We start from the raw sequence: 56,784 nt of genomic DNA, 5'->3' as shown, positions 1-56,784 counted from the left end.
TCCTTGGAAAGCAGCAAGCTGGGGCCCGCACCACGTGGTGCGGGCCCCAGCTGCCTCATACGCTTTCGCGTCAGGCAGGCGTGATGTTCTCCGCCTGCGGGCCCTTCTGGCCCTGCGTGACGTCGAAGTTCACCTTCTGGCCTTCCTGAAGCTCACGGAAGCCCTGGGTGGCGATGTTCGAGTAGTGAGCGAAAACGTCGGGGCCGCCGCCGTCCTGCTCGATGAAACCGAATCCCTTTTCCGAGTTGAACCACTTGACGGTGCCAGTAGCCATGTCACATCTCCTTCGGGGCAGTGCCCAGAGGTCCACACCGTGTGGACCCATGCGTTGCCACAATGAACCCCGTCCGGATAAGCACCGGATATACAAAAATGCCCGGCGACAGACAGCCGCCGAGGCACTTGAAGTTTCGGGAACCACAACTGCAACTAGCTTGAAGCCTAGCACGGTACATACAACCGCACTACCTTTCGCCCACGCGACACCGGATCGGGCGCGCAAGCCTGTACGAAGTCAAATACACGCGAAAGGTTAATTTTCAGATTACACAAGGTGCGCTCCAGGAGAACGCGACCATGGCCCGAGCGGGCCCCCGCGATCGGGTCTGCCGGTGAGCACGGCCGTGACCACCTCGGTGCGGGACCGCAGTCCGGTGCGTGCGAACAGCCGGGACAGCCGGTTGGCCACCGCGTCCTCACTGACCCGCAGCACCGTGGCGATCTGACGGTTGGTGAGCCCTTCGGCGATCAGGGTCGCGAGCAACTGCTCGTTCTCGGCGGTGGCTTGCCTGCGCCCCGGGACGGTGACCCCGGCCTCCCGCATGGCGGCCCTGGTCCGGAACCGCGACAGTGCGGAGCCGGTCCTCCCGAACAGTTCGTACGCCTCGTGCAGCAGCGTGGGCGGCCCCGCGCCCGCCTCGGCCGCGGTGACGAGAGTCACAGCCGTCTCGAACGGCTGACTGCGCGAGCGCGCCAGGTCCACCGCTTCCCGCAGGTCGTCCCGGGAGGCGCCGGGAGAGTCGTGCCGCAGCACGCGGGCCCTGGCGAGCAGATACCTCAGCCTCGTCCTTCCGCCGCCCGTCCGGTCGGCGATCCGTTCGAGGCGTTCCAGGCAGGTCATGGCCTCGCCGGTGTGTCCCGTCTCCGCGTGCACCTCGGCGAGGGCGGCCCACAGTTCGTCGACGCCGGCGACGTGTCCGTGGGCGTCCGCCGCGTCCAGCCCGACCCGCAGTGTCTTCTCCGCCCCGTTCAGATCGCCGAGGGTCCGCAGCACCTCGGCCTCCACGGCGTCCAGCGAGTACTCCGAACGGCCCTCACCCCGGTCGCGCACGCTGTCGACGAGGCGGCGGGCGCTGGTGGTGCGGCCCCGGGCGAGGAGGATGGCCGCGGTGCGGGCGGGAATCAGACAGCTGTCCGCCGCGGGCGTGTGGATCCGGTCGTTCGCCAGCATCCACCGGGCAGGCTCCAGTGCCTCGTCCCAGCGGCCCTGGAGGTGGCGCCAGAGGAACACGCTGTGGGGCTGCAGCATGTCGGGGTTCAGGCCCTGGGCTGTGAGCAGCTCCTCCGCCGCGTGCAGGTCCCGGCCGCTGAGCAGCTCGTCGAACATGGTGGTGGCCAGGGCGTACACGTGCTCGGCGCCCAGGTACGGGGCCGCGGAGAGGGTCAGTGCGCGTCTGAACCGCTCCGGCCGGCCCAGCACCAGTTCCGCCACGGCCCGGAAGTAGTCGGGCTTCACCCGGCCGCGGACATCGGCGGTCCACACCTGTTCCGTCCGGGCCAGCAGGTCCAGTGCCTCCTGCCACCTCGCCAGCCCGCACAGGGCCAGCACCCGGCCGGTCACCGGGACCAGGGCGGGCAGCCGCAGTTCGTCCCACCACTCCGCCGTGGCCAGCCGGGACAGCGTCCGCCAGTCCGAGTCGTTGGCGGTCGCCGCGGTGAAGAGGTTCGCGGTGTCCTGCAACTCCAGGGGGCCGAGGACGTCCGCGAGGTTGCGCAGGATCGACTCGGCGATGGTCCGGGCGGTCGTGTAGTCACCCGCCTGGTAGGCGGCCTTGGCGTACCGCTGAAGGGCCGGGACGCGGTCGCCGGGCCGCTCGACGAGATGGCCGGCGGCCCGGCACCACCGGAGCACCCCCCTGCCCTCGGAGTCGGGACGGAGCCTTTGCGCGGCGGCCGTCAGCTCCGCGACCGCACGATCGCGGTCGACCAGGTGTCCGGCCTCCGCGACCCGGTCCGCCAGGTAGGCCACCGCGTCCGCCTCGTCGGGCAGCGCCGCCACCGGGGGTGCCGCCGCGCACCCGATGCCCGCGGCGTCCCGGTCCGCCCACAGTGCCTCCACCGCCGTGGCGGACAGCCGACTGCGTTCCAGCGGCCCCAGTCGCTCGCGGACGGCGTGTGCCGTCAGCGCGACGGCGAACGTCCATCCGCCCGCCGCAGCGCCGTCGGGCCCGGGCAGGGGCAGGGGTGTAGACATGGGCGTGGGCGTGGGCCGATCGACGATGATCTCCGCGTCGATCAGTTCGCGGATCCCGGCGCGGACCGCTTCGGCGGACAGTCCGGTCGACGTCGCGATCAGCTCCGAGGCCCGCCCGCCGAGCGGCCACAGGATGCTCAGCGCCCCGGCGACCACCCGGCACGGGGCACTCAGCGCGTCGAGCGCCGCGATGAACCGGTCGCCGTCCGGCAGCACCGGCGTAGGCGTCCGCACCCCTACGAAGGCGTGACCGTCGGCCACCCTGATGGCGTCCTCCCGCGTCCACCCGGTGAGCAGGGCGTCGATCGCGCCCGGGAGCCCGTGCGTCAGCTCCCGCGCCCGCCGGGACAGACTGCTGTCGGGTGTCGCCCGTAACCGTCGCGCCACCGCCGCGGTCGTCTCGTCCGGGCCGAGACGGGACAGCGTGATCGTGTGCGCCCACGGCGCGTCTCCCCACCGCCCCAGGGCTCCGGCAACGCCGTGGCGCGGTGGAGTCCGGTCCTCGTCGTCCGCGGCGCGCCGGGCACGGAGGGCCGCCTCGTGCCTGTTCCCGGCGCGGGCGCTCCGTTCACCGCGTCCCACCGCGGAGGCCAGCAGCCGGACTCCGGTCGGCAGCCGCGCGAAGTCGGTCCCGTGGAGCACGGCCAGCGAATCGGCGTCGGCGAGGTGGAGGTCGTCGAGCGCCACGACCACGGGCGTGGACCTCGCCAGAGCGGCGCCCAGCAGTGCGGTCATCGCCCTCCCGTCGTGTCGCTCGGCCGCGTGCAGCGCCTCGGTGGCCGGCTTCGCCGCGCGCTCGGGTGCCGCGCCGGAGAGGTGCTCCTCCAGCGCCATGAACAGCCGCAGTGCGAGCAGCAGCGGCCGTGCGTCGTCGCCCGGCGCGCAGCCCATCGCGAGCACGGGCGTCCCTTCGGCGCGCAGCCGTTCGCCGAGTGCGTGCAGGAAGGCGCTGCGCCCGGCTCCTCGTTCGCCCCGGACGAGCACCAGGCGCGGCCCGGCCGGATCCCTGAGGCGGCCCTGAACCTCGTCCAGCTCCCGCTCGCGGCCGACCGGGCAGCCGGTCGCGCGGTCGAGGCTCGCGACCGTGCCCCCGTGGACCAACCAGGGGCTTTCGGACGGAGCAGCCATGGTCCACCGCGTTCTCTTCGACGACATGTGCGAGGCGTGCGGCACCGAGCCCGACCGCATCGAGCGTCTCCGGCGGCCTCGCGGCCCGGCCGTCAACACTGCGAGTCATTATGGCCATTTCCGTATAATCGTGTTCCGTCGGGCGGTGGGCTCCGAAAGCACCGCGCCGCGAACGTTCCCGCTCCGGTCGGCCGTTCACCCGCGCAGTACCGGACCAGGAGGAGTGGGCGTGCTGAAGTGCGGGCCTGTCGGCAGGGACGGCGAGATCCGGGACGTGGCCGGGACACTGCTGTCCACCGGCGCCTCGGCGCGCACCCTGCTGCTCGTCGGCGGAGCCGGGACGGGCAAGACCGCTGTGGTGGAGGAAGCCCGGCGAGCGGTGGTCGAGCAAGGCGCCACGGTGTTACGGCTGCGCTGTCACGACGGTGGGAACCCGCCCGGCGCGGCCGCGCTGGCCGATGGCGTCCACCAGGTGCTCACCAAGGTTCATGACCGCCGGAGCCCGGCCCGTACCAGTGCGGTCCGCCGGATCCGGCTGCGGAACACCGGCCGGGACGGTGAGTTGACCCTGCTGTCCACCCTCAGCGAGGTGGTCGCGGACGCGGCCCGTCACCTTCCCTTCGCGTTGGTGATCGACGACGTCGAGCGGATGCCGTCGGCGACGGCGTCCGCCCTCGGCCTGCTGTTACGCGTCTTCCGCCCCGCCGGCGTCCCGATGGTGATGGCCGGCCGCCCCGCACGGCCCGGGCACCCCGGAGACGATGGCGTCCGGCAGCTCACGGCGGCGGCCGACCGGCTGCTCGAACTGCCTGCGCTGCGGCCCGCCGACGTGGAGACCCTCGTGGTGCGGCGGCTCGGCCGCCCGGTCGAACCGGCACTGGTGACGGCGGTGCTGCGGTCGCTGGGCCCGATGGCCGGCACCCCCGAGGCCGTGCTGTCGGTGCTCGACTCGATGGCGGAGCGCGGCGACTTCCTGGAACTCGACGGCCATGTGTGCCTGGCCGAGCCGGAACAGGCGCTGCGGCTCACCACGGACGTGGCACGGCTGAGCCGGCTCTGCTGGCCGGCCGGGCCACCGGACGCCGCCGCTCTGGACGCGGCGGCCGCCGTGGCCCGCAACCTCGAGCACGCCGAGATACGGCTCGACGATCTGCACCGGCTGAAGCCGGGCGGCCCACGCCGGGCCGGCCTCGTCGACCGAACGCTGACCCCGCTGGTCGGGGACGGGATCCTGACCGTGGACGAGGACCGCCGGATCGCGTTCGCCGTTCCGGCCCTCGCGGCGGCGCTGCGGGCGCTGCCCACCCGGCACGCCGTGTCGTCGCTGCACGCGCTGATCACCAGATCGCTGACCGATCGGCTGGGCGCGGAGACGGCCGGGGGTGGATATCCCCGGCTGGCCGATCACGTGGCCGCCGCCGGGGCCGAGTTGGACGACGCCCTCGCGGTGGATGTGCTGCTGGCGGCGGCCCGCACGGACGCCAGGTCCGACTGGTCCCGATCGGTGCGCGCCTACTCCTGGGCACTGCGGCGCCTGCCGCCGCACGACCGCCGGACGCCCGGCGTGCTGTACGAGTCCGCCGAGCTGAGTCTGCGCCACGCCGACCACCCCGGTGCGCTGGCGCTGGGCGAACCGCTGTCCGCCTGCCTGGACGCGTCGTCCACCGAGCGGAACCGGGAAGGTCTGGATCACGTCGCCGGGGTGTGGGCCCTGGCGGCACTGCACGAGCACCGGTTGCCGCACGCCCTCGACGCCGGGCCCCGGGGCCGTGCCGTGGTGGAACACGCGCCCGCCGTGGCCGGTTTCGCGGCGCTCGTCGGTCCGTACGGACTGGGCCCGGTGACGCGCGGTCCGGGTAAGGAGGCCCACCTCGCAGCTGCCGCCGCGGACCCGCGGCCCCGGTCCGGGCCGCTGCCCTCGGCCGCGGAACTCCGGCTGCTGGCCGGGGCCGCGGGGAGCCGCGCCGCGCTGTCGGACGCCCTGCCGCCGGACGCGCACGGCGCACGGAACCTGGACGGCCTCCGGAACGCGGCCGCACACGCGGACCTGGCCGGCGCCCTGGCCGCCGTGCTCGGGGACCGCTACACGGGGGCGGGGGACAGCACGGCCGCGCGGTACCAGGTCATGGTGCGTGAGTACCTGCAAGGGGATTGGGGCCGGGCCCTGGCGTCCGCCCGCCGGATCGAGGCGCGCAGCCGGACCCGCGGCAGCACGGCCGGCCCCGCGCAGCCCGCCCGCGCGCTCGCGGCCGAGATCCACTGCGCGCGCGGGGAGTTGGGGTACGCCCGGACCTGGCTGGAGCTGGTTCCCGACACCGTGGCCCATCCGCTCGTCGCCTGGGCGAGGCTGGGGCTGCGGTACTGGTCGGGGCAGGTGGAGGAGGCACTGGAAGGGGCGCTCGACGAGGTGCGGCGGGCTCGCCGGGAGGGTCTGCTCTCGGGCGTCGAGAAGGTGCTGCTGCGGTATCTGTCGTTCGCGCTGCTGGAGGCCATGCCGTCGGCCATGGAGAAGGCGCTGGACGAACTGGAGGCGCTGGACGAGGAGGTGGGCTCCCCCATGACCCGTGAGGCGGTGCTCGTCGGCCGGGGTCTGGTGCGACGCGACGCGGACAGCGCGCTGGCCGCTCTCCGGTCGGTGCGCCGACGGGGCGACGCGTACCTGGAACTGCTCTGCTGCCTGGGCCTGGTGGAGATCGGCGACGACTGCGAACGATGGCTGGCCGAGGCCACGCGCGGCGCGCAGGAGCTGGGCATCGGACGCGCCACCCGTACGTCGCTCGGCCATATGACGCGCCGCCGGAACCTCGTCCTGCCGAGGGTGCGTCCGGCCAAGGACGAGTTGAGCGAGGAGGACGTCGAACTGACGGCCTTGGTCAGCCGTGGGGCGACCAATCGGCAGATCGCGGCGCGGCTCATGTGGAGCGAGAAGACCGTGGAGCGGCGGCTGACGCGGCTGTTCCAGCGCACCGGTTGCCGCTCCCGGGTGGAGCTGGCCGCCGCCTGGCTGGACGGCAGCCTCGCCCACCGCGACCTGGTGCCGGACGGCGGGCGCGGCACGGCCGGAGGCTCGTTCCCCGTCCCCGGCCCCGCCTCCGTCCCCGTCCCCGGGTCGCCGTCGAGCCGGCGCTGACACGTGCCGCGTCCCGGCTCGGTCCCGGCCGTATCCCGGCTGTGGCGCGCCGGCAGGTGCTTCGGCCGGCGCCTCACGCTGTGGGGAGCACGGCGCGCGCGGGGCACGGCCCCTTCCCGTCAGCGGGTCAGGAGAGGCGGGCCGCGTGGGTGTCGACGGGCAGGCCGAGTCGGCCGGTGTCGAGCGAGCCGTCGCCGTTCACCTGGAAGTTCCAGTCCGCGCCCACGATGTAGCCGAGCACCAGGAGCGCGTCGGTGTCGCGCAGCGCGGCGTCCCGCCATTGGTCGTCGCGGAACTGCGCGGCGGTCACCACGAAGAGGCGGCGGGCGTGCGCCTTGGCTGTCACCAGGGCGATGCTGTCCTGCCGCACGGTCTGCGGGGCCGACGATCTCCGGTCGGATTCCCACGCCATGCTGTCCTGGCAGGCCAGAGCCTCGTCACGGGTCGCCGCGGTGCGCAGCCGCGCCGAGCGCGCGCCCAGTCCGTCGGTGATCGACGCAGTGGCCGCCGAGCCCACCAGGACGACTGTGGCGAGCAGCCCGACCGGACCCGAGATCAGTTCGGTGATGAGGGCCTGTGCCAGGCACCGGACATCGTTGTCCTCACCCGTCAGGGCGATCGCCCCCGGCAGCCGCGAGAGGTCGACGAGCACCCTGTCACCTTGATGGCGCCCGAGGGTGACGGCCAGGGAGTAGGGGTGCGCGACCTCGGCGACCCCGTTTCCCGGACCCGTCAGTTCCTTCGGTTCCACCCACCACTCCTTGCCCGACAGGTCCGCGGTCCACGGCGCGGGCGCGGGAGCGTCGGCACCGGCGAGCAGCAGCGTCAGCCGCTGTCCCGAGTGGATGACCGCGTGCACCTCGGGCAGCGCGCGACCACTGTGCGCGCGCCCTTCGGCCACGGCGCGCAGGCCGAGGGCGACCGCCTCGAGTTCCTTGCGACGGGCGCTCGCTCTCGCACCACGGACCTGCCCCGGCCAGGCGTCACGTCTGCGCAGGAGCCATGCGGCGGCGGCCCCGAGCAACACCGGGACGAGCACCACGGACAGGACAATGGACGCGATCATGCGGCCACCTTTGTTACTAGAAGTTGCCAGAACTGGTCACCGGCTCTGCGGCGACGCCGCCCGCGGCGCTCCGCGGGCGCATCGCCAGGGGCCCGGTGGCACCCGGGGAAACACACCGCCGCCGACCGGCGGACAGCCGAGCGAAATCGTCGAAACGCGTTCCCACACCATCGTGGTGCTCTCCCCGCTTCCGGTGGAAGGCGCGACAGCGAACCTTGCCGGTCTGTACAGGCCCGTCTGGACAGGGCGGTCTGGACAGGCCCGGTCGGGACTGGCCCGTCTGGACAGGAAGGACGGACCGGCCGCTCGCGCCAGGTTTCCCTCGGTCGACGGGCGTCGGGCCGGTGGCACGGTTGTCCGGCCCTCACCGGTGACAGCATCGCCTTCCTGAACCTCGTGGAAGACCTGTGTGAATTGGGGGGCGCGTGCCTCATCAAGTACTCGGCGACACCGTGCGCGTGGCGATTCACGCGCCCGCCCCCCTGGTCCGCGCCGGACTGGCCGGCTTCGTCGCACTGGACCCGCGTCTGCGCGAACTGCCGCAGGACAGGATCCGGGAGGCCGACGCCATCGTGGTCGCCGTGGACGTGGCGGACGCCTCCGCCCTGGACCTGCTGCACCGCCTGTGCGACAAGCCCGGCGCACGCTTCCTGGTGGTGGTGGGCAAGAAGTGGCGGGCCGACCTGACGGCGGCGCGGAAGCGGGGCGTCCGTGCCGTCGTGTGGTGGGACTTCTGCAGCCCGGACGTCTTCGCCCGATCGGTGCGCGCGGTGGCCGGCAGCGAGGAGAGCTCGCTCTCACCCCGACTCGCTCCCGGGGGTCAGCCGCGGAACGCCGAGCGGACGGACCATCACACCGCCGCCTCCCGGGGACGGGCCGTCCCCGGACTGGACTCTCGCGAGGTGGACGTGCTGCGCCTCATCGCCGAGGGAAAGCAGTGCGACGAGATCGCGATCGAACTCTCCTACTCCGAACGCACGGTGCGATACATCCTGTACGGCGCGATGAAGCGGCTACGAACGCGCAACCGTGCCCACGCCGTCTCCTACGCCATCCGGGCCGGGCTGATCTGAGCCGCCGGCGGTGGGAAATCTCGTCGACAGCGCGCCACCGCGCCAGGCAGAGTGGCCGCTCGTGACGAGCAGCGAACTGTGGACCCGCGCGACCGCCGACCGCTACGACGCCGAGGAGGACGAGATGTCCTCGGCCGCCGTCCTCGGACCGACCCTCGACTTCCTCGCCGAACTCGCCGGCGACGGCCGGGCACTGGAATTCGCCATCGGCACCGGCCGCGTGGGCGTTCCGCTACGGGAGCACGGCGTGCCCGTGGTGGGCGTCGAACTGTCCGAGCACATGGCGGCGGTCCTACGCCGCAAGATCGACGAGGAGACGCTCCCGGTCGTCCTCGGGGACATGGCCACGACCGTCGTCCCGGGCGAGTTCACCCTGGTGTATCTCGTCTACAACACCATCACCAACCTGCTCACGCAGGACGAGCAGGTCGAGTGCTTCCGCAACGCCGCACGGCACCTGGCGCCCGGCGGCCGCTTCGTCATCGAGCTGGGGGTGCCGCCGCTGCGGTTCCTGCCGCCCGGGCAGGTCGCGGTGCCGTTCGACGTCTCCGAACGGCATCTCGGGTTCGACACCTTCGACCTGGTCGAGCAGATCCTCGTCTCGCACCACTTCACCCAGGACGCCGACGACGGCGGCTACCGCCGCGGAAACTCCCGCCACCGGTACGCGTGGCCGGCGGAACTCGACCTGATGGCACGGATCGCGGGACTCGAACCGGAACGGCGTGTCGCGGACTGGGGCGGCGCACCGTTCACCCAGGATTCCACGAAGCACATCTCCGTATGGCGCAAGCCGACCTGACCCGCCTTCCTCTCCGCCGAAACCGCCCCCGTCGACCCTGCCCCGTCGAACCCGCCCCCGCCGAACCAGCCCCGGTCGACCCGCCCCCGCCGTGCGCGGTGACGCCGACCGGTGATTGGCTGTCCCCGATTTCGGCAGCGAGTCCATCCACAGGAGGCCCTTTCATGAGCAGTCCCCACGCACTCGAGTACAAGGTCGTCACCTTCCGCGAGTCACTGATCGGCGACGCGCTGGACAGCGACAAGCTGGAGAAGGTGCTCAACAAGCACGCCGAGGACGGCTGGGCCCTCAAGGCGATCACGTCCGCCGACGTCAAGGGCCGTATCGGGCCCGGTGCGGTCGAGGGCCTGCTCCTCACGCTGGAGCGTCCGCGCCGCTGACACCCGCGGTCCCGCCCGTAGGGGCCGCCCACGGGTGCCGCTCCGCGGAAGGTCGTGGAGCGGCACCGGCCCCGGCACCGCCCCGAGGCCGGACGCCTCCCGTGATCCCTCGATGACACCCATGGCCAGTAAGCCCTCAATGGCATGGAAAGTCGCAAAGCTCCCTGTTGTATGGCTTCACGTACAACCGGAGCGAGGGAACATGGCCAACGACACCACCGGCGACCGTCCACCCGACGAGTTGAAGGCCAATGCGATCGGGTTCGTCGACGCACTCGTCATCGGGCTCAACGCCACCTCACCGGCGTACTCCCTGGCGGCGGTCATCGGTCCGATCGTGGCGCTCGTGGGGATCTACGCCCCTGGCGTGCTGGTCGCTTCGTTCGTGCCGATGCTCCTGATCGCGTCGGCGTTCTACTACCTCAACAAGGTCGACCAGGACTGCGGCACCACCTTCTCGTGGGTCACCCGGGCCATGGGTCCCTGGGCCGGCTGGCTGGGCGGCTGGGCCATCACCATGACCGGAGTGCTGGTCGTGGGGTCACTGGCGGACGTCGCCGTGTGCTTCGCGCTGCTCGCCTTCGGCCTCGACAGCTGGGTCGACAACGACTTCGTGCGCCAACTGCTCGCGGTGCTGCTCATCCTCGTGATGACCGCCGTGTGCGTCGTCGGCACCGAGGTCTCCGCCAAGGTGCAGAACGTCCTCATCCTCGCCCAGGTCGTCTGTCTGCTCGCCTTCGTCGTCGTGGCGCTCTACCGCGTCTACGCGGGCACCAGCACCTTCGATTCCGTCGAACCGTCGATCGGGTGGCTCAACCCCTTCGGCGCCGGCGGATCGACGCTGACCGGCGCCCTGCTGCTGGGCGTGTTCATCTACTGGGGCTGGGAATCCGCGGTCAATCTCACCGAGGAGGTGGAGGACTCCGCCACCGCCCCCGGCAAGGCGGGCGTCTGGTCGACGGTCATCCTGCTGGTGACCTACGTCTCGGTCGGCTTCGCCGTCGTGGCCTACGCCGGAACGGCCTTCCTGGCCGAGAACGCCGACGAGGAGGAGTTCATCTTCGCCCTGCTCGCCGGCCAGGTGATGGGCGGCTGGGACTGGGTCGTGCTGCTGGCGGTCTCCACCTCGGCGCTGGCGTCGACACAGACGACGATCATCCCAGCGTCCCGTACGGCGCTGTCCATGGCACGCCGTCACGCGCTGCCCGCGCACTTCGCCCACATCCATCCGCGGTTCCGCACGCCCGACGTGAGCACCTGGTGGGTCGCCGGCATCGCCATCGCCTGGTACCTCGTCGTCAACCAGATCAGCGCCAACGCCCTCTTCGACTCGCTCACCGCGCTGTCGTTGCTGATCGCGTTCTACTACGCCCTCACCGGTGTGGCCTGCGCCGTCTACTACCGCCGCCATCTGACGGAGAACTTCCGCCACTTCGTCCTCATCGGCCTCGGCCCGCTCGTCGGCGCCGGGCTGCTGGCCTGGCTCCTCGTGGAGTCGGTCTCCGACATGGCCGACCCCGCGAACTCCTACACCGGCACCTCGTGGCTCGGCGTGGGCCCCCCGCTGGTCATCGGCGTCGGCATCGCCGCCGCGGGAGTGGTGCTCATGGTGCTGTGGCGGCTGAAGTCACCCGTCTTCTGGTCGGAGCGCGCAGGCGTGGCGGACCCCGATCTTGTCCACGGCGTCCCCGGCAAGGAGTCCTGAGATGGCGGTCGTCCTCGGATACGACGAGTCTCCCGGCGCGGTACGCGCCTTGCGCATCGCGATCCAGACGGCGGCCGCGTTCCGTGAGCCGCTCGTGCTGGTCTACGGCGCCGCGGCCCCGGGGCCGGGCGGCGAGGAGTACCGGGCGCACCACGAAGCCGTCCGCGAGGCCGGACGCGTCGCCCTCGATCACGCCGTCACGGCGGCCGAGGCGGCGGGCGTGCCCACGACCGTCGAAATCATCGACCAGAAACCGGCGCAGGCGCTGGTCGACGCCGCGACACGCCATGAGGCGAGGTTCATCGTGGTGGGCAGCTGGGGCGAGAGCCCGATGCGCGGGGCACTGCTGGGCTCGACCCCCCACAAACTCCTGCACCTGTCGAGCGTCCCGGTGCTCTGCGTCCCGACCGAGCAATGAGCCGCAGCACAACACATCACCCTCGCCGTCACCGTCACCGTCACTCCAGGACACTCAACCGCACCTGGCAGCTGACCGAGACCGCGCCGGGACTGTTCAGACTGCCGTTCGCACGAACCTGAGGGCAGCGGTGACCGTGGCATGGCCGCGGATCATGCCCAGCAGGTTCCAGTCCATGCCGAACTGCGCGCGGTCCACGGAGAATTCGGCGTCCAGGGTGAGCGCGTCGGCGCGACGGCCGCGTCCTCCTTGGCAGGGTCGCCGCCGGAGTCGACGGTGAGCACGAGGTGTTCGCTGTCCCAGGCGGTCTCCATGGCGCCGCGCAGCAGCCGACCGGCGAACGGCGAGGACGCGATCTCGTCGGTGACCAGCCCGATCACGGCCGTACGGCGACGGCGCAGGCCGCGGGCGACGGGGTCGGGGCGGTAGCCCAGCTGGACGGCGGCCTGCCGGATACGTTCCTGTGTCACGGACGAGAGGTTGCCCTCGGCGCGGCCGTTGAACACGAAGGACACCGCGGTGTGCGACACACCGGCGAGCCTGGCGACGTCCCGCGACGTCGGGCGCCCGGTGCCCGTGCTCCTGCTCTCCTCGGCGCCACCCACGCAGTCCGCCGCCCTCGCCCAGCCCGTCCCCACCGATCACCGGCCACCCTATCCGCTGTGAGCGCCATGCACGCGGGAGATCCCCAGGGCCCCGAGGGGGGTCTTGGTCGTCCGCTTCGATCTCGGGATTCCATGGCGGGCGAGGACGCTTTCGGGTGGGGTGGGAGCACGTCGGCCGCCGGCGATGTCGGCCCGGCCGGCCCGGTGGAGGGGGGCGCGGGCCAGGTCGCGCCGGGCGCTCATGACGACCGGGGTGTGGTGGCGGCGGACCCGGCCGTCGGACCTGTCGGCTGCCAGGGGCGACCGCCTGCCGGCTCGCCGTACATGACGGCCAAGGGGTGCGCCGGTGAGGTCTCTCCGGCCCGGCTCAGGCGGGCCGCCTCTCTGCCGGGTGTGACGTTCTCGGGATCAGCCAGGATGCGATGAGCGACCGTACGGATGGCAGTCACGTTGCGGCCGAGCCGGTCCACAGCGGCGACCGCCGACCTGTCGTACGCCCCTCTCATCGCGAAGGTACGGAGATTCGGCGGCCGCGCCCAGGACGATCTCGCTCAGCCCAGGAAGCTGAGTCGAACCTGACGGTTGGCATTGTCCTTGTTCGTGTCCACCAGGCACACCGACTGCCACGTGCCCAGCTCCAGTCGTCCGTCCACGACCGGCAGGGTCGCGTGCGGCGGGACGAGGGCCGGGAGGACGTGGTCGCGGCCGTGCCCGGGGCTCCCGTGCCGGTGCTGCCAGCGGTCGTCGGCGGGGAGGATGGTGTGCAGGGCGGCGAGGAGGTCGTCGTCGCTTCCGGCGCCCGTCTCGATGATCGCGATCCCGGCCGTGGCGTGCGGGACGAAGACGTTCAGAAGGCCGCCGCGGCCGGCGGCCACTTCGCGCAGGAACGCCTCGCAGTCGCCGGTGAGGTCGACGACCCTCTCCCGGGAGCCGGAGGCGATGTGCAGAACTCGGGTGGTGAACGCATCTGACATGCCCCCATCCTCACCCATACGCCGGGTTCCGTACCCGATCTCACAGCCGGACCGGGAAGATCCACGCCGGCCCTTCAGTTGGTAGAGGCGTGAACAACTTGCGTGAGGTCGAGGTCGTCGTCATAGGCGCCGGCCAGGCGGGCCTGGCCGCCGCCCATCACCTGCGGCGCACCGGTTTCGAGCCGGAGCGCCACTTCGTGGTGCTCGACCACGCCCCCGCCGCCGGGGGTGCCTGGCAGTTCCGGTGGCCCTCGCTGACGTACGGCAAGGTGCACGGGATGCACGCGCTGCCCGGCATGGAACTGACGGGCGCGGATCCCGCCCGGCCGTCGTCCGAGGTCGTCGCCGAGTACTTCGACGCCTACGAGCGCGCCTTCGACCTGCGCGTACGGCGGCCTGTCGATGTGCGGGCCGTGCGTGAGGGCGCCGACGGGAGACTGCTCGTCGAGACCTCCGACGGTACGTGGTCCCCGCGGGCCCTGATCAACGCCACCGGCACCTGGGACCGGCCGTTCTGGCCGCGCTACCCCGGCCAGGAGACCTTCCGCGGCCGGCAGCTGCACACCGCGCGGTATCCGGGTCCCGAGGCGTTCGCCGGGCTGCGGGTGGTCGTGGTGGGCGGCGGCGCTTCCGGTACCCAGCACCTGCTGGAGCTCGCGCCGTACGCGGCTCGGACCACGTGGGTGACGCGCCGGCCCCCGGTCTTCCGTGAGGGGCCCTTCGACGAGGGCGCGGGCCGCGCGGCCGTCGCGCTCGTGGAGGAGCGGGTGCGCCAGGGACTCCCGCCGCGGAGCGTGGTGTCCGTGACCGGACTGCCGCTCAACGACGCGGTCCGGCAGGGGCTCGCCGACGGGGTGCTGGACCGGCTGCCCATGTTCGACCGGATCACTCCGGACGGCGTGGAGTGGGACGACGGGCGGCGGGTCGCCGCCGATGTCATCCTGTGGGCCACCGGATTCCGGGCCGCGATAGACCATCTCGCGCCGCTGCGGCTGCGCGAGCCGGGCGGCGGGATCCGGGTCGAGGGCACGCGCGCCCTCGCCGATCCCCGCGTCCATCTCGTCGGCTACGGGCCGTCGGCCAGCACCATCGGCGCCAACCGGGCCGGCCGCGCGGCCGTACGGGACATCAGGCGGCTGCTCGCGCAGGACCCGGTCGCCGCCTGACGCCCTGCCAGGTCACCCGGCTGCCGCCGACTGGCTCTTCGGGCTCTTCGAGCTCTGCTGGTTCCGGTTGAACTCGGCGACGTTGCGCTGGTGCTCCGCGTAGCTCGCCGTGAAGCGTGTGTCGCCCGGCTTGACCGTGACGAAGTACAGCCAGTCGCCCGGGGTGGGACTGATGGCCGCGCGCAGCGCCTCCTCGCCGGGGTTGTCGATCGGCGTCGGCGGCAGCCCCATGCGCTGGTAGGAGTTGTAGGGGCTCTCGACGCGGGTGTCGTTCTCCGTGGTCTTCAACGTGAAGCGGTTCAGCGCGTAGTTGATGGTGGAGTCCATCTGCAACGGCATCCCGCGCTCCAGCCGGTTGAACACGACCCGGGCCACCTTGCCCATGTCCGCCTTGGTGGCGGCCTCGGCCTGCACGAGGCTGGCGATGGTGACCGCCTGATAGACGTTCATGGCGTTGCGCTGGGCGCCGGCCGCCGTCGGCGCCCCGTTGAACTTCTTGTTGGCGGTGTCGACCATGTAGGACAGCAGCGTCTGCGGCGTCGCCTTCTTGTCCAGCGGATACGTCGCCGGGAAGAGGTAGCCCTCCGGGTTGCCCTCGGCGTCGTTCGGCAGCTTCAGCCCGGCCTTCGGCAACGCCCGCCTGGTGGTGCCGGCCGGCAGGGCGAGCGCCTTGTCGACGGCCTCGTAGACCTGGCTCGCGCGCCAGCCCTCCGGGATGACCAGGGTCGCCGGCTTCGGCTTCTCCTTCGGACTCTCCAGGTTCAGCAGCGGCACCGCCACGGCGGCGCCGGCCACGACGGCGCCGGTCGCGATGAGGACGAGACGGCCCCGGCGCGTCAGTCGAATCGTGCTCCGTGGCGGAGTGTTCATCTGCATGCGGGCACGGTAACCCTCATATCGTCACAAACCCGGCGCAACTTGCCATACTGTCAGCTTGTCGGCTCCAGGCGGGCATCCCGTCGCACCAGGGCCGCGTACCGCCCCTCCCGCGCCAACAGCTCCTCGTGCGTGCCCCGTTCGGCCACCTGCCCGGAGTCGAGGACCACGATCTGGTCGGCCCCCCGAATGGTGGACAGCCGGTGGGCGATGGTGAGCGTGGTGCGGTTGGCCGAGAGCGCGTCGATGGCCTCCTGGACGGCCTGCTCGGTGCGGGTGTCGAGGGCGCTGGTCGCCTCGTCGAGGATCAGCACCGGCGGGTCGCGCAGGATGGTGCGGGCGATGGCCAGCCGCTGCTTCTCACCACCGGAGAACCGGTGCCCGCGCTCGCCGACGACCGTTTCGTAGCCGTCGGGCAGAGCGGCGATGTGGTCGTGGATCTGCGCCGCCCGCGCCGCCGCGTGCAGCTCCTCGTCGGTGGCGTCCGGCTTGGCGAAGCGCAGGTTGTCGGCGACCGTGGCGTGGAAGAGGTACGTCTCCTGCGAGACGACGCCGACCGCGCGCGCGAGGGTGTCGAAGTCGAGGTCACGGACGTCGACGCCGTCGAGGGTGACCCGGCCGCCCGTCACGTCGTACACGCGCGGCACCAGGTAGCCCAGCGTGGACTTGCCGGCGCCGGTCGGCCCGACCACCGCGAGACTGCCGCCGGCGGGGACGTCGATGTCGATGCCGTCGAGGACGGGGCCGCCCTTGCCCTCGTACCGGAAGGCGACGTTCTCGAAGCGGACCTCACCCTTGATCTGGTCGAGACGGACGGGATTGTCGCGCTCGGTGATGTCGATGGGCAGGTCGAGGTACTCGAAGATGCGCTGGAAGAGCGCGAGGGAGGTCTGGATCTGCACGCCGGTCGACAGAAGGCTGACGGCCGGGCGGAACAGGCCCTGCTGGAGCGAGACGAAGGCGACGATCGTGCCGAGCGAGACATCGGGGCCGCCGAGCTGGAGGGCCATGCCCGCGGTCCAGTAGATGAACGCCGGCATGGCGGACATGACGATCCCGATCACGGCCATGCGCCAGCGCCCGGCCATGTTCGACCGCACCTCAAGGTCGACCAGCTGCTCGGACTCGTCGGCGAAGGACCGCGTGAGGGAGTCGGAGCGGCCCATGGTGCGTCCGAGCAGGATGCCGCTGACCGACAGCGACTCGGTGACCGTGGCGGCCATCGCGGCCATCTGCTTCTGACGCTGGGTGGTGATCTTCTTGCGTTCGTTGCCGACACGACGGCTGATCCACACGAACACCGGCAACAGGAGCAGCGAGACGACGGTCAGCCGCCAGTCGAGGGCGATCATCGCGATGATGGTGGCGACCACGCTGGTGAAGTTGGAGACCAGGGAGGTGGCGGTGGAGGTGACGGTGGCCTGCATGCCGCCGATGTCGTTGGCGATGCGGGACTGCACCTCGCCGGTCCGCGTGCGGGTGAAGAAGGCGAGGGACATCCGCTGGAGGCGGTCGTAGACGGCCGTCCGCAGGTCGTGCATGACGCGCTGGCCGACGGTCGTGGAGATCAGGGTCTGAAGGACGCCGAAGACACCGCTCAGGACGGCGCTGAGGATCATGCCGAGGGCGAGGAGGCTCAGCAGGCCGGTGCGCCCCTCGGGAATGGCGACGTCCAGCGTCTCCTTCAGCAGGAACGGGGTGGCCACGGCGACCAGCGAGGCGGCGGCGACCAGCACGCCGACGACCGCGAGCCGGGCGCGGTAGGGCTTGAAGAGCGTGAGGATGCGGCGCACCTGCCGGGGCTGTTCGGGCGAGGTGCCGGGCGAGGGGGTCCAGTCGATGTGATCGCGGGGCATGGCTCCTACGGAGGGTGAGACGGTGAGGACTGACGGAGCATAGCTCATTGTTACCTATACTCACAATGAACGGCGTCCTGATATTGTTCCCGTATGACCACCCCCGATTCCGACAGTCTGCTCGCCGAGCAGCTGCTGCGGCTCACGCGCCGGGTGCACCGCATCCAGAAGCACCATCTGGAGCGGAGCGGGCTCGCCGTCACCCCGGCCCAGGCCCGGCTGCTGCGCACCCTGGCCCACTGCGACGCACCGCCGCGCATGGCCGACCTCGCCGAGCGGCTCGAGGTGGTGCCCCGGGCCGTCACGACCCTGGTCGACGGGCTGGAGGGGAGCGGCAAGGTGCGGCGAGTGCCGGATCCCACGAACCGGCGGGTGATCCGGATCGAGCTCACCGAGGACGGCCGCAAGGCCCTGCAGCAGCTACGGGGCGCGCGGATGTCCGCCGCGGAGGAGATCCTCGATCCGCTGACGGACCTCGAGCGCCAGGTGCTGAGCGGATTGCTGGACGCGCTGGTGGACGGGACACCGGACCGGACGCCGAAGCATGGACAAGGGCGGGGCCAAGGGCAGGGACGGGGCCGGGGGCAAGGCCCAGGGCAGGAACACGGGGGGCACGGGCACAGCTGCTGAGCCTCGCGAGAACGGGCCGTGGCCGCCCCTCCGGTAGTACGGAGGGGCGGCCACGGCCCGGCGCGTCGGCGGCGTCCGTTCAGCCGGCCTCGGGGACGGTCTCCTTGGCGGGCCCGGCGGCGACGACCACCGCGATCCCGACCGCCGCTTCCGGACTCTCCGAACCCTCCAACCGCTCCGACTGCTCGGAGCCTTCCGGCCGCTCGGACCCCTGCGGCTTCGCGGACCCCTCCGGCTTCGCGGGGCCGTCCGGCTCCTCTTCCGGCAGGACGACGGTCTCGCCGTCGAGGACCTTCCTGGCCCGCTCCAGGTCCAGTGCGCCCTCCCAGCGGGAGACGGCGAAGACCGCCACACAGTTGCCGAGGAGGTTGGTGACGACGCGCATCGAGTCCATGATGCGGTCCACGCCGAGCAGCAGGGCGACGGCGCCGGCGGGGATGGCCCCCAGCGAGGAGGCGGTCGCGGACAGGGCGAGGAAGGCCGAGCCGGGGATGCCGGCCATGCCCTTGCTGGTGAGCATGAGCACCAGGATCACGGTGATCTGCTGGCCCAGGCTGAGGTCCACGCCCACCGCCTGGGCGATGAACAGCGTGCCGATGGACAGGTAGAGCGAGGCGCCGTCGAGGTTGAAGGAGTAGCCGGTGGGAAGCACCAGGCCCACGGCGTCGTCGCGGGCGCCGGCCTTGCGCAGCTTCTGCATCACGCGCGGCATGACGGACTCGGTGGAGGCGGTGCCGAGCGCGAGGAGCATCTCCTCGCGGATGTAGCGCAGGAACTTCCACAGGCTCAGCCCGGTGACCAGCCGCAGAGCCACGGCGAGCAGGGCGATGAACAGGGCGGCGGCCGCGTAGCACAGGATGATCAGCTTGCCGTAGGTCTCGATCACTCCCAGGCCGTAGTTGCCGATCAGGACGGCCATCGCGCCGAACACGGCGATCGGCGCCAGCCGCATGACGAAGCCGACGATCGCGAAGATGATCTCCTGGGCCTGCTCGATGGCCGGCAGGACCTTCGGCACCTTGGTGTGGCCGAGGTGCAGCAGCGCGGCACCGACCAGGCAGGCCAGGATGAGCACCTGGAGCAGGGAGTTCTCCGCGAAGGCGCCGATGAAACTGGTGGGCAGCGCGTTCACGACGAACTCGGTCGTCGAGGGCAGCGAACCGCCGCCCGTCTTCGCGTCGACCGCCGAGGTGTCGAGCGTGGACGGGTCGACGTTCATGCCCGAGCCGGGCTGGACGATGTTGGCGGCGAGCAGCCCGATGACCAGGGCGAACGTGCTCGCGACCTCGAACCAGACCAGGGCCTTGAGCCCGATCCGGCCGAAGGCCTTCAGGTCACCGGCCTTGGCGATGCCGACGACGACCACACAGAACACCAGGGGCGAGATGATCGTCTTGATGAGCCGGGTGAAGCCGTCGCCGAGCGGCTGGAGATCCGTGGCCACCTCGGGCCACAGCTTCCCGACGACGATGCCGAGCACGAGCGCGCAGGCGACCTGCGCGAAGAGTGAGGTACGCAGTATGCGTGCGACGCGTCGCGGCGGGGACGGGACGGACGGCGGCACGGGCACTCCTTGGGGGGATGGCGGCACGCAGGAGCCCGAACGGGGACGGACAGAACTTCTGCGATGCGGAAAGCGGCTTCCGTGGCGATCACTTTGAAGGTGCCGTTGATCGCGCACGAGACCTGGGCGTTTCCGCTGTGTAAATCCCGCCACGAGTGACGCGTCGCACGCGCTGCGCCTCAGCAGCCTTCGTGATCCTCGGTCAGCACCCCCTGCACCGTGGTCAGTCGTCGGTCGTGGCAGCCGTTCGAGCCGTACAGCCGGTAGCGCTCGCTCGTCGTGCCGACGGCATGGCGCTGGTCCCGGGGCACGCCGACGGTGAAGGTGGCATCGCCCGTGTACGTGTCGTCGAGCCGTGACCACGACACGCGTCGGCCGTTCCCGGTCGTCACGGAGTCGGCCCGGTCGCCGAGGGTCAGCACGGTGCGGAGCCGGTCGTCCGCGCCGAGGGTGGTGGTGCCGTTCATCGTGTAGGTCCGGTGGGTGCGCGTCGTACGGGCCGGTCCGCGACCGTCGACGGTGACCGACTCGTCGTCCGTCCAGGAGGCGTCGAGGCCGTCCACGGTCTCACCGTCGGTCCAGCGGTGCGCGGAGGTGTTCGCGAGGGCGCGGGTCACGGAGGTCCGCACGCGACCGTGCGAGGTGTCGAGGTACCCGGCGACGGCCAGCCGGTGCCCGCCCTCGGCTTCGACGCGGTGCTCCGTGCCGGGCGTGTAGGTGGTGGAGTCGGTGGGTTCGCCCGCCGCGTGCGTGAGGAGCCCTCCCTCGACGACGCTCTTGCCCGGGTCCCGCCAGACGAGCACGTTGACCGGCGCGCTCCAACCGCTCTGTCCTTCGGACACCCCGACGACGGACACCTCCACGCGGTGCGGACGGCCGTCGTTGAGGATCCCTGCAAAGGGGGTCAGGTCGTATTCGATCGGCTTGACGTCGAAGGCCCTGGGGCCCGGAATCACGTACCAGAGGAAGGGGTTGGACCAGCCGCCGGTCCAGACGGTCGGGAAGGGGACGGCGATTCCGGCCAGTTGCCCGTCGACGCTGACCTGCACCTCCCGATAGGGGCCGTCGTCCGACCGGCAGGAGTAGGGCGCGGCCGCGGGCACGGTCAGATACCAGTACTCCTCGCATCCGCCGCCGGAACCGGTGGCATAGACCTCGGCGATGACGCGTTCGCTGTTGCGGGGCGTGGTGAGGGTCGTGCCACCCGGGCCGTCGGACAGGGTGAGGACGCGGTCGGGGGCGGCGGCGGCCGGTTTCCCCTCGTAGAAGGTGAGCGTCACCTTGACACTGATCACGCCCGTGTAGGTGTCGTCGACGACGTTGCCGATGAGCATCTCCACCTCCCGGGCGGAGCGGAACGTGTCGGCGTAGCGGGTGACGTCCTTCTCGACGGACCACTCGATCCCGTCGGGCGACGGCTCGGGCGTCGACGTACGGAGGATCTCCACCCCGCCGACGTGCAGATAGCCGAGCCGGTCGAACTGCCGCCCCTGGACCTCGCCGTCGAGGCGCAGCACCACCTTGCTCCAGCGGTCCCCGCAGCCGTCCGGCGGGGTGTACGAGCCCCGGTACGGCGTGAAGTCGCGGAACTGCGCCTCGGCGAGGGTGACCTGGCAGCTTTTGCCGTGGGGCCTGGTCACGGGCGGGGCGGCGGTGAGGGGATCGTGCCAGTCGGTGCCGAACTCGGCGGGAGGCTCGACCGAGGCGGACGCCGACGACGGCGAGAGCGAGGGCTGCGACGGCGACGACGGGGAGGTGTCCGCTCGGGCCGTGCCGCTCCCGAGGACGGTGCTCGCCAGGAGGATCGCCCCCGTGAGCATGGACATGATAATCCGGCTTCTCATGGCCGGTGTTCTACGGGGAGTCGACCGCTCCCCGCAATGACGCCTCCGTCACGAGGGCTAGGCCTTCAGCGCATCCCTGTCCCCCATGACCACCACGGGATGCCGAGCTGGGTCGAGGGTACGCAGCAGGTATTCCATCGCCGCCCGCGACAGGCTGACGCAGGCCGATGTACCGCTGCCATGGTCCATGTGCAGCCAGATCCCACCGCCCTTCTCCTCACCCTCGGGCCGCGCCGGGTCGTCGGGCGGGACACCCTTGACGCGGTTGTAGTCGATGGCGATGACGTAGTCGAAGTCGTGCCAGTGCGATCTCGCCCACCAGCGCGGCGCGGCGAAGGAGGCGGACCGTGTGTACGGCAGCCTGGTACCGGGATCGGCCAGGACACCGCCCGCGTCGGTGAGCGTGAACACGCCGACGGGACTGCGGTTGTCGCCGGCGTGGTGCTCGCCGGTCCAGCCCTTCTTGCCGTTGTGCCCCTGCCAGCTCCGGACACGCTCCCAGGCCCTGCCCCTCCTGGCGTAGAGCACGACGATAGCGTGCGCGGAGTCCTTCCCGTCGCCGTACACCGCCACAACCTGGCGTGAAACAGCGGGGATCCGCCGCAGCAGCCGGTCACCGACACCCGGGACTCCACTCGCCGCGGCCGCGCTCGGCGAGGTCCCGCTCCTGCGGCCGCCCGCTCCCGACATACCGTCACTCCCGTGCTGCACGGCCGCACCACCACACGCGGACAAGGCCGCGAGCAGGAGGCCGCAGATCACCGGCGCGGCTCCCGCGCGCCACGCATCGCCCTGTCGCATCGGCCCATGCTCGCACCACTAACCGTGCGTCAGCGCCAGGTTCCGGACATCCGGGCCGTGTCGGACAGCTGCCGGATCCGGCCGCCGCCATGGAAAACCGGTTGATTTTGACCACGCTGCGACGCGAACCTTGCACGGTTTGTTGCCGCTCCCCGCGGACCTTCCCGCGTTCGTCCGCCGCACCCACCCCTCTCCTTCCGCCTCCTTCCTTCTCCGTCGCCCCCCTCCCCCACCCTGACTCGAGCCACTGGGACGTCATGCAGATCCAAGACCTTCCGTACCCCGACCCGGGTGTGCCGGACGCACGCTCGGGACTCCGCTTCCTGTGGTGGCTCGGCCGCAACCAGCTGGGCGGCCAGCTCAAGGCCCTGGCCTGGGGGCTGCTGCACTTCGTCGCCGTCTCGGCGCAGCCGTTCTGCGTCGGGTTCGCCATCGAGGCCGTCGTGGACCGATCAGGTACCCGGCTCGCGCTCACCGGCTGCATGATGGCCCTGTGCGGTGCCGCCACCGCGATCGGGGACACCTTCCTGCACCGCGCCGCCGTCACCAACTGGATCACCGCCGCCGCCCGGGTGCAGCAGCTGCTCGCCCGCAAGGCCTCGCAGCTCGGCTCCGCGCTGACCCGGCGGGTCGCGGCCGGTGAGGTCGTGGCCGTATCCACGGGCGACGTCGAGAAGATCGGCTGGTTCGTGGAGGCCGTGTCCCGCTTCACCGCCGCGGCCCTCACGGTCCTGCTGGTCTGCGTCGGCCTGGTCGTCTACCAGCCGGCGCTCGGCCTGGTGGTCGCCGTGGGCCTGCCCGTTCTCGCGCTAGCGGTGCTGCCCCTGCTGCCCCCGGCGACACGACGGGCCGACCACCAGCGCGAGAAGGCCGGACGCGCCACCGAGCTCGCCTCGGACACCGTGGCCGGCCTGCGGGTGCTGCGCGGGATCGGCGGCGAGGAACTGTTCCTCGACCGCTACCGCAGCGCCTCGCAGGAGGTCCGCCACGCGGCCGTGCGCAGTGCCCGCATGTGGTCGTTGATCAGCGCCATCCAGGTACTGCTGCCCGGCCTGCTGCTGATCACGGTCGTCTGTTACGGCGTCCATCTGGCACGCGAGGGCCGCATCACCGTCGGCGAACTGGTCACGGTCTACAGCTCCGTCATGGTCCTGGCCTATCCCCTCCGGCACTTCGAGGAGATCGCGATGGCCTACTCCTTCTCGCGCCCGTCGGCCAGACGCGCCGCCCGTGTGCTGTCCCTGGAGCGGGTCACCGACATCGGCGGATCGCGCGCGGCCGACACTCCCACGGGCGACCTGTACGACCCCGCCACCGGGCTGCTCGCGCCGACCGCCCGGCTCACCGCCGTGGTGTGCGGCGACCCGGACGCCGCCGGAGAGCTGGCGGAACGGCTGGGCGGACATCCCCCGGAGGACAGCCCTTCGGTACTCCTCGGCGGGATCCCGCTGAACGAACTGCCGCTGGACTCCGCGCGCACCTGCGTCCTCGTCCAGGACAAGGACCCGGTACTGCTGTCCGGTTCCCTGCGCGACCTGCTCGACGTACCCGCCTCAGGTGCGGTCGCCGCGGGTGCGGCGCTGGCCGCCGCCCAGTGCGAGGACGTCCTCGACGCACTCGTACAGGGCTCGTTGGACGCCGACGACCCGATGGACGCCCACATCACCGAGCGCGGCCGGTCCCTCTCCGGCGGCCAGCGGCAACGGCTCGCGCTGGCCCGCTCCCTGTACACCGACCCCGAGGTCCTCGTCCTGGACGAGCCCACCTCCGCCGTCGACTCGCACACCGAGGCACGGATCGCCGACGGGCTGCGCGAACTGCGGGCGGGGCGCACCACGGTGGTGTTCACCTCGTCCCCCCTGCTGCTGGACCGGGCCGACCGGGTCGTGCTCGTGCACGAGGGCGAGGCCGTCGCGGTGGGCGGGCACCGCGAACTGCTGCGCTCCGAGCCCCGGTACCGGGCCGTGGTGACCAGGGAGACCGACGAGGAAGCCGCGCTGGGCCACGCCCTCACGGACGAAAAGACCTCCCTGAGCGGTGTGTTGAAGGACCTGGAAGACGACCGACTCGAAGAGATCGAACGCGAAGAGATCGAGGAGACCGCATGATCGGCGTGGCGCCGCCCGCGTACGACCCGGCGGCACCGACGACGGCTAACACGCTGCCCGTCGGCGCCCCCGCGACCGTCCGCGCCTACGTGGCCGAACTCCTGCGTCGGCACCGCCGCGCCTTCCAGCTCCTCCTGCTCGTGAACACGGTGGCCACGGTCGCCTCGATGGTGGGTCCGTGGCTGCTCGGCGACCTCGTGGAGCGACTGTCGGACGGCGCGCGCGAGCTCCACCTCGGGCTCATCGCCACGCTGTTCGTGCTCGCTCTGGTCGTCCAGGCCACCTTCGTACGACAGGTGCGGCTGCGCGGCGCGATGCTCGGCGAGCGCATGCTGGCCGACCTGCGCGAGGACTTCCTCGTCCGCTCGGTGCGGTTGCCGCCGGGTGTGCTGGAGCGGGCCGGGACGGGCGATCTGCTGTCCCGCATCACCACGGACATCGACCGGCTGGCCAACGCGATGCGCGAGGCCGTGCCCCAGCTGACGATCGGCGTGATGTGGGCTCTGCTGCTGCTCGGCGGGCTCGTCGTCACGGCGCCGCCGCTCGCGCCGGCCGTCCTGGTCGCGGTGCCGCTGCTGGTGGCCGGGTGCCGCTGGTACTTCAAGCGGGCGCCGGCCGGCTACCGCTCCGAGGCCGCCGGCTACGCCTCCGTCGCCGCCGCCCTCGCCGAGACCGTGGACGCCGGCCGCACGGTGGAGGCCCACCGGCTGGGCGAGCGCCGTATCGCGCTCTCCGAGCAGCGCATCCGACAGTGGACCGCCTGGGAGCGCTACACGCTGTGGCTGCGTTCGGTGCTGTTCCCGGTCATCAACCTGGTGCACGTCACGGTGCTCGGCTCGGTTCTCATGCTCGGCGGGGCGTTCGTGCTGCAGGGCTGGATCGGGGTCGGTCAGCTCACGACGGGCGCGCTGCTGGCGCAGATGCTCGTCGACCCGGTGAACCTCATCCTGCGCTGGTACGACGAGCTTCAGGTGGCCCAGGTCTCGCTGGCCCGCCTGGTCGGAGTGCGTGACATCGAGCCGGACGGCGGGGACTCCGGGCTCGTGCCGGACGGGCGCGACGTGCACGCCGACCGGGTCCATTTCGGCTACCGGGAGGGTGTCGACGTGCTGCGCAAGGTGACCCTGGAGGTCTCCCCCGGCACCCGGCTCGCCCTGGTCGGACCCTCGGGCGCGGGGAAGTCCACGCTGGGGCGGCTGCTCGCCGGGATCTACGCGCCGCGCGACGGCCGGATCACCCTCGGTGGCGCCGAGCTGTCGCGGATGACCGCGGAACGCGTCCGCTCCCATGTGGCGCTCGTCAACCAGGAGCACCACGTCTTCGTCGGCTCCCTGCGCGACAACCTCCGGCTCGCCCTCCCGCACGCGCGACTCCGCTCGGGCGAGGGGAACTCGACGGCCTCGACGGCTGAGGAGGGTGCCGCACACGCCGAGGACGCGGAGCTGTGGGCGGCTCTGGGCGCGGTCGACGCGGACGGCTGGGCCCGGGCCCTGGACGACGGCCTCGCCACCGAGGTCGGCTCCGGCGGTGTCGCGCTCACCCCGGCGCAGGCTCAGCAGATCGCCTTGGCCCGGCTGGTCCTCGCCGACCCCCACACGCTGGTGCTGGACGAGGCGACCTCGCTGCTCGACCCGCGTGCCGCCCGCCACCTGGAGCGGTCCCTCGCCCGCGTCCTGGACGGCCGCACCGTCGTCGCCATCGCCCACCGCCTGCACACCGCCCACGACGCCGACGTCATCGCCGTCGTCGAGAACGGCCGCATCAGCGAGCTGGGCAGCCACACCGAGCTGGTCGCGGCGGACGGAGCGTACGCGGCGCTCTGGCGGTCGTGGCACGGATGAAACCACGGCCAGGGGCACGGCTACGAGCCCAGCCACGGGCACAGCTGGGGGCACGGTCGAGGAGCGACGCAGCGGCGGCAACGGCCCGGCACCGGTGCGAGGCCTGAGAGCGCCGGTGCCTGGTCCGGTGCCTGGTCCGATGTTGGTGCCGGTGCCAGGGCCCGCCCCTGGAACAGCGCCGGTACCAGGGCCGGTGCCTGGGGCAGCACCGGTGTCTTGGCCGGGGCCCGGGCCGGTGCCGGTGCCTGGGTCGGCTCCTGGTCCGGTGTCTGCCTCTGCGTCCTCGCCGGGCAGCGACCCGCGTGCCCCGGGGACGGGAGCGGCCTCGGGTAGCGGCCACCGCGCCGGGGTGGAGTCGGCCCGGCCCGGCCTTCGCGCGTCCTCTGGCGTTGCGCGCTCCCGAAGCGGGGTGGAACGCTGGATAGCGGCACCCGCGCGGAACGCAGTCGGGATCCCTCCGGAACACACCGCGCCCGACCGGTGCCCCGTGCGGCGGCACCCCGCCGCCGACCGCGATGAGTACGGGGCCGTCACCCCCTGGAGGTACCCGTGAACAGTGCCGACGGATGGGGGGACGACGTCTACCAGCCCGACGCGTCCGACATCCAGGAAGACTCGGGACTGCTCGATGCCGAGGACACGCTGGAGAACGACGGCGTCGAGGACCCCCTCGACCGCGGCTGGTCCCCTCCGGACCGACCCTGGGCGGTGGAGCACGACGGTGTGACCGCCGCGGAGCGCCGACAGGGCGAGAGCCTGGACCAGCGGCTCGCGGAGGAGATCCCGGAGCCCGATGCGCCGGACGGCGACGGTCTCGGCGATTGCGACGGCACCGACGGGGAACTCCTCGACAACGAGGTCGGCTCCGCACGCTCCGGCAGGCTCGTGGCGCCGGACGAGGGAGCACACGAGGACGAGGAGAGCGCACTGATCGCCACGGACGTGGGCATCGACGGCGCGGCCGCCTCCGCCGAGGAGGCCGCGATGCACATCGTCGACGAGGACGCCCTGTCCGGCTGACCCGTTCCCGGCCGCCCCGGCCGTTCCCGGCCGAGCGCCGCCATCTTCGCCTCCGTCTTCACCATCGCCATCGCCATCGCACGAGGAGCTCTCATGCAGCAGGACAAGCAGCCCGACTACCACGCCGTGGTGTTCCGCGACCGGACCGCCGGTTACGCCTTCCTGACCCGGTCCACCGCCACCAGCGAACAGACCATCGAGTGGGACGACGGCGAGACCTACCCGGTAGTGGACGTGGAGATCTCCTCCGAGAGCCACCCCTTCTACACTGGCAAGGCGCGCACCGTGGACACGGAGGGCCGGGTCGCCCGCTTCGAGCGGCGCTACGGCGACGGCGGGGCCATGACCTGAACCGGTGCCGTCGCCCCCGCCACCGCCACCGCCACCGCCGGGACCGCCGACGGGACCCGTCGGGCCGCTCGTCAGATGTAGTTGAGGGCGGCCGCGCCGCCCACTCCCCCGAGCAGCATGAACACGGGCATCAGCACCTTCAGCTCGACCCAGCTGCCGGCCCGGAACCGCATCACCTTGGGCGGACCGATCGGGTACCAGCGCTTGCGTCCGATCGGGATGGGCCACAGGACCGGGCAGCCCGAGACGGTCAGCGCGTCGCCGATGTCGTGCACCAGTGCGCCCAGCACGATCGGCAGCCCCAGCCACAGGTACTGCTGACCCGGGTCCGTGAACAGCCAGTCGGAGCCGTTGCCGGGCTTGTCCAGGACACCGGCGAGGATCCAGGCGCTGGTGGCGGCCAGCAGCCACACCAGCACATCGCTGCTGGATCCCCGGGCCGCCCGCCACAGCAGCCCCTCGATCGCCAGCACCATGTGCACGAAGAGAAGCGCCAGGACCGCCCAGCGGCCACCGGTGATCGCCAGCGCCGAGGCGCCGCCGCCGATCATGACGGCCCACAGCCAGGTGTGCGTCAGGGTCCGGTGGCCTCCGGAGCGGCGCGGGTCGCCCTGCTTCCTCGTGCCCTTGTAGACGGCGTAGGACAGCTTGTCGACGATCTCGCAGAGCCAGCGCGAGACGGGTCCGAAAGCCCGCGAGATGGTGGCTGCCTTGTGGTCGAGGTCCGGGGCGAGCGCCGCTCCGGCGCAGATCAGCGCACCCGCGAGCAGGACCGGCCAGGGCATCGTGTGTCCCGCCGCGGCGGCGGCCGCGCCGACGCCGAGCCAGGCGGCGGCGCCCGACAGTGAGTGTGCTGGTCCCATCATGGCCGGTGCCCGCCCTATTCCTTGAATGTCGCTGTCCAGTTGACCGGGTGCGTTGACGCTCCGTCGGCGACACAGCGTAGCGGTCGTGATCTTCGGGCCGGCATCCGATTCCCCCATCAGGGACGAGGGCAGGCAAGATGGGGTCGTGACCCTCATCGATCAGCTGCCGCCGACCGCAGATCCCGACGCCCTGTACGAAGCCTTCGAGTCCTGGGCGCAGGAGCGTGGTCTGACGCTCTACCCCCACCAGGAGGAGGCGCTGATCGAGGTGGTCTCCGGGGCGAACGTGATCGTGTCGACGCCCACCGGCTCCGGCAAGAGCATGATCGCGGCGGCCGCGCACTTCGCGGCTCTCGCCCGTGACGAGGTCACCTTCTACACGGCTCCGATCAAGGCGCTGGTGTCGGAGAAGTTCTTCGAACTGTGCAAGATCTTCGGCACGGAGAACGTCGGCATGCTGACCGGCGACGCGTCCGTGAACTCCGACGCCCCGGTCATCTGCTGCACCGCCGAGGTGCTCGCCTCGATCGCGTTGCGCGACGGCAAGAACGCCGATGTCGGCCAGGTCGTCATGGACGAGTTCCACTTCTACGCGGAGGGCGACCGCGGCTGGGCGTGGCAGATCCCCATCCTGGAGCTGCCCCAGGCGCAGTTCGTGCTCATGTCGGCCACGCTCGGCGACGTGTCCTTCTTCGAGAAGGACCTCGCCCGGCGCACCGGCCGCCCCACGTCGGTGGTCCGCTCGGCGACCCGACCGGTGCCGCTGTCGTACGAGTACCGGTACACCCCGATGACGGAGACGCTCAGCGACCTGCTGGTGACGAAGCAGGCGCCCGTCTACATCGTGCACTTCACCCAGGCGCAGGCGGTGGAGCGGGCGCAGGCGCTGATGAGCATCAACATGTGCTCGCGCGAGGAGAAGGACCGGATCGCCGACCTGATCGGCAACTTCCGCTTCAGCACGAAGTTCGGCCAGAACCTCTCGCGCTACGTGCGGCACGGCATCGGCGTCCACCACGCCGGCATGCTGCCCAAGTACCGGCGCCTGGTGGAGAAGCTCGCCCAAGCCGGCCTGTTGAAGGTGATCTGCGGTACGGACACCCTCGGGGTGGGCGTCAACGTGCCCATCCGCACCGTGCTGTTCACGGCGCTGACCAAGTACGACGGCAACCGGGTGCGTACCCTGCGGGCCCGTGAGTTCCACCAGATCGCGGGCCGGGCCGGGCGGGCCGGCTTCGACACGGCGGGTCTGGTGGTCGCGCAGGCCCCCGAGCACGTCATCGAGAACGAGAAGGCCCTCAACAAGGCCGGCGACGACCCGAAGAAGCGTCGCAAGGTGGTGCGCAAGAAGGCGCCCGAAGGATTCGTGGGCTGGACGGAGAACACCTTCGACAAGCTCATCGAGTCCGACCCGGAACAGCTGACGTCCCGCTTCCGGGTCACGCACACGATGCTGCTGTCGGTGATCGCCCGGCCCGGCAACGCCTTCGAGGCGATGCGGCATCTGCTCGAGGACAACCACGAGCCGCGCAAGCAGCAGCTTCGGCACATCCGGCGCGCGATCGCGATCTACCGCTCGCTGCTGGACGGCGGGGTCGTCGAGAAGCTCGACACACCGGACGCCACGGGCCGCATCGTCCGTCTCACCGTGGACCTCCAGCAGGACTTCGCGCTGAACCAGCCGCTGTCCACCTTCGCGCTGGCCGCGTTCGAACTCCTCGACCCGGAGTCGCCTTCGTACGCGCTCGACATGGTCTCCGTCGTGGAATCCACGTTGGACGACCCGCGGCAGATCCTGGCCGCTCAGCAGAACAAGGCGCGCGGTGAGGCGGTGGCCGCGATGAAGGCGGACGGCGTCGAGTACGAGGAGCGGATGGAGCGCCTCCAGGACGTCTCGTACCCGAAGCCTCTGGAGGAGCTGCTGTTCCACGCGTACGACACCTACCGCAAGAGCCACCCGTGGGTCGGCGACCACCCGTTGTCGCCGAAGTCCGTCATCCGCGACATGTACGAGCGGGCGATGTCCTTCACCGAGCTGGTGTCCCACTACGAGCTGGCCCGCACCGAGGGCATCGTGCTGCGCTACCTGGCCGGCGCCTACAAGGCCCTCGACCACACCGTCCCGGACGACCTCAAGTCGGAGGACCTCCAGGACCTGGTGGAGTGGCTGGGCGAGATGGTGCGCCAGGTGGACTCCAGCCTGCTGGACGAGTGGGAGCAGCTCGCCAACCCGGCGGAGATGACCGCCGAGGAGGCCCAGGAGAAGGCCGACGAGGTCAAGCCGGTCACGGCCAACGCGCGTGCCTTCCGGGTCCTGGTCCGCAACGCGATGTTCCGCCGTGTCGAGCTCGCCGCTCTCGATCACGTCCACGAACTCGGCGAGCTGGACGGCGAGTCCGGTTGGGACGCCGACGCGTGGGGCGAGGCGATGGACAAGTACTGGGACGAGTACGACGACCTCAGCACGGGTCCGGACGCCAGGGGCCCCAAGTTGCTCATCATCCAGGAGGAGCCGGAGAACGCCCTGTGGCGGGTCCGCCAGATCTTCGACGACCCCAACGACGACCACGACTGGGGCATCAGCGCGGAGGTCGACCTCACGGCCTCCGACGCCGAGGGCCGCGCCGTCGTCCGCGTCACCGCCGTCGGCCAGTTGTGAGTACCGAAGAGGGCACAGGAGAAGCGCACCGATGACGAATCCCGCCGAGAAGCTCGTCGACCTGCTCGACCTCGAGCAGATCGAGGTCAACATCTTCCGCGGCCGCAGCCCGCAGGAGTCCCTGCAACGGGTCTTCGGTGGCCAGGTGGCGGGCCAGGCGCTGGTCGCGGCCGGCCGGACCACCGAAGGCGACCGACCCGTGCACTCGCTGCACGCGTACTTCCTGCGTCCAGGCCGGCCGGGTGTGCCGATCGTGTACCAGGTCGAACGGGTGCGGGACGGGCGGTCCTTCACGACCCGCCGGGTCACCGCCGTGCAGCAGGGGCGCACGATCTTCAATCTCACCGCCTCCTTTCACAAGCCTGAGGAAGGTCCCTTCGAGCACCAGCTGCCGCCGGCTCGCGAGGTCCCGGACCCGGAGTCCCTGCCGACGGTCGTCGAGGAGATCCGGAAGCATCTGGGCGCGCTGCCCGAGCAGTTGGAACGCATGGCACGCCGTCAGCCCTTCGACATCCGGTACGCGGACCCGCTGCGCTGGAGCGCCGAGGACGTCAAGGAGGCCGAGCCGCGCAGCGCGGTGTGGATGCGCGCGGTCGGGCCGCTCGGCGACGACCCGCTCGTCCACACCTGCGCGCTCACGTACGCCAGTGACATGACTCTCCTGGACGCCGTTCGCCTCCCGGTCGAACCCTTGTGGGGTCCGCGGAACTTCGACATGGCGTCGCTGGACCACGCGATGTGGTTCCATCGGCCGTTCCGCGCGGACGAGTGGTTCCTGTACGACCAGGAGTCGCCGATCGCCACCGGCGGACGCGGGCTGGCCCGCGGGCGGATCTACGACCTGGAGGGGCGCCTGCTGGTGTCCGTCGTCCAGGAGGGGCTGTTCCGGGCGCTGTAGATCCGGCGCGTCATCCGGTCCGGCGGCGTAGCCGGTTCAGCAGACCGCGGGTCGGCCGGTCGGGCTCGTCGGGCGGGCCCAGTGGCGCGGCCGCGGGCGTCGGGACCGGCTTCGGGAAGGGCCGTGGCGCGGGCTGCTCGGCGCGTGCTTCTTCCAGGGTGCGTTCGAGGTCGTACCCGAGCCAGTCGATCTCGTCGGGGTCGTCGGCCGTCATGATCTTCTGCACGAGGTGCGCGGCCGGTGTGCCGGGGGTGCAGTGGGCCGGCGGTCCCGGCCGGAACCTGTTCAGGTGGGAGCGTTCGTAGGGGTCCTTGACGATCTCCGCGACCTGGAGGGGGTCCAGGAACCCGGCCAGGGCTCCGGCGCGTTGCCAGGGGCCGTCGGCCTGTCGGTGCAAGAAGCCCAGGTGGCGGCCCCGCCAGTTGCGGGGACGAAGGTCGACGCCCGCGGCCAGCCGGCTCCGCAGGACCTCGGGTGTGCGACCGGTCAGCAGGAAGGCGTTGGTCCCGTCGGTGGCGAACTGCTTGATCTCGTCGGCGAGATAGAGCCAGACTACGACCCGATAGCGGTTGAGATAGAACCTGACGGGGACCACCAGTCCCAGCCGCGCGAGGCGGGTGAACCGGGCCGGGGGCACGCCCATCACCGCGGCGGCCTCGCTGGTCCCCAGGGCCAGCACGCTCGTGCGCAGCGCCTCGGGGAAGCCAGGATCCGAGCGCAGACGTTCGATCTCCGCCCGTGCCACCCGACGGCCCCCGCCGCCTTCGTCGGGCACGGTCCTGATGCGCCCGAGGTGCACGGCGAGGTCGAACTCGACTCGCTTCAGATCCAGTTCCCGCGCTGCCCGGCTCGGCGCGCAGAAAGCGGAGTGTGGTCGCGTGACGGTGTTGCCGGACATGGTCGTCTCCCCCGTGGAGTGAAGTGGAGTGAAGCAGGCCCGCACGGTCCGCGGTGGCCTCGGAAAAAACCGTAGCCCGAGTCGCCGACATCGGTGCGAGCCTGTGGATAACTCCACGGAGGAAGGTGAAACCGCAGGTCAGAGGTCTTCCAGTGGCGCGCGGTCGGGCTGCCGGGCGTCCACGGTGAGGTGCTCTCCGACCCGGTTGACGAGCAGGGTCATCTCATAGGCGATCTGGCCCATGTCGGCCTCCGCCCCGCTGAGCACGCACAGACAGCTGCCGGTGCCCGCGGCGGTGACGAACAGCACCGCGTCATCGAACTCGATCATCGTCTGGCGCACTCGGCCCACGTTGAAATGACGTCCCGAGCCCTTGGCCAGACTGTGCAGTCCGGACGAGACGGCGGCGAGGTGCTCCGCGTCCTCCCGGGGCAGTCCCGTGCTCGCACCCGCCACCAGCCCGTCGTTGGACAGGACGAGTGCGTGCCGTACATGGTCGACGCGCTCGGTCAGGTCGTCCAACAGCCAGCCCAGCCCCTGGTTCTGCGCCATGTCCCGCTCCCCGTGTGACATTCCCCGTGTGACCCTCCGCGTCGTCGGAGAATCTGCCCGCCAGCCTTCCCCAGGAGCGGTCGCGGGAGCAAGGAGGATGGCGGCATGGCACAGAAGATGACCGATGAGGAATGGCGGGCCTTCGTCGCGTACGGGACCCGCACCGGAAAGCTGTCCACCGTACGGGCCGACGGAAGCCCGCATGTGGCGCCGCTCTGGTTCCTGCTCGACGGGGACGAGGTGGTGTTCAACACCGGCAAGGACACGGTGAAGGGGCGCAATCTGGCGCGGGACGGCCGGGTCGCCCTGTGCGTGGACGACGACCGGCCGCCCTTCGACTACGTGGTGCTGCGGGGCCGGGCGCGCATCTCCGAGGATCTCGACGAGGTCCGGCACTGGGCCGCTCGTATCGCGGCGCGGTACATGGGCGAGGAGCGCGCCGAGGAGTTCGGTGCCCGCAACGGGGTTCCGGGCGAACTGCTCGTGCGTGTCGCCATCGACAAGGTCCTGGCGCAGAAGGGCGTCGCGGACTGACCGGGTGACGGTGGGCGAGGTCAGCTCACGGAGTCGAGCAGCCGGGCGGTGTGCATCCGCCCGGCGTACTCGACCAGCCGGATCAGCACCTCCTTCCCCGAGTCGCGGTCACGGGCGTCGCACAGGACTACGGGGGTGCCGCCGTCGAGGTCGAGGGCGCGCGAGACGTCCTGGGCGCCGTAGGTGCGCGTGCCCACGAAGCAGTTGACGGCCACCACGAACGGGATGTGCCGGTGCTCGAAGTAGTCGACGGCGGGGAAGCAGTCCTCCAGACGCCGGGTGTCGGCGAGGACCACCGCGCCCAGGGCCCCCTGTGACAGTTCGTCCCACAGGAACCAGAAGCGGTCCTGCCCGGGGGTGCCGAACAGATAGAGGGAGAGGCCGGAACGGATGGTGATCCGGCCGAAGTCCATGGCGACCGTCGTCGTGACTTTCTGGTCCACGCCGTCGGTGTCGTCCACCGACTGGCCTGCTTCGCTGAGCAGTTCCTCGGTGCGCAGCGGCTTGATCTCGCTGACCGCGCCCACCATGGTGGTCTTGCCCACGCCGAACCCGCCGGCGACCAATATCTTCAACGCCAGGGGGGTCGTGTCGCCGCCCGTGGTGTCGGAGTCTTCGGAGACCATGGATCACTTCTCTCGGGAGTGTCGGCATCGGTCGAGGTCGGTACGGCGACGCCGTGGCTCGGCGCGCCGGTCGCGCGGGGCTTCGGCGCCGCAGTGCGAAGTCAGCATCATGACAACGTCGGCCCCCTTACGAGGGGTTCGACCGCTATCTGACCGATGTGACCGACTCTTGTGTGTTCGGTGTCCGAAGGCGTGCACGAGTCGGTGTGCGGTGGTTCCGTACGCGTCCGGGTCCGTCTGAAGGTTCATCTACAGCGCTCGCAACCCCTCGATCACCTCGCGCAGGATCCGTTCGTCGGGCAACTGCGCGGGCGGAACCGGGCGGCTGACGGTGACGCAGCCGAGTTCCAGCAGGTCTCCGAGGAGCACCCGGACCACGCCCACGGGAAGGTCCGCGCCCGCCGACAGTTCGGCGACGGACTGGGTCTCCGTGCGGCACAGCCCGATGAGGGCGCGGTGTTCCGGTCCGAGCGCCATGCCGTCCGTGTCCGGCGCGCCCGGATCCAGGGTGACCAGGGCGATCAGGTCGAAGCGCACTCCGGTGGGTCCCGGTTTCGTGCGCCCGCCCGTCATGGCGTACGGGCGCACGAGCGGGCCGGCCTCGTTGTCGTACCACTGGCTGCCCAGCTCGCGCGGGGTGCCGGTCATGTCCTCGGTCATCTGCGTGGGTCGCTCTCTGGCCTCATCCGGCGGCGGGCGGGCGCGCGGAGAGCCGTGGCGCCGTGTAGAGGTGCTCTCCGACCCGCTTGACCAGCCGCGCCATCTCGTAGGCGACCAGGCCCATGTCGGCGGTCACGGCGGTGAGGACGGCCAGGCAGGAGCCGTCGCCCGCCGCGGCCACGAACAGGAAGCCGTCGTCCATCTCCACCATGGTCTGGCGCACTCCGCCGGCGCCGAAGTGCCGGCCCGCGCCCTTGGCGAGGCTGTGGAAGCCGGAGGCGACGGCGGCGAGGTGCTCGGCGTCCTCCCTCCTGAGGTCGGTCGAGGCGCCGACGGCGAGTCCGTCGTTGGACAGCACCACGGCGTGCCGTACCTCGCTCACGCGCATCACCAAGTCGTCCAGCAGCCAGTCGAGTTCGCCGGACCGCCCGCCCGACCTCGTGCTCGGGTCCTGGATCATCTGGGGTCTCCTTCGCTGCTGTCACTGCCCGGTTCGGATTCCGGGGCGGCTCCGTGGCCGGGCTGCCTACCGCCGCCCCGTGCCCAGCCCTTCCGGTAGGCGGACATGCGGTCCCGTACGAGCTCGGGGGTGCGCTCGTCGTCGCCGCGCGGGCCGCCGGCCGGCCGAGCCGGCTCCTCGGCGAGTGGCCTGCGCAGTTGGGGGGCGAGGTTGGCCTGCCGTACCCGGCGCGGGAGGTCGTCCGATCCTTCGGCGTCGTCCGGGGGGCGGTGCAGGCGCAAGGCGGTGACTCCGGGAGGCGGGGGGTCGGCTGCCGCCTGCTCGGCGGCCTGTACGGGGGCGGCGGCTCGCACCGGGGCGGCTCGTACGGGTGCCACCAGCGCGGGGCGGTCCGCGGAGGCGGGGACGGCTTCCTGGTGCCGGTCGGCGGTGTGCCGGTCCGCGGCGGACACGCGCGCGTACACGCGTTCCGCGGGCTGCTGCTCGGTCTCCGTCACCTCACGGGCGGAACGTTCCGGCTTGCCGCTGTGCAGCAGCGCGGTCGGCAGCAGGACCACCGCGGTGGTGCCGCCGTAGGGCGAGGTCCGCAGATGGACCTTGATGCCGTGGCGGGCCGCGAGCCTGCTGACCACGAACAGGCCGAGCTGGTCGCTGTCGAACAGGTCGAGCGCCTCGGACTGCGCGATGCGCCGGTTGGCCTCGGTGAAGGTCTCCTTGCCCATGCCCAGGCCCCGGTCCTCGACCTCCACGGCGTAGCCGTTGCCCACGGGTTCGCCGGTGACCCGCACACGGGTGTGCGGGGGCGAGAACTGGGCCGCGTTCTCCACGAGTTCGGCGAGCAGGTGGGTGAGGTCGGCGACGGCGGTGCCGATGACGGCTGCCTCCGGGAGCTGCCGTACCTCCACGCGCGCGTAGTCCTCGACCTCGGAGACGGCGGCACGGACCACGTTGGTGAGGGACACCGGCATGCGCCAGGCCCGTCCGGGGGCCGCCCCGGAGAGGATGATCAGGCTCTCCGCGTGACGCCGCATGCGGGTGGTGAGGTGATCGAGCCGGAAGAGGTCGCTCAGCTCGTTCGGGTCGTCGGAGCGGCGCTCCATGCTGTCCAGGAGGCTCAGCTGACGGTGGACGAGGACCTGGCTGCGGCGGGCGAGGTTGACGAACACCCCGGAGATGCCGCTGGCGAGTTCGGCGCGTTCCACGGCGGCCCGCAGCGCCGCGCGGTGCACGGTGGCCAGGGCCTCGGCGACCTGGCCGGTCTCGTCCTCGGAGGGAGGTCCCGGCGGCGCTTCGGCGCGGACGTCGATCTCCTCCCCGGCGCGTAGCTTCCGCATGGCCTCCGGGAGTTTGCGCCGGGCGATCTCCAGGGCGCCGTTGCGCAGGCTGACCAGTTCGACGACGAGTCCGCGGCCGATGCGCACGGAGATGACGAGCGAGGCGACGACGGCGGCGAGGCCCAGCAGGACAGCGGCGCCGGCCGAGGTGAGCAGACCGCGGGTGAACGGGTCCGCGCGGTCGGCGACCCCACGTCCGGCGTCCGCCTCGATCGTCCGCATCCCGTTCTGCACGCGTGCGTGCGCCTTGTCCCAGATGCCCGCGGGTGCGGCGGCGACGGCCTTCGCGCCGGGCCCGTCGGCGAGCACCTTGTCCTCGGCGGCGTACAGGGCCGCGTAGGCGCTGCCGGCGGCGAGGCGCTGCCAGGCGGTGCGTTCGGGCCCGCGCAGGTCCGCGACGGCCGATTCCGTCAGGGTGCGGCGGGTGTCGACGGCGCCGGTGAAGAACCGCAGGCGCTCTCCGTCGAGGCGGCCGGCGAGGCGCGCACCGGCGAGCACGACGTCCTCCTGGGCCAGCGCCTCGCCCGCGCGGGAGAACTCGAGCAGCACGCGCGCGTCCGAGCCCAGTTCGGCGTCCTGGACGCCGGAGAGGGCGCCGCCGACCGAGAAGGCCGCCGAGATCGTGCTCGTGTACCGGCCGTACGTCTCCTCCCAGCCGGCGCCGCCGTCGAGGACCGCGGTCCGCAGCGAGGAAAGCCCCTCGGCCCCGGAGACGAACGCCTCGAGCCGCTGAGGCACCCCCGTGGGCAGTTCCTGGCCGTCGGCGACGGTGCTGTCGTCGCCGAGGCGCAGCCTGCCCACCGCGCGGTCCGTGCGTTCCGCGAGCGTCTTCAGGGCGGCGGCCTGCCCGGGAGCGGGGTCGGTCGCGTACCGCACGGCAGCCGCACGCTCGGTCTGGAGAGCGGCCACCGCGGCGGCCACGGGGGCACGGACCTGGGAGTCCACGCGCTGCAACTGGCGCAGCCCGGACACGTCCTGCGCGGTGCTGACGGTGGCGTACGCCCACAGGGCGAGCAGGGAGACGACCGGCACCATCAGCAGGCAGACGATCTTGGCCCGCACGGTGCGCGGCCTGATGCGCCAGCGCTCCGCGCGCGGGGGTATCGCGTCGGCCGGTGTGTCGATCTGCTCGTCCGGGCCCTCGTCGGCGGGGGGTCCGGCGTGGGCGCGGCGCCCGCGTGTGGGGGGCGGCGCGTCGGCGCCTGCCGTGGGGGTCCTACGGGGTGTACGCATGGCCTCCTCGCTCGTGAGGGGATGGGGGGCGGGCCGGTCCGTCAGGCGGGCCGGACCTGCTGTCGGACGGTGAGGCTGTCCTCCGGTTGCTGGGCCGAGGCGGACGCCTCGCGCTCCCCCGTGGTGGGCGACAGCGCGACGAAGGCCGAGGTCAGGAAGAGATAGGAGCCGAGGCCGACCGCGAGGGGGAAGATGAACTGCATCGCCGTGGCCCCGGGCAGCGCCTCACCGGAGGGTGCGACGTGGACGCTGACCGCGAACATCGCGGTGTAGTGCATGCTGCTCACCGCCGCGCCCATGACGAGGGAGGCGAGGGTGACCGCGATCGGCGAGCTGATGTTGAGTGCCGCCCAGAGGGCCGCGGTCGCCGCGACGACGGCGATCACGACGGACAGTCCGACGCGTACGGGGTCGTAGGTCACGTCGGCGTGCAGCCGGACGGCGGCCATGCCCAGGTAGTGCATGCTGGCCACCCCCAGGCCGGTGGTGAGTCCGCCGATCAGCAACGCGCGCGTGCGGTCACGGCTGTAGCCGACGGCGAAGACGCCGGCGCAGACGACGACCATGGCGACGAGAAGGCTGAGCACGGTCAGCGGAACGTCGTAGCGGATGTCGGTGCCGCTCACGGCGAAGCCGAGCATGGCCACGAAGTGCATGGTCCAGATTCCGGTGCCGATCGCCGAGGCGGCGGTGATCAGCCAGTTGCGGCGCGAGCGTCCGGTGGCGCCGAGCGCGCGGACGGTGCAGCGCAGCCCGAGGGCGGCGCCGACGCAGGCCATCGCGTACGACAGCACGGGGGTCAGCCAGCCGAAGGCGGCGTGGTCCAGGTGTCCCATGGCCACGGGAGGCTAGTCGGGGCACAGGAGCACAAAGGGGGCGCATTTCGAAAGGTGTTGAAATGTGGCGCAGTAGTGCACCGGAACGATCGGGTCACGCTCGAACGTGTGCACCGAGGCGTCATCCGTGTCGGTGAGGGATCATGCGGAGCATGAGCGACGACCACACACACGTTCAGGAGTTCTTCGGCGCACGGGCCGCGGACTGGGACAGCCGCTTCCCGGACGACGGTCCCGCCTACGCCGCCGCGGTCGGCCGCCTCGACCTGCGCGCGGGCGACCGTGTGCTGGACGCGGGCTGCGGCACCGGGAGGGCCCTGACGCCGCTGCGTGCGGCCGTCGGGCCGTCGGGAGTGGTCGTCGGGGCGGATCTGACTCCTGCCATGCTTGAGGCCGCCGTACGGGCCGGACGCGACGGCGCCGGGCGGCTGATGCTCGCCGACGTGACCGCGCTCCCCTTTCGCTCCGCGTCGCTGGACGCCGTGTTCGCAGCGGGCCTCGTCGCCCACCTGCCCCGGCCGGCCGAGAACCTGCGGGAACTGGCACGGGTGGTGCGCCCGGGCGGCACGCTGGCGCTGTTCCACCCGATCGGCAGGGCGGCGCTCGCGGCCCGCCAGGGACGGCAGCTCACACCGGAGGACCTGCGCGCGGAACCCAATCTCCGCCCGCTGCTGGCCGGTTCGGGCTGGCGCATGACGTCGTACGCCGACGACGACGCCCGGTTCCTGGCCCTCGCCGTCCGCGAGGTCTGAGGGCTCACGCCTCCCCGGCGACCGCTCGCACGAAAGCGTCGGGGTTGTCGAACATGAGCGGTGGCCGGCGCCCGGCACCGTCACCACCCGCACACCCGCCGTCTCCAGGGCGTCCGCTCCGTCGAGCTCACCGGTCCGCTCGCCCTGGAGGTAGACGCGCCGACGATCAAGCGGCTGGAGAAGTCGGGCCTCCTGGTGCGCGCCACCGAACCCGGCCCCGTGGCCGCTCCGCGCCATGTCCTCAGCCTGACCGACGAGGGCGGGAACGAACTGCGCCGACGGCTCGCCGAGCCCGCCCAGCGCGACATCACCGACGAGAACCGCTGGTTCACGGTGCTGGCCTTCCTCCGGCACCTGGACGACGCCACCGCCCAGGCGGCCGTACTGCGCCGCCGACTGGCCTTCCTGGAGGAGCCGGCGAGCTTCTTCTACGAAGGCGACCGGCCGCTGCGGGCGGAAGAGCTCAAGGACCCGTTCCGGCGCGGTGTGCTGACCATCGCGCGGGCCACGTCCCGGGCCGAGCTCACCTGGCTGCGCGACACGCTCACCTCACTGGGCGGCTGACGCCCCTCCCGTGTTCCGGCCGGGGCAGCCGCGGACACCAGGCACCGGGAAGGTGCCCAGCTCGCCCAGCCGGAAGCCGTTCGGGTATCCCTTGATCTCCTGCGCCGGATCTGCCTGAGCCGCTCGAAGCGCTTCGCCGCACCGTCCCCCTTCTGCCGCCGGAGCTCCAACTCTAGGTTGAACAGCAGAAGATGAACGATCGGGCGCGGCAACCCAGGGGGAAGGCGGTCGGCATGTTCGGCAAGGCTTACGGGAGATTCCGCGACGCGATGCGCGCGCGGTCGCGTCCGGGTGGGGAGGGGCGTTCCGAGAAGGGGTCGCGTGCCGGTGGGAAACGCACCCACAATCTCTTCGAGGCGGCCGCCGCGTACGTCTCGGCGGGCGCGGAGGACGATCAGGAGAGGATCGACGAGGCGGCGAGCTGGGTGTCGCCGGAGGCGCTGTCCTTCGGGGTCAACGAACTGGCCTGTCGCGCGGTCATCGCGCTCGCCCGGGAGCGCGACGAGTCGCCCCGTGCCGTGGCTCGTGCGCTCCTCGGACTGCCGCCGGCGTGACGCTTCCGACGGCCGGGGGTGGTCGATTCGCCCCGTCCGACCGGAAAGCCGCAGCTCCGGGTGTGTCGGGGAGTCGTGACAAGCGCCTTCCCACCGCACTAGGGTGCGCGCCGTTGGACAAACCTATGGGGAGGCTGGGATGGCTGGGACGGACGAGGACGCCGTCGCCGCCGCGGACGATGCGCTCTACGTGCTCACGGCGGTACTGCTGACGCCGGCGAAGTTCCCGAGCGCTCTGGGCGACGACTACCCGGAGGCCTGTGCGGCGCTCGGCCTCCCGCCGCTCGCCGACGGGTACGGATTGGTGCTGGGCCAGGACGGCGAGGGCGCGCGGTGGACCGTCGTCATCGACGACGTGTCGCTGGTGGCCGTTGCCATCGCGTCGTGGGACTGCGGAATGGAATACGACCTGTCGCCCGGCGAGCGCACGGTCGTGGCCGCCCTGCCCGGCTGGCCGCTGGCGGTCGCCGTGGCGGCTCCGGACGTGCCCGCGCCGCACGATCCCTCCGCCGAGGTGGCGGAGGGCCCCGCGCTGACGCCCCCGGACACGACCACCTGGGGTCCGGCCCAGCGGAGGCTGGGGGCCGACGAGATCGCGCTCCAGTGGGCGCTGTGGCGCGAGCAGATCGACGACGCGGACTTCGCCCGCCCCCAGGAGGGCACGGCTGCGGACGCGGGCGGCAGCGCCGGCGCCGGCCAGGGGGTCCGGGACGACGAGCCGGGCGGGTCCGACAGCGCCCACCGGGCCGACTCGGCCGGCGGGGCCGAGAAAGACACGGCGAAGGGCACGGCGAAGGGCCACAACGGCATCCGACGCGTCCTCGCCGAGGTGCGCGCCTACGTGGACGCCCCGCCTCCGCTCGGTCGCGTCCGTTCGTCGTTCGCTCCGGGTGACGCGCGCACCCTGCGCGCCGACGGCCCTGGCTGGTCGCTGGTGGCCAGGACCGACGACATCGCGTTCGTCCTGCTCGACGAAGAGCCCGGCGAGGTGCTGCCGATCGGCCGCGGACCCGAACTGCCCGGGCTCCTGGAGGCGCTGGACAAGATGGCCGTACGGCCGCTCTGAGGGCGCACGGCCGCTCTGAGGGCGCACGGCAATCCCTCTGCGGCCGTTCGACGCCCACGGGCCCGGCAGCTCGGATGTGCGGGTGGACGGTGGACGGGGACGGGGACCGCGAGGCGGTCCCCGTCACTCAGCGGCCGAGCTCCTTGCGTGTGGCCCGGCGCAGTCTGCGCCGCTGAGCGGGATCCAACGTGAGGTAGGCCGCCGCCGGAACCCCCAGGACGATCAGCAAGGAAGCCCACCAGGGCAGCCAGATCAACAACAGCAGTCCGACCGCCACACCCCCTGCGGCGATCTTCGCGTTCTTCGACATGTGCGTCGCCTCCTTCGCGGCCACTGCCGCTCTCTGCCATGAGAACGGCTTCGCGACGCCCGCGGTTCCGGATACGACCCTGAGTCGTCCCTGAGGTACAGCCCTGAGACGCCCCTGAGAACGCGCACCCCAGGTCGGCGGACCGGACCGGGTTCAGACCGGGTGCGTGTTTCCCGCCGAAGTGTTGTAACCTCGGCGACCCCGCCCCTGGTAGTCAAGTTTGAGGAGTAGTTTCATCGCTGTGCAGAGGGTTCCCGTGGAGACACCGTTCGAGATCTCCGAACTGGCACGTTGCTCTGCCGTGTTCGTGCCCGGTACCCCGTCCCGAACGGGCCGCGTCGCCTTCTGGAGACCCGACGAAGACTCGCTTCCCGCCATTGGCCGACGCGTGGAGGATCTGTCCGTCGTTCGGCCGGCCGGCGCCGGTGTGGCACTGGCGCGCGTACCCGCCGTCCTGCTGCCCGTGGAGGAGGCCCTGCCCGTCCTCACACACGCGCGTGCCGTGCCGGACGGACACCGGGCCGCCGCGTTCTGGGGTGCGGCCGCCCTGCTGGCCCTGCGGTGTGTGGCACGCGGCCTCCTGCTGCCCGGCCTGTCGCCTCAGGACCACGACGCCTGGCGGATCGGCCCGCCGGCTCCGGAGGACGTCGAGCAGGTGCGCCGACTGGCCGCCTCCATGCCGCCCGAGGCGCACGCCGTACCGGTGGACGAAACCCCGCCGATGCGCCTTCCCGACCCCGAGAGACTGCTGCGGGCCTTCCTGGACGCCGTGGCGGACTCGCTGCCCCGCACGCCCGCCGCGTCGCTCCTGACGGGAGGTCCGGCCTACGCGGACCCGCGACCCCGGCGCCTGCCAGAGCTGCGGGCGTGGGCGGCCGACGTCGCCGCGGGCCATGACGCCGGCGTACGGATCTCGCTGCGGGTCGAGGTGTCCGGGCTCGACGTGCCGGGGGCCGACGCCCCCTCGGTCGGCCGGGCGGCGCCCACGTTCCGGGCCGTGCCACAGGTGCACAGCGTGAGCGATCCCGCGCTCGTCGCGGACGCCACCGACGTCTGGGCGGACTCCGGTGTCACGCGCGGGACGTTCGGCCCCCGCGCCCGGATGGACGCCCTGCTCGCCCTGCGCCGTGCGGCCCGGGTCTGGCCGGCGCTGACACCCCTGCTGTCGGCCACCGTGCCGGACGCCGTCGAGCTCCTCGACGAGGAGGTGTCCGAGCTGCTGGGCGAAGGGTCGCGGGCACTGGCGGGCGCGGGGATCGAGGTGCACTGGCCGAGGGAGTTGGCCCGCACCCTGACCGCCCGTGCGGTCGTGGGGCCGCCCCAGGAGGTGGCGGGGCCCGACCGGCTCGGCGCGGACACGCCGTCCTTCCTGTCGGCGGACTCTCTCCTGACGTTCACCTGGTGGTTCGGGCTGGGCGACCAGCAGCTGACGCGTGAGGAGCTGGACCGGCTGGCCGAGGCCAACCGGCCGCTGGTGCGACTGCGCGACCAGTGGGTGCTGATCGACCCACGGGAACTGCGCCGGGCCCACGCTCAGCAGGACCGCGAGATGACGCCCGTGGACGCGCTGGGCGCGGCCCTGACGGGCTCGACGGAGGTGGACGGCCGACGGGTCGACGTGCGGCCCACCGGGTGGCTGGCGGCCCTGCGGGAGCGGTTGACGCGTCCCGGGACGCAGGAGCTCGTGGAACAGCCCGCGACCCTCGACGCCACGCTGCGCGACTACCAGCGGCGCGGCCTGGACTGGCTGGCGCGGACCACGGCCCTGGGCCTGGGGTGCTGCCTGGCGGACGACATGGGGCTCGGCAAGACCGTCACGCTGATCGCCCTGCATCTGCACCGTCAGACGGACGCCTCGGCGGCGGGTCCCACCCTCGTGGTCTGTCCGACGTCCCTGATGGGCAACTGGCAGCGGGAGATCGAGAGGTTCGCGCCGGGCACGCCGGTGCGCCGCTTCCATGGGCCGCGACGCGATCTGGAGGCCCTGGCCGACGGGGAGTTCGTCCTCACCACCTACGGCACGCTGCGCCTGGACGCGGGGCGGCTCGGCGAGGTGCCGTGGGGCCTGGTCGTGGCGGACGAGGCGCAGCACGTGAAGAACCCGTACTCGGCGACCGCGCGGGCACTGCGCACCATCGGCGCACGCGCGCGTGTGGCGCTCACGGGCACCCCGGTGGAGAACAACCTGTCGGAGCTGTGGGCGATCCTGGACTGGACGACGCCCGGTCTGCTGGGCCGGCTCGGCGCCTTCCGTACGCGGTACGCCCGAGCCGTCGAGAGCGGCGGGGACCCGGCCGCGGCGGAGCGGCTCGGCCGGCTCGTGGGACCGTTCCTGCTGCGCCGCCGCAAGTCGGACCCGGGGATCGCCCCCGAGCTGCCGCCCAAGACCGAGACCGATCGGCCGGTGGCCCTCACGACGGAGCAGGCCGGCCTGTACGAGGCCGTGGTGCGCGAGACGCTCGCCGCGATCGCCGAGGCCGACGACATGGCGCGCCGGGGGCTGATCGTGAAGCTCCTGACCGGCCTCAAACAGATCTGCAACCACCCGGCGCAGTACCTCAAGGAGGAACGGCCGAGGACCGCAGGACGCTCCGGGAAACTCGAGCTCCTGGACGAGCTGCTCGACACCCTCCTCGCCGAGGGGGCGAGTGTGCTGGTCTTCACGCAGTACGTGCGCCTGGCTCGGATCCTCGAGCGGCACCTGGCGGCGCGGGGCGTGCCCACTCAGTTCCTGCACGGCGGTACGCCCGTCGCCGGGCGCGAGGACATGGTCCGGCGTTTCCAGGACGGCGAGGTCCCCGTGTTCCTGTTGTCGCTCAGGGCGGCGGGCACGGGCCTCAACCTCACGCGCGCGGAGCACGTCGTGCACTACGACCGCTGGTGGAACCCCGCGGTCGAGGCGCAGGCCACGGACCGGGCGTACCGCATCGGCCAGACCCGGCCCGTGCAGGTGCACCGGCTGATCGCCGAGGGCACGATCGAGGACCGCATCGCCGACATGCTGCGCCGCAAGCAGGATCTCGCGGACGCCGTTCTCGGGGCCGGCGAGGCGGCGCTCACGGAACTGACGGACGCCGAGCTGGCCGATCTGGTGCGGCTGCGAGGGGACACACGATGAACCGGCACGACGACGTCGAGGAACGGACCTTCGCCGCATCGCCTCCCGCGCACGGGAGCGGATTCGCTCGGACGTGGTGGGGACGGGCGTGGCTGGCCGCGCTCGAGGACGGCGCGCTGGACCGGGAACAGCTGCGGACGGGGCGCCGGCTCGTGCGCGCGGGCGCCGTGGGCGCGGTGTCGGTGCGGCCGGGGCGCGTCACGGCCGTCGTCCAGGACCGCGATCACACGCAGCACCGGGCCGACGTGCTGCTAGACAGGCTCTCGGACGACCAGTGGGACCGTCTGCTGGACCTGGCGGTGGAGCGGGCGGGGCACGTCGCCGCGCTGCTCGACCGGGAGATGCCGCCCCATCTGGTCGAGGACGCCGCGTCGGCCGGCATCGACCTGCTGCCGGGGCTGGGCGATCTGGAGGCGCGGTGCGACTGCGGCGCCTGGGACCACTGCGGTCACACGGCGGCGGTGTGCTATCAGGTGGCGCGGCTGCTCGACCAGGATCCCTTCGTGCTCCTGCTGCTTCGGGGACGTGCCGAGCAGCGCCTGCTGGACGACCTCCAGGCGCGCGGCCCCGCCGCTCGGTCCGCTGCCGAGCCGCCGGGGACGGAGGGTGTGGACGCGGCGGAGGCGTACGCGGCCGGAACCATCCTGCCTCCGCTGCCCGCCGTGCCCGAACTCCCGCCGGAGCCGGGTGTGCCGCCTTCGTTGGACACGGACGCCCCGCCCCCGGCCGGGGTGGAGCCGGCGGCGCTGGAGATCCTGACCGCCCGGACGGCCGCCGCGGCGCACCTGCTGCTCGTGGAGGCGCTCCGCGAAGGTCCTGCGCGGACGGCCCGGCTGACAGTGGGCCAGGACGCCGTACGGCTGGCGGAGGGCGTTCTCGACGTGCCTGGGACGGTGGATCGGCCCGTCGAGGGCGTGGTGGGCCGCCTCGCCGCCGGATCGGGGCGCGACCGGGCGGAGCTGGCGGCTGCCGTCCGGGCCTGGCGACTCGGCGGGGTGGCCGCCCTGTCCGTGCTCGAGGAGGAGTGGACCGTGGAGGGCGAGGCGCTCGCACGCGCGCGTGCCACGCTGGACTCGGCCTGGGAGGAGGACGAGCGGCCGGTGCTGCGGGCACGGGGGAACCGGTGGACGGCCGTCGGGACGGCCTGCCAACTGCGACTGGGGCGGGACGGCAGATGGTGGCCGTACCGCAAGGAGGGCGGCCGCTGGATGCCGGCCGGTGATGCGGCCCAGGACCCGGCGACGGCTCTGGCGGTGGCCCGGCAGGTCGACGAGTAAGCGCTTTCCCGGGCCTGGGCTCCGTACGGTTCCGCACGGGGTGTCGGTCCGACGGGCGGCCGACGCCCCGTGTTCACCCGGAGGTCGTACGGCGTTCGGCGCGAGCGCCAACTCTGGCCGCTGTCATCCAACTTGCCGCATCTTCTCCTCAGGAGGCCTGATGTCCCCGCACGCCACCGGTCGGCGCCGCGTCCACCGTCATGTCGCGGCGGGCGTACCGCTCGCCGTGCTGGCCGCGCTCGCCACCGCCGGACCGGCCGCCGCGGGCACGCCGGCCCAGGAGGCGCACGTCACCCGGACCGCGACCCTCGGCGACATCCCGCTCGGGACGTTCAGCAACGCGCTGCTGCCCGGCACGGTGACCGACGATCGGGGCGTGGACCTGGGCGGCATCGGCAGCGACATCTATCCGGCGGGCCGCAAGGGCGAGTTCTGGACGATCACCGACCGCGGGCCCAACGGACAGATCAAGGTGGGCGGCGCCAAGCGCCGTACGTTCCCCGTGCCCGGGTTCGACCCGGCGATCGTGCGGATCCGGGTGTCCGGGGACACCGTGAAGGTGCTTCAGGCGATCCCGGTCACCACCGAGTCGGGGAAGCCCGTGACGGGCCTGTCGAACCAGGCGGGACGCGACGAGGCGCCGTACTCCTACGACGCGCAGACGCCGCTGTCGTACGACCCGAACGGGCTGGACACCGAGGGCATCGTGCGGGCGGCGGACGGGAGTTTCTGGCTCGTCGACGAGTACGGGCCCTCTCTGGTGCACGTCTCCGCGCGCGGGAAGGTCCTGACGCGTTACGTGCCCCAGGGGCTGAAGCTCACGGGCACGGACTACCCGGTGGTGGAGGCGCTGCCGGCGGTCCTGCTGCACCGGAAGGTCAACCGCGGCTTCGAGGGCCTGGCCCAACTCCCCGGCGGCGACCTCGCCCTGGCGGTGCAGAGCCCGCTGTCGCTTCCGGACACGGCCGCGGGAGAGGGCTCGAGGACCACGCGTCTGCTGCGCTTCTCGCCGAAGAAGAAGGCCGTGACCGCCGAGTACGCGTACCGCTTCGACCCGGTCGACGTGGTCGACCCGAGCGAGGACGACACCTCCGAGCTCAAGATCTCCTCGGTGGTCGCCGTGGGCGGCGACCGGCTGCTCGTGGAGGAGCGCACCGACAAGGCGGCCCGGCTGCACCTGGTACGGCTGAGCCGGGCGGCGAACATCCTGGGCAGCCGGTGGGACGACGACGCGACGTCCCCGTCACTGGAGCAGCTGGACGACCCCGCGGCCTCGGGGGTCCCGGTGCTGGCGAAGCGGCTGGCCGTCGATCTCGGCACGGTGGCCGGAGTGCCCGGGAAGATCGAGGGCGTCGCGCTCGTGGACCACTCCACGCTGGCCCTGATCAACGACAACGACTTCGGGATGACGGACGGCGTCGGCGCCTTCGACGCGCAGGGCCGGCTCGTCGACAGCGGCATCGAGACGACGGTCACCTACGTGCGGCTGCCGCGAGGCGTGTGAGAGACGGGACTTGGGCACGCGCGCGTGGCGGTGTGGGGCCGCCACGCGCGCGTGGCCGTCAGGGCAGCAACTCGTCCAAGGACGGCAGCAGCGACTCGAGATCGCTCGGCAACTCGGTCGGCAGCTCGGTCGGCAGTCGGGTCGGCAGGTCGGTGGGGAACTGTGACGGCAGTTCGCTCGGCAGGCCGCTGGGCAGCTCCACCGGAAGGCTGAAGGACGGGGCGGGGGTGGAGCCGCTGCCGGTGCTGTTGTCGGCCGTCGGCTCGTCGTCCGACGAGTCGTCGCCTCCCATCAGCACCACGGCGACGACGGCTCCGGCGCAGACGAGCAGCGCGAGGACGACGAAGAGGGGGTTCCTGCGCCTCCCGGAGCGGCCCTGCGGACCGGGCGGAGGCGGGGGCGACCAGCCGCCCCCTCCCGTCCCGTCATCGGGTCCGTAGCCGGAGTGGGGCGGTCCGAAGCCGCCCGGAGGCGACATGTCGCCCGGCGGTCCGGGCGGTTGGGGCGGTACGGGCGGCATGGCCATACCGTCCAGCGTCGCGGTGAACCGCTCGCAGCGCGAGCCCCGCACGGAAGTTGATACCGACCCATGTCATGGACCGCATGATTCCGGCGTATTCCGCTCGGAGGCAGCTCGGAGGCAGCTCGGAAACCGACCGCTGGCAGACGGAAGACCGACCGAAGACCGAGCGTTCGACGGCACGCGCGTGTGCACGCTCACCGGTGCACACACGCGTGCGTGCCGGGTTCAGCCCCGGGCGCCCAGGAGGTGGTCCATGGCGAGCTGGTCGAGGTGCTCGAAGGCCATGCCCCGGGCGGCGGCCACCTCGGGGTCGAACTCCTCGAAGGCGGTGCGGTCGGCCAGCAGGCTCTCCAGGCCGTCCGCGGCGGTGGCCTGGGCGAGCTCGTCCAGGCGGGAGGCGCGCAGGGCCTCCTGGACCTCGGGGTCGCCGCGGAACGCGAGCGCACGCTCCTTGAGGATCAGGTAGTTGCGCATGCAGCCGGCGGCCGAAGCCCACACCCCGTCGAGGTCCTCGGTGCGCGGCGGCTTGAAGTCGAAGTGCTTCGGGCCCGCGTAACCGGCGCTCTCCAGCAGGTCGACCAGCCAGAACGCGGAGCGCAGGTCGCCGGCGCCGAAGCGCAGGTCCTGGTCGTACTTGATGCCGGACTGACCATTGAGGTCGATGTGGAAGAGCTTGTCCGCCCACAGCGCCTGGGCGATGCCGTGCGGGAAGTTCAGCCCGGCCATCTGCTCATGGCCGACCTCGGGGTTCACGCCGTACAGCTCCGGACGCTCCAGGCGCTCGATGAAGGCCAGGGCGTGACCGACGGTGGGGAGCAGGATGTCGCCGCGCGGCTCGTTCGGCTTGGGCTCGATGGCGAACTTCAGGTCGTAGCCCTGGGAGGTCACGTACTCGCCGAGGAGGTCGAAGGCCTCCTTCATGCGGTCGAGGGCCACCCGTACGTCCTTGGCGGCACCGGACTCCGCGCCCTCACGGCCACCCCAGGCGACGTAGACCTTCGCGCCGAGCTCGACGGCCAGGTCGATGTTGCGGATCGTCTTGCGCAGGGCGTAGCGACGTACGTCACGGTCGTTCGCCGTGAACGCGCCGTCCTTGAAGACGGGGTGCGTGAAGAGGTTGGTGGTGGCCATCGGCACGGTCATGCCGGTGGTGTCCAGGGCCTGGCGGAAGCGCTTGATGTGCTCCTCGCGCTCGCTCTCGGAGGACCCGAAGGGGATCAGGTCGTCGTCGTGGAAGGTCACGCCGTAGGCGCCCAGCTCGGCCAGACGCTGCACCGACTCGACCGGGTCAAGGGCACGCCGCGTGGCGTCACCGAACGGGTCCCTTCCCTGCCAGCCGACGGTCCAGAGGCCGAAGGTGAACCTGTCATCGGGGGTGGGCTGGTAGCTCATGTCGCGGCTCCTTGCTTGAAGACTGTGTCGCCGACTATTTCGTCATGGCAGTTTACAAATTAGTATGCGAACGCATCTCTGGGAAGACAGATCCCGCGGAGCCGCGGAAAAACTTGAGGGAGAACCCGATGTCAGCAGCCGAGGGTCCGCTCGTCGTCGGCGTGGACACGTCCACCCAGTCCACCAAGGCGCTGGTCGTCGACGCGGCCACCGGCCAGGTCGTCGCGAGCGGCCAGGCGCCGCACACGGTGACCTCCGGGGCCGGCCGCGAGAGCGACCCCCGCCAGTGGTGGGACGCCTTGCGGGAGGCCCTGCACCAGTGCGGTGACGCGGCCCGCGAGGTCGCCGCGGTGTCGGTCGGCGGGCAGCAGCACGGGCTCGTCACCCTGGACGGGCGCGGCGAGCCGGTGCGCCCGGCACTGCTGTGGAACGACGTGCGCTCGGCCCCGCAGGCCCGCCGGCTGACCGAGGAACTGGGCGGAGCGAAGTTCTGGGCGGAGCGCACCGGGTCCGTCCCGGCCGCTTCCTTCACGGTCACGAAGTGGGCCTGGCTGGCGGAGCACGAGCCGGAGGCCCTGCGCGCCACGAAGGCCGTACGCCTCCCCCACGACTACCTCACCGAGCGCCTCACGGGCGAGGGCACCACCGACCGCGGCGACGCCTCGGGCACCGGCTGGTGGGCGTCCGCGACCGAGTCGTACGACGCGGAGATCCTCGCCCATGTGGGGCTCGACCCGGCGCTGCTGCCCCGCGTGGTGCGGCCCGGGGAAGTGGCGGGCACCGTACGCGACAGTCACGACCTGCCCTTCGCCAAGGGCACCCTGGTCGCCCCGGGCACCGGGGACAACGCCGCGGCGGCGCTCGGCCTCGGGCTGCGCCCCGGCACGCCCGTGCTGAGCCTCGGCACCTCCGGCACGGTGTACGCGGTGGCCAAGCGCCGCCCCACCGACCCCACCGGCACCGTGGCCGGTTTCGCCGACGCGCACGGCGACTGGCTGCCCCTGGCCTGCACCCTGAACTGCACGCTCGCCGTCGACCGCGTCGCCGCCCTGCTGGGCCTGGACCGCGAGGCCGTGGAGCCCACCGCGCACCTCACACTGCTGCCCTACCTGGACGGCGAGCGCACCCCGAACCTGCCGAACGCCTCGGGCCTCCTGCACGGTCTGCGCCACGACACGACCGCCGGCCAGCTGCTCCAGGCCGCCTACGACGGCGCCGTGCACTCCCTGCTCGGCGCGCTCGACCTGGTCCTCGACGAGGACGCGGACCGCTCGGCCCCTCTCCTGCTGATCGGCGGCGGCGCCCGGGGCGCGGCCTGGCAGCAGACCGTGCGCCGGCTGTCCGGACGGCCGGTCCAGGTGCCCGAGGCCAAGGAACTCGTCGCGCTGGGCGCCGCGGCCCAGGCGGCGGGGCTGCTGACCGGCGAGGACCCGGCCGCCGTCGCCCGCCGCTGGAACACCACCCGGGGCCCGGTGCTGGACGCCGTCGAGCGGGACGAGGCGACGCTGGCCAGGATCGCCGGGGTACTCTCCGACGCGGCCCCGCTGCTGGACCGGAGCACGGACGCCCACTGAGCATCGACGAATCGACGGAGGCATGACCGCACCGCTGCACGAGGCCCGGCCGACCGGCCCGGGGCGCGCACTGCCCGACACCCAGCAGGGCATGCGCCGCCGCAACCTGGCCCGGGTGATGCACGCCGTCAGCGCCGAGGGACCGCTCTCGCGCGCGGCGGTCGCCTCACGCATCGGCCTGACCCGGGCAGCGGTCTCGACCCTCGTCGACGAACTCATACGCACCGGACTGCTCGAGGAGCTGGGCCCCGAGCGGCCGGGCCGGGTGGGCCGCCCCGGTTCGGCGCTGGCGGTCAGCGGACGCGGCCCGTCGGGCATAGGCGCCGAGATCGGCGTCGATCACCTGGCGGCCTGCGCAGTCGATCTACGCGGTGAGGTGCGGGCGCGGGCCGTGCGGCACGGCACGAACCGGGGCCGCTCCCCCGAGCCGGTGGTCGAGGAACTGACCGGCCTCGTGCGCCAGGTGGTCGCCGAAGCCGAGCGCGAGGGGTTGTGGCCTGCCGGACTCGCCGTGGCCGTCCCCGGGCTGGTCGCCCGCGACGCTCGTACGGTCGTCCGCGCGCCGAACCTCGACTGGCAGAACGTCGACCTCGGCGCGCTGCTGCCCGCGGAGTTCCCGCTGACCGTGGACAACGAGGCCAACTTCGGCGGACTGGCCGAACTCTGGCTCGGCGCGGACACTCTAGGGGACTTCCTGCACGTGTCGGCGGAGATCGGCATCGGCGCCGCGCTGGTCGTGGACGGCAGCCTGCTGCGCGGCACCCGCGGCTTCGCCGGTGAGCTGGGCCATGTGCCGGTGCACCCCGACGGGCCGGAGTGCGTGTGCGGCGGGCGCGGATGCCTGGAGCAGTACGCCGGCGAGGAGGCGGTGCTGCGCGCCGCCGGGCTGGAGCCGGGCGAGGACCGCGTCGGACTCCTCGCGGGACGCGCCGCGGCCGGCGACCCCGAGGTACGGCGGGCGCTGCACGAGGCGGGAACGGCCCTCGGCATCGCTCTCACCGGGGCGCTCAATCTCCTGGACCCGGAGGGCGTCGTCCTCGGTGGCGCCCTGGCCGGGCTCGCTCCGTGGCTGCTGCCGTCCCTCGAGGCCGAGCTCTCCCGGCGCACGGCGGGTCCCGCCCGTCCCGTGTCCGTCTCCCGGTTGGGTCCCGAGGGCCCGTTGCTGGGGGCCGCGCACTCGGTCGTGCGGGCCGTGCTGGACGATCCCGCGGCGGTCGCGGAACGGGCCTGAGCGGACGGGTCCATGGAGGGGTCGTATCACCGGCCGGGCGTCCACGCCCAGGTCGGCCGAGGTGCCGATCGGTCCTGGAACTCCGCGTTCGGGTGAACGAGTTGTCCACAGTCCCGCGCTCGTCCACCGAGCCCGGCGTGCCTTCCGCCCGACCGGCCGGCGTCGTCCCGGTCCCCACTGGGACTGGAGCCGGTGCCTGACGCCGGTCGGGCGCACCTGACCCGAACCGGACCGAAAGCGGATGGCCGGCTTCGGGGTGACGTCGTCCAGACGGTTGTCGGCCCGCGTACCCGGAGTGACGATGTCTCCAGCCGTAACGCCTTCCGGGAGGACGAGTTGACCGATCCCTGGGTGGCCCTGGAACCGGGTGCCGACCCTGCCGAGCGGGTGCGCGTCCTGCGCCACGCGCATGAGACGTTCACCGAGGCGGGCACCGTGCCGCGGCCGGTGCGTGCCGTCGTGGCCGACTCCTGGCGGCGTTCCGCGCGGGCCGGCGTGGGCCCCGACGGCACGGCGAGCGTCGAGCTGACCGACGGCGATCTCGGCGCCTACCGGTCCGAGCATCCGCTGGCGCGGGTGATGCCGCTGTTCCGTGAGCTGATGGGCACGTTCGCCGCCGACGGACGGCACCTCCTGGCGGTGTGCGACGCGAACGGGCGGCTGTTGTGGGTCGAGGGCCACGCGGCGACCCGACGGCAGGCGGGACGGATGAACTTCGTGCCGGGTGCGCGCTGGGCGGAGAGCGCGGTCGGGACGAACGCGCCGGGCACCGCGGTCGCCCTGGACCGGCCGGTGCAGGTGTTCGCGGCGGAGCACTTCATCCGGCGGGTGCAGCCATGGACCTGTGCCGCCGCTCCGGTGCACGATCCGCGGACCGGGCGGGTGTTGGGCGCCGTGGACATCACGGGCGGGGACGGACTGGCGCATCCGCACAGCCTGGGCTTCGTGCAGGCCGTCGCGCGGGCCGCGGAGGCGCACCTGGCGCTGCTGGCCCCGGCGCGGCCCGCCGTCGACGCACCGCGACTGACCGTGCTGGGCCGGGACGAGGCGCGTCTGGTCGCCGGCGGCCGTGACATCAGGCTGAGTCGCCGGCACAGCGAGATCCTGGTGCTGCTGGCCCGCCGTCCCGAGGGTCTGACGGGCGACGAGCTGCTGTGCGCGCTGTACGAGGACGAGTCGGTGCCCCCCGTGACACTGCGGGCCGAACTCGCCAGACTGCGCGGGGTGCTCGGCCCCGGGCTGCTGGCCTCGCGCCCCTACCGGCTCACCGTCGCGTGCGAGTCGGACGTCGCCGTCGTCGAACGAAGGCTGGCGGCCGGCGCGGTCACGGCGGCCGTGGCCGCGTACACCGGGCCACCGCTGCCGTCGTCCCAGGCACCGGCGGTGGCCCGGCTCAGACGCCTTCTCGGCGAGGCCCTGCGCGCCGCGCTGATCGCCTGCGGCGACCCCGATCTGCTCGCGGACTGGGCGCACGCGCCGTGGGGCGAGGACGATCTCGACGTGTGGCGGGCGCTCGCGGCGGCGCGTCCGACGGCCGCGATACGGGCTCGTCTCGCGTCCCTCGAGTCGGAACTGAAGGCGCCGACGGGACGGCCGCACCCGTAGGCCGCGCGAATCGTCCACGGGCGAGGCGTCCGCAGGTGGACCGCCCACCGGACGAGGCGCCCGCGGGCCACGCATGCACAGGCGTATGCGAGGCCTCCCGGCGGGCGGCGCACCGTGGACGGCGCAACGTCGAGGGTGGGCGGCGCAACGTGGATGCAACGTTCGCCTCCCTAGCCTCCCGCGGAGAGCTGCCCAACGGCGGGCGGCTCTGCTGAGGGAGGCAGAGCAGGATGACCCGTTACGCGACGCCCGGCACCGAGGGCGCGATCGTCTCCTACCAGACGCGTTACGACCACTACATCGGCGGTGCGTACGTGCCCCCGGCGCGGGGGCGGTATTTCGACAACCCGTCTCCGGTGAACGGCGAGACGTTCACCGAGGTGGCGCGCGGTACGTCGGAGGACGTGGAGCGGGCACTCGACGCGGCGCACGCGGCCGCGCCGGGCTGGGGCCGCGCCTCGGCGACCGAGCGCTCCGACATCCTGCTGAAGATCGCCGACCGGATGGAGGCGCATCTGGAGGCCCTGGCGGTCGCGGAGAGCTGGGAGAACGGCAAACCCGTCCGCGAGACGCTGGCTGCGGACATCCCGCTGGCCATCGACCACTTCCGCTACTTCGCGGGTGCGGTCCGGGCCCAGGAGGGTTCGCTCAGCGAGGTCGACGACGACACGGTGGCGTACCACTTCCACGAGCCGCTCGGCGTCGTCGCGCAGATCATCCCGTGGAACTTCCCGATCCTGATGGCGACCTGGAAGCTCGCGCCGGCGCTCGCCGCGGGCAACACGGTCGTCCTCAAGCCCGCCGAGCAGACGCCGGTGTCGATCCACTACTGGATGAGCCTGGTCGGCGATCTGCTGCCCCCGGGCGTGGTGAACATCGTCAACGGCTTCGGCGAGGAGGCGGGCAAGCCGCTCGCGTCCAGCCCGCGGGTGGCGAAGATCGCCTTCACGGGCGAGACGTCGACGGGGCGGCTGATCATGCAGTACGCCGCGCAGAACCTCAAGCCGGTCACGCTGGAGCTGGGCGGCAAGTCGCCGAACATCTTCTTCGACGACGTGTGGGAGAAGGACGACGATCTGCGGGACAAGGCGCTCGAGGGCTTCACCATGTTCGCGCTGAACCAGGGCGAGGTGTGCACCTGCCCGTCCCGTGGGCTGATCCAGCGCGGCAACTACGGCGACTTCATCGAAGCGGCCGTCGCCCGCACCGAACTCATCAAGCCGGGCCACCCCCTCGACACCGACACGATGATCGGCGCCCAGGCGTCCAGCGACCAGCTCGCCAAGATCCTCTCGTACATCGACATCGGCCGGGAGGAGGGCGCCAAGATCCTCACCGGTGGTGAACGCGCCGAGTACGAAGGCGACTTGAAGGGGGGCTACTACGTCCGCCCGACGATCTTCGAGGGCGACAACCGCATGCGGGTCTTCCAGGAGGAGATCTTCGGACCGGTGGTCTCGGTGGCCTCGTTCGACGACTTCGACGACGCCATCAAGATCGCGAACGACACGCTGTACGGCCTCGGGGCCGGCGTCTGGACGCGCGACATCAACACGGCGTACCGCGCGGGCCGGGCGATCCAGGCGGGTCGCGTCTGGACGAACTGCTACCACGCGTACCCGGCCCACGCCGCCTTCGGCGGCTACAAGCAGTCGGGCATCGGCCGCGAGACGCACAAGATGATGCTGGAGCACTACCAGCAGACGAAGAACGTTCTTTGTTCATACAGCCCTAAGAAACTTGGGTTCTTCTAGAGCCTCAAGTGGGTTTCCTGGAGGCACTGTCGCCCTCCAGGAAACCCAGCACGACGAACTCGCTCAGCAACCGATGCAACACTTCGCGCCACCGTATGACCTCCAGGTGACTTCGTCCCGGTACAGCCGCGGGTCATCGTCGATGCCGATACCCGCCTGTCATCGCATCAGCCCGACCGGCGCCGGAGAACGA

At 72.1% G+C, this 56,784-nt stretch carries 46 protein-coding genes and 2 pseudogenes; 26 read left to right on the top strand and 22 right to left on the bottom strand.

Annotated features, from left to right (window positions below):
* Window positions 1-70 precede the first annotated feature (70 nt).
* Entirely contained in the window at window positions 71-274 is a 204-nt protein-coding gene (locus tag ACIRPU_RS06500; RefSeq protein WP_020125862.1) for a cold-shock protein, read from the bottom strand.
* A 270-nt stretch (window positions 275-544) separates the two neighbouring features.
* Window positions 545-3,601 (bottom strand): AAA family ATPase, encoded by a 3,057-nt coding sequence (locus tag ACIRPU_RS06495; RefSeq protein WP_403862496.1) that lies wholly within the window; start codon window positions 3,599-3,601, stop codon window positions 545-547.
* Window positions 3,602-3,830: 229 nt separating this feature from the next.
* Between ACIRPU_RS06495 and ACIRPU_RS06490 the strand changes: the two genes are divergently transcribed.
* Window positions 3,831-6,731: an AAA family ATPase gene (locus ACIRPU_RS06490; RefSeq protein WP_403862493.1), complete on the top strand. Its 2,901-nt coding sequence runs from the start codon at window positions 3,831-3,833 to the stop codon at window positions 6,729-6,731.
* A 127-nt stretch (window positions 6,732-6,858) separates the two neighbouring features.
* Here ACIRPU_RS06490 and ACIRPU_RS06485 read toward each other — a convergent pair whose 3' ends face one another.
* On the bottom strand, window positions 6,859-7,797 hold the full coding sequence (locus ACIRPU_RS06485) for a hypothetical protein (RefSeq protein WP_403862490.1): 939 nt from the start codon (window positions 7,795-7,797) through the stop codon (window positions 6,859-6,861).
* Window positions 7,798-8,255: 458 nt separating this feature from the next.
* On the opposite strand from ACIRPU_RS06485, the gene ACIRPU_RS06480 reads away from it, so the two are divergent.
* The 5 genes from ACIRPU_RS06480 to ACIRPU_RS06460 all read left to right on the top strand — a co-directional run bounded on the left by ACIRPU_RS06480 (window position 8,256) and on the right by ACIRPU_RS06460 (window position 12,175).
* Window positions 8,256-8,870, top strand: a complete 615-nt coding sequence (locus ACIRPU_RS06480; RefSeq protein ID WP_403862487.1) for a response regulator transcription factor — start codon at window positions 8,256-8,258, stop codon at window positions 8,868-8,870.
* 61 nt (window positions 8,871-8,931) lie between these two features.
* Window positions 8,932-9,672 carry a class I SAM-dependent DNA methyltransferase gene (locus tag ACIRPU_RS06475; protein WP_403862484.1) on the top strand — a complete coding sequence of 247 codons (741 nt, stop codon included), beginning with the start codon at window positions 8,932-8,934 and terminating at the stop codon, window positions 9,670-9,672.
* A 164-nt stretch (window positions 9,673-9,836) separates the two neighbouring features.
* Complete coding sequence (locus ACIRPU_RS06470; protein ID WP_334518072.1) at window positions 9,837-10,052, top strand: DUF4177 domain-containing protein; 216 nt, start codon at window positions 9,837-9,839, stop codon at window positions 10,050-10,052.
* A gap of 202 nt (window positions 10,053-10,254) precedes the next feature.
* Complete coding sequence (locus ACIRPU_RS06465) at window positions 10,255-11,757, top strand: APC family permease (RefSeq protein ID WP_403862481.1); 1,503 nt, start codon at window positions 10,255-10,257, stop codon at window positions 11,755-11,757.
* A gap of 1 nt (window position 11,758) precedes the next feature.
* Complete coding sequence (locus tag ACIRPU_RS06460; protein WP_403862478.1) at window positions 11,759-12,175, top strand: universal stress protein; 417 nt, start codon at window positions 11,759-11,761, stop codon at window positions 12,173-12,175.
* Window positions 12,176-12,405: 230 nt separating this feature from the next.
* Here ACIRPU_RS06460 and ACIRPU_RS06455 read toward each other — a convergent pair.
* Together ACIRPU_RS06455 and ACIRPU_RS06450 are read right to left on the bottom strand one after the other, a co-directional pair.
* Window positions 12,406-12,780, bottom strand: a pseudogene (locus ACIRPU_RS06455) (LacI family DNA-binding transcriptional regulator); the annotation flags it as partial.
* A 551-nt stretch (window positions 12,781-13,331) separates the two neighbouring features.
* Complete coding sequence (locus ACIRPU_RS06450; RefSeq protein ID WP_403862475.1) at window positions 13,332-13,754, bottom strand: secondary thiamine-phosphate synthase enzyme YjbQ; 423 nt, start codon at window positions 13,752-13,754, stop codon at window positions 13,332-13,334.
* Between the two features lie 89 nt (window positions 13,755-13,843).
* Here ACIRPU_RS06450 and ACIRPU_RS06445 point away from each other — a divergent pair, with 89 nt between their 5' ends.
* Window positions 13,844-14,920: an NAD(P)-binding domain-containing protein gene (locus ACIRPU_RS06445; protein WP_403862473.1), complete on the top strand. Its 1,077-nt coding sequence runs from the start codon at window positions 13,844-13,846 to the stop codon at window positions 14,918-14,920.
* Between the two features lie 12 nt (window positions 14,921-14,932).
* Here the strand turns inward: ACIRPU_RS06445 and mltG are convergent, their stop codons facing one another.
* The gene (gene mltG, locus ACIRPU_RS06440) at window positions 14,933-15,796 is read right to left on the bottom strand and encodes an endolytic transglycosylase MltG (protein WP_403862470.1); all 864 of its coding nucleotides are present in this window, start codon (window positions 15,794-15,796) and stop codon (window positions 14,933-14,935) included.
* Between the two features lie 53 nt (window positions 15,797-15,849).
* On the bottom strand, window positions 15,850-17,652 hold the full coding sequence (locus ACIRPU_RS06435) for an ABC transporter ATP-binding protein (RefSeq protein ID WP_403862467.1): 1,803 nt from the start codon (window positions 17,650-17,652) through the stop codon (window positions 15,850-15,852).
* A 93-nt stretch (window positions 17,653-17,745) separates the two neighbouring features.
* Between ACIRPU_RS06435 and ACIRPU_RS06430 the strand changes: the two genes are divergently transcribed.
* Window positions 17,746-18,282, top strand: coding sequence for a MarR family winged helix-turn-helix transcriptional regulator (locus ACIRPU_RS06430; RefSeq protein WP_384123561.1), 537 nt, complete (start codon window positions 17,746-17,748; stop codon window positions 18,280-18,282).
* Between the two features lie 79 nt (window positions 18,283-18,361).
* Here the strand turns inward: ACIRPU_RS06430 and ACIRPU_RS06425 are convergent, their stop codons facing one another.
* The 3 genes from ACIRPU_RS06425 to ACIRPU_RS06415 form a co-directional block, all read right to left on the bottom strand.
* The gene (locus ACIRPU_RS06425; RefSeq protein WP_403862463.1) at window positions 18,362-19,846 is read right to left on the bottom strand and encodes a cation:dicarboxylate symporter family transporter; all 1,485 of its coding nucleotides are present in this window, start codon (window positions 19,844-19,846) and stop codon (window positions 18,362-18,364) included.
* A 179-nt stretch (window positions 19,847-20,025) separates the two neighbouring features.
* Entirely contained in the window at window positions 20,026-21,690 is a 1,665-nt protein-coding gene (locus ACIRPU_RS06420) for a peptide-N4-asparagine amidase (protein ID WP_403862460.1), read from the bottom strand.
* Between the two features lie 57 nt (window positions 21,691-21,747).
* Complete coding sequence (locus ACIRPU_RS06415; RefSeq protein ID WP_403862457.1) at window positions 21,748-22,491, bottom strand: L,D-transpeptidase family protein; 744 nt, start codon at window positions 22,489-22,491, stop codon at window positions 21,748-21,750.
* Between the two features lie 257 nt (window positions 22,492-22,748).
* Between ACIRPU_RS06415 and ACIRPU_RS06410 the strand changes: the two genes are divergently transcribed.
* The 4 genes from ACIRPU_RS06410 to ACIRPU_RS06395 all read left to right on the top strand — a co-directional run bounded on the left by ACIRPU_RS06410 (window position 22,749) and on the right by ACIRPU_RS06395 (window position 27,811).
* Window positions 22,749-24,599 carry an ABC transporter transmembrane domain-containing protein gene (locus tag ACIRPU_RS06410; protein WP_403862454.1) on the top strand — a complete coding sequence of 617 codons (1,851 nt, stop codon included), beginning with the start codon at window positions 22,749-22,751 and terminating at the stop codon, window positions 24,597-24,599.
* Window positions 24,596-26,440, top strand: coding sequence for an ABC transporter ATP-binding protein (locus tag ACIRPU_RS06405; RefSeq protein WP_403862451.1), 1,845 nt, complete (start codon window positions 24,596-24,598; stop codon window positions 26,438-26,440). The genes ACIRPU_RS06410 and ACIRPU_RS06405 overlap by 4 nt, the downstream gene beginning before the upstream one ends.
* 549 nt (window positions 26,441-26,989) lie before the next feature.
* Window positions 26,990-27,460 (top strand): DUF5709 domain-containing protein, encoded by a 471-nt coding sequence (locus tag ACIRPU_RS06400; protein ID WP_171395720.1) that lies wholly within the window; start codon window positions 26,990-26,992, stop codon window positions 27,458-27,460.
* Window positions 27,461-27,553: 93 nt separating this feature from the next.
* Window positions 27,554-27,811: a type B 50S ribosomal protein L31 gene (locus ACIRPU_RS06395; protein WP_081548950.1), complete on the top strand. Its 258-nt coding sequence runs from the start codon at window positions 27,554-27,556 to the stop codon at window positions 27,809-27,811.
* A gap of 71 nt (window positions 27,812-27,882) precedes the next feature.
* Here ACIRPU_RS06395 and ACIRPU_RS06390 read toward each other — a convergent pair whose 3' ends face one another.
* The gene (locus tag ACIRPU_RS06390; protein ID WP_057605439.1) at window positions 27,883-28,677 is read right to left on the bottom strand and encodes a metal-dependent hydrolase; all 795 of its coding nucleotides are present in this window, start codon (window positions 28,675-28,677) and stop codon (window positions 27,883-27,885) included.
* A gap of 145 nt (window positions 28,678-28,822) precedes the next feature.
* Between ACIRPU_RS06390 and ACIRPU_RS06385 the strand changes: the two genes are divergently transcribed.
* Both ACIRPU_RS06385 and ACIRPU_RS06380 read left to right on the top strand, forming a co-directional pair.
* On the top strand, window positions 28,823-31,336 hold the full coding sequence (locus tag ACIRPU_RS06385; protein WP_403862446.1) for a DEAD/DEAH box helicase: 2,514 nt from the start codon (window positions 28,823-28,825) through the stop codon (window positions 31,334-31,336).
* A 31-nt stretch (window positions 31,337-31,367) separates the two neighbouring features.
* Window positions 31,368-32,234 carry an acyl-CoA thioesterase gene (locus ACIRPU_RS06380; protein WP_384121286.1) on the top strand — a complete coding sequence of 289 codons (867 nt, stop codon included), beginning with the start codon at window positions 31,368-31,370 and terminating at the stop codon, window positions 32,232-32,234.
* Between the two features lie 10 nt (window positions 32,235-32,244).
* On the opposite strand, the gene ACIRPU_RS06375 is transcribed toward ACIRPU_RS06380, so the two are convergent.
* Both ACIRPU_RS06375 and ACIRPU_RS06370 read right to left on the bottom strand, forming a co-directional pair.
* A complete protein-coding gene (locus tag ACIRPU_RS06375; RefSeq protein WP_403862442.1) occupies window positions 32,245-33,132 on the bottom strand; it encodes a DUF6397 family protein in 888 nt (295 codons plus the stop codon).
* A 138-nt stretch (window positions 33,133-33,270) separates the two neighbouring features.
* Entirely contained in the window at window positions 33,271-33,684 is a 414-nt protein-coding gene (locus ACIRPU_RS06370) for a roadblock/LC7 domain-containing protein (RefSeq protein WP_403862439.1), read from the bottom strand.
* 105 nt (window positions 33,685-33,789) lie between these two features.
* On the opposite strand from ACIRPU_RS06370, the gene ACIRPU_RS06365 reads away from it, so the two are divergent.
* On the top strand, window positions 33,790-34,218 hold the full coding sequence (locus ACIRPU_RS06365) for a PPOX class F420-dependent oxidoreductase (RefSeq protein ID WP_355701991.1): 429 nt from the start codon (window positions 33,790-33,792) through the stop codon (window positions 34,216-34,218).
* Between the two features lie 20 nt (window positions 34,219-34,238).
* On the opposite strand, the gene ACIRPU_RS06360 is transcribed toward ACIRPU_RS06365, so the two are convergent.
* The 5 genes from ACIRPU_RS06360 to ACIRPU_RS06340 all read right to left on the bottom strand — a co-directional run bounded on the left by ACIRPU_RS06360 (window position 34,239) and on the right by ACIRPU_RS06340 (window position 39,367).
* On the bottom strand, window positions 34,239-34,844 hold the full coding sequence (locus tag ACIRPU_RS06360) for an ATP/GTP-binding protein (RefSeq protein ID WP_384121290.1): 606 nt from the start codon (window positions 34,842-34,844) through the stop codon (window positions 34,239-34,241).
* 249 nt (window positions 34,845-35,093) lie between these two features.
* On the bottom strand, window positions 35,094-35,504 hold the full coding sequence (locus ACIRPU_RS06355) for a DUF742 domain-containing protein (RefSeq protein WP_403862435.1): 411 nt from the start codon (window positions 35,502-35,504) through the stop codon (window positions 35,094-35,096).
* Window positions 35,505-35,526: 22 nt separating this feature from the next.
* The gene (locus ACIRPU_RS06350) at window positions 35,527-35,964 is read right to left on the bottom strand and encodes a roadblock/LC7 domain-containing protein (protein WP_403862432.1); all 438 of its coding nucleotides are present in this window, start codon (window positions 35,962-35,964) and stop codon (window positions 35,527-35,529) included.
* Window positions 35,961-38,531, bottom strand: a complete 2,571-nt coding sequence (locus ACIRPU_RS06345) for a nitrate- and nitrite sensing domain-containing protein (RefSeq protein ID WP_403862429.1) — start codon at window positions 38,529-38,531, stop codon at window positions 35,961-35,963. Before ACIRPU_RS06345 ends, ACIRPU_RS06350 begins: the two co-directional genes overlap by 4 nt.
* A 41-nt stretch (window positions 38,532-38,572) precedes the next feature.
* Complete coding sequence (locus tag ACIRPU_RS06340; protein WP_403862426.1) at window positions 38,573-39,367, bottom strand: MHYT domain-containing protein; 795 nt, start codon at window positions 39,365-39,367, stop codon at window positions 38,573-38,575.
* A 152-nt stretch (window positions 39,368-39,519) separates the two neighbouring features.
* On the opposite strand from ACIRPU_RS06340, the gene ACIRPU_RS06335 reads away from it, so the two are divergent.
* Together ACIRPU_RS06335 and ACIRPU_RS06330 are read left to right on the top strand one after the other, a co-directional pair.
* A complete protein-coding gene (locus ACIRPU_RS06335) occupies window positions 39,520-40,119 on the top strand; it encodes a class I SAM-dependent methyltransferase (RefSeq protein WP_403862423.1) in 600 nt (199 codons plus the stop codon).
* A gap of 60 nt (window positions 40,120-40,179) precedes the next feature.
* Entirely contained in the window at window positions 40,180-40,683 is a 504-nt protein-coding gene (locus ACIRPU_RS06330) for a PadR family transcriptional regulator (protein WP_403862420.1), read from the top strand.
* On the opposite strand, the pseudogene ACIRPU_RS06325 reads toward ACIRPU_RS06330, so the two are convergent.
* Window positions 40,669-40,782: pseudogene (locus tag ACIRPU_RS06325) on the bottom strand (DUF2236 domain-containing protein); the annotation flags it as partial. The gene ACIRPU_RS06330 and the pseudogene ACIRPU_RS06325 sit on opposite strands and share 15 nt — an antisense overlap.
* Window positions 40,783-40,916: 134 nt before the next feature.
* Between ACIRPU_RS06325 and ACIRPU_RS06320 the strand changes: the two are divergent.
* Both ACIRPU_RS06320 and ACIRPU_RS06315 read left to right on the top strand, forming a co-directional pair.
* Window positions 40,917-41,237, top strand: a complete 321-nt coding sequence (locus tag ACIRPU_RS06320) for a hypothetical protein (protein WP_403862417.1) — start codon at window positions 40,917-40,919, stop codon at window positions 41,235-41,237.
* A gap of 139 nt (window positions 41,238-41,376) precedes the next feature.
* Window positions 41,377-42,303: a hypothetical protein gene (locus ACIRPU_RS06315; protein ID WP_403862414.1), complete on the top strand. Its 927-nt coding sequence runs from the start codon at window positions 41,377-41,379 to the stop codon at window positions 42,301-42,303.
* Between the two features lie 127 nt (window positions 42,304-42,430).
* Here ACIRPU_RS06315 and ACIRPU_RS06310 read toward each other — a convergent pair whose 3' ends face one another.
* On the bottom strand, window positions 42,431-42,613 hold the full coding sequence (locus ACIRPU_RS06310; RefSeq protein WP_384121302.1) for a hypothetical protein: 183 nt from the start codon (window positions 42,611-42,613) through the stop codon (window positions 42,431-42,433).
* A gap of 241 nt (window positions 42,614-42,854) precedes the next feature.
* Between ACIRPU_RS06310 and ACIRPU_RS06305 the strand changes: the two genes are divergently transcribed.
* The 3 genes from ACIRPU_RS06305 to ACIRPU_RS06295 all read left to right on the top strand — a co-directional run bounded on the left by ACIRPU_RS06305 (window position 42,855) and on the right by ACIRPU_RS06295 (window position 48,512).
* Window positions 42,855-45,731: an SNF2-related protein gene (locus ACIRPU_RS06305; protein ID WP_403862411.1), complete on the top strand. Its 2,877-nt coding sequence runs from the start codon at window positions 42,855-42,857 to the stop codon at window positions 45,729-45,731.
* Window positions 45,728-47,008, top strand: coding sequence for an SWF or SNF family helicase (locus ACIRPU_RS06300; RefSeq protein ID WP_403862407.1), 1,281 nt, complete (start codon window positions 45,728-45,730; stop codon window positions 47,006-47,008). Before ACIRPU_RS06305 ends, ACIRPU_RS06300 begins: the two co-directional genes overlap by 4 nt.
* 160 nt (window positions 47,009-47,168) lie before the next feature.
* Window positions 47,169-48,512: an esterase-like activity of phytase family protein gene (locus ACIRPU_RS06295; RefSeq protein ID WP_403862404.1), complete on the top strand. Its 1,344-nt coding sequence runs from the start codon at window positions 47,169-47,171 to the stop codon at window positions 48,510-48,512.
* Window positions 48,513-48,570: 58 nt separating this feature from the next.
* On the opposite strand, the gene ACIRPU_RS06290 is transcribed toward ACIRPU_RS06295, so the two are convergent.
* Together ACIRPU_RS06290 and xylA are read right to left on the bottom strand one after the other, a co-directional pair.
* A complete protein-coding gene (locus ACIRPU_RS06290) occupies window positions 48,571-49,038 on the bottom strand; it encodes a hypothetical protein (protein ID WP_403862401.1) in 468 nt (155 codons plus the stop codon).
* A 222-nt stretch (window positions 49,039-49,260) separates the two neighbouring features.
* Window positions 49,261-50,427 (bottom strand): xylose isomerase, encoded by a 1,167-nt coding sequence (gene xylA, locus ACIRPU_RS06285; RefSeq protein WP_384112839.1) that lies wholly within the window; start codon window positions 50,425-50,427, stop codon window positions 49,261-49,263.
* A 128-nt stretch (window positions 50,428-50,555) separates the two neighbouring features.
* Here xylA and xylB point away from each other — a divergent pair, with 128 nt between their 5' ends.
* The 4 genes from xylB (at window position 50,556) to ACIRPU_RS06265 (ending at window position 56,591) form a co-directional block, all read left to right on the top strand.
* Window positions 50,556-52,001 (top strand): xylulokinase, encoded by a 1,446-nt coding sequence (gene xylB / locus ACIRPU_RS06280; RefSeq protein WP_403862398.1) that lies wholly within the window; start codon window positions 50,556-50,558, stop codon window positions 51,999-52,001.
* Between the two features lie 22 nt (window positions 52,002-52,023).
* Window positions 52,024-53,232 (top strand): ROK family protein, encoded by a 1,209-nt coding sequence (locus tag ACIRPU_RS06275; protein ID WP_403862395.1) that lies wholly within the window; start codon window positions 52,024-52,026, stop codon window positions 53,230-53,232.
* Window positions 53,233-53,568: 336 nt separating this feature from the next.
* Entirely contained in the window at window positions 53,569-54,837 is a 1,269-nt protein-coding gene (locus tag ACIRPU_RS06270; protein ID WP_403862392.1) for a GAF domain-containing protein, read from the top strand.
* A 230-nt stretch (window positions 54,838-55,067) separates the two neighbouring features.
* A complete protein-coding gene (locus tag ACIRPU_RS06265) occupies window positions 55,068-56,591 on the top strand; it encodes an aldehyde dehydrogenase family protein (protein ID WP_403862389.1) in 1,524 nt (507 codons plus the stop codon).
* The last annotated feature ends 193 nt before the right edge of the window (window positions 56,592-56,784 follow it).

Source organism: Streptomyces sp. NPDC102259, assembly GCF_044766465.1.
Taxonomy (GTDB): domain Bacteria; phylum Actinomycetota; class Actinomycetes; order Streptomycetales; family Streptomycetaceae; genus Streptomyces.
Note: the sequence above shows the minus strand (reverse complement) of the source record. Positions and strands in the feature narration are given on the sequence as shown.

Excerpts from the sequence above, each read along its gene's own strand:
- ACIRPU_RS06500 (WP_020125862.1), bottom strand. The coding sequence starts at position 274 with ATGGCTACTGGCACCGTCAAGTGGTTCAACTCGGAAAAGGGATTCGGT.
- ACIRPU_RS06495 (WP_403862496.1), bottom strand. The coding sequence starts at position 3,601 with ATGGCTGCTCCGTCCGAAAGCCCCTGGTTGGTCCACGGGGGCACGGTC.
- ACIRPU_RS06485 (WP_403862490.1), bottom strand. The coding sequence starts at position 7,797 with ATGATCGCGTCCATTGTCCTGTCCGTGGTGCTCGTCCCGGTGTTGCTC.
- ACIRPU_RS06470 (WP_334518072.1), top strand. The coding sequence starts at position 9,837 with ATGAGCAGTCCCCACGCACTCGAGTACAAGGTCGTCACCTTCCGCGAG.
- ACIRPU_RS06465 (WP_403862481.1), top strand. The coding sequence starts at position 10,255 with ATGGCCAACGACACCACCGGCGACCGTCCACCCGACGAGTTGAAGGCC.
- ACIRPU_RS06460 (WP_403862478.1), top strand. The coding sequence starts at position 11,759 with ATGGCGGTCGTCCTCGGATACGACGAGTCTCCCGGCGCGGTACGCGCC.
- ACIRPU_RS06450 (WP_403862475.1), bottom strand. The coding sequence starts at position 13,754 with ATGTCAGATGCGTTCACCACCCGAGTTCTGCACATCGCCTCCGGCTCC.
- mltG (WP_403862470.1), bottom strand. The coding sequence starts at position 15,796 with ATGCAGATGAACACTCCGCCACGGAGCACGATTCGACTGACGCGCCGG.
- ACIRPU_RS06435 (WP_403862467.1), bottom strand. The coding sequence starts at position 17,652 with ATGCCCCGCGATCACATCGACTGGACCCCCTCGCCCGGCACCTCGCCC.
- ACIRPU_RS06430 (WP_384123561.1), top strand. The coding sequence starts at position 17,746 with ATGACCACCCCCGATTCCGACAGTCTGCTCGCCGAGCAGCTGCTGCGG.
- ACIRPU_RS06420 (WP_403862460.1), bottom strand. The coding sequence starts at position 21,690 with ATGAGAAGCCGGATTATCATGTCCATGCTCACGGGGGCGATCCTCCTG.
- ACIRPU_RS06415 (WP_403862457.1), bottom strand. The coding sequence starts at position 22,491 with ATGCGACAGGGCGATGCGTGGCGCGCGGGAGCCGCGCCGGTGATCTGC.
- ACIRPU_RS06410 (WP_403862454.1), top strand. The coding sequence starts at position 22,749 with ATGCAGATCCAAGACCTTCCGTACCCCGACCCGGGTGTGCCGGACGCA.
- ACIRPU_RS06405 (WP_403862451.1), top strand. The coding sequence starts at position 24,596 with ATGATCGGCGTGGCGCCGCCCGCGTACGACCCGGCGGCACCGACGACG.
- ACIRPU_RS06395 (WP_081548950.1), top strand. The coding sequence starts at position 27,554 with ATGCAGCAGGACAAGCAGCCCGACTACCACGCCGTGGTGTTCCGCGAC.
- ACIRPU_RS06390 (WP_057605439.1), bottom strand. The coding sequence starts at position 28,677 with ATGATGGGACCAGCACACTCACTGTCGGGCGCCGCCGCCTGGCTCGGC.
- ACIRPU_RS06380 (WP_384121286.1), top strand. The coding sequence starts at position 31,368 with ATGACGAATCCCGCCGAGAAGCTCGTCGACCTGCTCGACCTCGAGCAG.
- ACIRPU_RS06375 (WP_403862442.1), bottom strand. The coding sequence starts at position 33,132 with ATGTCCGGCAACACCGTCACGCGACCACACTCCGCTTTCTGCGCGCCG.
- ACIRPU_RS06370 (WP_403862439.1), bottom strand. The coding sequence starts at position 33,684 with ATGGCGCAGAACCAGGGGCTGGGCTGGCTGTTGGACGACCTGACCGAG.
- ACIRPU_RS06365 (WP_355701991.1), top strand. The coding sequence starts at position 33,790 with ATGGCACAGAAGATGACCGATGAGGAATGGCGGGCCTTCGTCGCGTAC.
- ACIRPU_RS06360 (WP_384121290.1), bottom strand. The coding sequence starts at position 34,844 with ATGGTCTCCGAAGACTCCGACACCACGGGCGGCGACACGACCCCCCTG.
- ACIRPU_RS06355 (WP_403862435.1), bottom strand. The coding sequence starts at position 35,504 with ATGACCGAGGACATGACCGGCACCCCGCGCGAGCTGGGCAGCCAGTGG.
- ACIRPU_RS06350 (WP_403862432.1), bottom strand. The coding sequence starts at position 35,964 with ATGATCCAGGACCCGAGCACGAGGTCGGGCGGGCGGTCCGGCGAACTC.
- ACIRPU_RS06345 (WP_403862429.1), bottom strand. The coding sequence starts at position 38,531 with ATGCGTACACCCCGTAGGACCCCCACGGCAGGCGCCGACGCGCCGCCC.
- ACIRPU_RS06340 (WP_403862426.1), bottom strand. The coding sequence starts at position 39,367 with ATGGGACACCTGGACCACGCCGCCTTCGGCTGGCTGACCCCCGTGCTG.
- ACIRPU_RS06335 (WP_403862423.1), top strand. The coding sequence starts at position 39,520 with ATGAGCGACGACCACACACACGTTCAGGAGTTCTTCGGCGCACGGGCC.
- ACIRPU_RS06320 (WP_403862417.1), top strand. The coding sequence starts at position 40,917 with ATGTTCGGCAAGGCTTACGGGAGATTCCGCGACGCGATGCGCGCGCGG.
- ACIRPU_RS06315 (WP_403862414.1), top strand. The coding sequence starts at position 41,377 with ATGGCTGGGACGGACGAGGACGCCGTCGCCGCCGCGGACGATGCGCTC.
- ACIRPU_RS06310 (WP_384121302.1), bottom strand. The coding sequence starts at position 42,613 with ATGTCGAAGAACGCGAAGATCGCCGCAGGGGGTGTGGCGGTCGGACTG.
- ACIRPU_RS06300 (WP_403862407.1), top strand. The coding sequence starts at position 45,728 with ATGAACCGGCACGACGACGTCGAGGAACGGACCTTCGCCGCATCGCCT.
- ACIRPU_RS06295 (WP_403862404.1), top strand. The coding sequence starts at position 47,169 with ATGTCCCCGCACGCCACCGGTCGGCGCCGCGTCCACCGTCATGTCGCG.
- ACIRPU_RS06290 (WP_403862401.1), bottom strand. The coding sequence starts at position 49,038 with ATGGCCATGCCGCCCGTACCGCCCCAACCGCCCGGACCGCCGGGCGAC.
- xylA (WP_384112839.1), bottom strand. The coding sequence starts at position 50,427 with ATGAGCTACCAGCCCACCCCCGATGACAGGTTCACCTTCGGCCTCTGG.
- xylB (WP_403862398.1), top strand. The coding sequence starts at position 50,556 with ATGTCAGCAGCCGAGGGTCCGCTCGTCGTCGGCGTGGACACGTCCACC.
- ACIRPU_RS06275 (WP_403862395.1), top strand. The coding sequence starts at position 52,024 with ATGACCGCACCGCTGCACGAGGCCCGGCCGACCGGCCCGGGGCGCGCA.
- ACIRPU_RS06265 (WP_403862389.1), top strand. The coding sequence starts at position 55,068 with ATGACCCGTTACGCGACGCCCGGCACCGAGGGCGCGATCGTCTCCTAC.